The following is a 57,671-nucleotide window of genomic DNA, read 5'->3' on the forward strand; positions in this document are numbered from 1 at the left end:
TTTGGATGTCCAGGCTGATGTTATCCAGCGCCTTGAACGCGTTGAAATTCTTGCTGACGTTACGCACTTCGATCGACATGACTTATTCCTCCGCGGCGCTGGCGCGCAGGCGGTTAATACGGTTTTCGCTCCACTGCTTGAGCAGCAGGATGAAGAGCGCCAGGATCAGCAACAGGCTCGCCACGGCGAACGCGGCCACGTGGTTGTATTCGTTGTAGAGGATCTCGACGTGCAGCGGCAGGGTGTTGGTCACCCCGCGAATGTGCCCGGAAACCACCGATACCGCACCGAATTCACCCATGGCCCGCGCGGTGCACAGCACCACGCCGTAGATCAGGCCCCATTTGATGTTGGGTACGGTGACATGCCAGAACATCTGCCAGCCATTGGCTCCGAGCAGGCGGGCCGCCTCTTCTTCCTGAGTGCCTTGTTCCTGCATCAGCGGAATCAACTCGCGGGCCACAAACGGCACGGTGACGAAAATCGTCGCCAGCACGATGCCCGGCAAAGCGAAGACGATCTGGATGTCGTGGTCCTGCAACCATGGCCCGAACAAGCCCTGGGCGCCGAACATCAGCACATAGACCAGGCCGGCGATCACCGGCGACACCGAGAACGGCAGGTCGATCAGGGTCACGAGGATACTTTTGCCGCGGAACGAGTACTTGCTCACGCACCACGCCGCACTGACGCCGAACACCAGGTTCAGGGGCACCGAAATCAGCACGGCGATCACCGTGAGTTTCAGGGCCGACAACGCATCCGGTTCAAAGATCGCGGTGAAGAACGCACCGATTCCGAGCTTCAGGCCCTGGGACACCACGATAACCAGCGGCAACAACAGGAACAGGCCAAAAATCAGCCAGCCCAGGCCGATCAGCAGTCGCCGCGATGAGGCGCTGCCACGGCGGGAGGCGTTCGAGGAAGCCGCAGCAATAGACGATTGGGACATGTGTGCGCCTCCTTATGGGGTTTCGATGCGCCGCTGCAGCAAGTTGATCAGCAGCAAGAGGATGAAGGAAACCACCAGCATCAGTACACCAATGGAGGTAGCGCCGGTGTAATCGTACTGGTCGAGCTTGACCATGATCAGCAGCGGGAGGATCTCGGTTTTCATCGGCATGTTGCCGGCGATGAAAATCACCGATCCATACTCGCCAACCCCGCGGGCAAAGGCCAAAGCGAAGCCGGTCAACCAGGCTGGCAGCAATGCCGGCACCAGAATATGGCGGAAGACCTGCAAGGGTTTCGCACCGAGACACGCCGCCGCTTCCTCCACTTCGCGGGGGATATCGGCCAATACTGGCTGTACTGTACGTACCACGAATGGAAGCGTTACAAAAGTCAGTGCCAGCGTGATGCCGAGGGGGGTATACGCGATCTTGAACCCCAGGTCGGCCGCGAACTGCCCCACCCAGCCGTTCGGCGCGTAGAGCGCGGTCAACGCGATACCGGCAACGGCAGTGGGCAATGCAAACGGAAGATCGATCATCGCATCGATGATTTTTCGGCCCGGGAAGGTGTAGCGCACCAGCACCCAAGCCAGCAGCGTGCCGATGATGCCGTTGATGATCGCGGCGCAGAGGGCGGTGCCGAAGCTCAGCTTCAACGCCGCCAGCACCCGCGGCGCCGAAATAATCGCCCAGAACTGATCCCAGGTGAGTTGAGCGGCATGCACGAACATCGCCGCCAGTGGAATAAGCACAATCAGGCTGAGGTACACCAAGGTGTAGCCCAGCGTCAGCCCGAAGCCGGGTATGACGGGGGAGATACGACGCGACATAAAAGTCCTTGGTTGAGAACGCGCAAAGCCCCGACGGTCGAATCGGGGCTCATTCATGACCTATCGCAGATTACTGCGCCTGGTAAATCTGATCGAACACGCCACCGTCATTGAAAAATTTCGGTTGCGCGGTTTTCCAGCCGCCGAAGTCCTTGTCGATGGTCACCAGGTCCAGGGTCGGGAACTGTTTGGCATACTTGGCTGCGACGTCCTTGTCACGTGGACGATAGAAGTTTTTCGCCGCGATTTCCTGACCCGCAGGGCTGTACAGGTGTTTCAAATAGGCTTCGGCAATTTCAGTGTTGCCCTTTTTCTCGGCGTTTTTGTCGACGACTGCCACCGGGGGCTCGGCGAGGATCGACAGCGAAGGCACCACAATGTCGAACTTGTCGGCGCCACCCTCTTCTTTCAGCGCCAGGAAAGCTTCGTTTTCCCAGGCCAGCAACACGTCGCCCTGACCGTTGTTGACGAAGGTGATGGTCGAACCGCGAGCGCCGGTGTCCAGCACGGGAACGTGCTTGAACAGGGTCTGCACGTATTCCTTGGCCTTGGCTTCGTCACCGCCGTTGGCTTTGAGGCCATAGGCCCAGGCTGCCAGGAAGTTCCAGCGTGCACCGCCGGAGGTTTTCGGGTTCGGGGTGATGACTTCCACACCATTCTTGGTCAAGTCGCCCCAATCCTTGATGCCTTTGGGATTGCCCTTGCGCACCAGGAACACGATGGTCGACGTGTACGGCGTGCTCGCCTCTGGCAGACGTTTCTGCCAGTCGGCCGGCAGGGTCTTGCCAAGCTTGGCGATTTCATCGATATCACCCGCCAGGGCCAGCGTCACCACGTCGGCGCGCAGACCGTCGATCACCGCCCGGCCCTGTTTGCCCGAGCCACCATGGGATTGCTGGACTTTCACGTTGTCGCCCGGATGTGCTTTCTTCCAGAAACTGACGAATTCGGCGTTGTAGTCCTGATACAGCTCACGGGTCGGGTCGTACGACACGTTGAGCAGTTCGTAATCCTTGGCGACCGCGGAACCAGCAAATAGGGCGCTGGCCAGGGCGGCCAAAGCGAAATGACGAATCGACGACATGGTGAAAGCTCCTGGAATTCTGTGGGTGATGGCTTTTCTTATGGATTTGTTGGGATCGCGGCTGCCGGTTAAAAGATCACCGCCTTCGGTAGCGCCCACCTCGGTCCCCCCGCAGGAGCTGCCGCAGGCTGCGATCTTTTGATCTTCTGTTTCAGCTCGGTTTATTGCTCGGGTTCTGCAAACGGAATTTTTCCTTGCGTTCGATCTGAACCACCTGCGCGTTGTGCACAGTGATTTCAACAGCGCCGAACCGCAGGTCGCGCAAGGCACTCTGGATTTCACGCAAGATGGTGGCTTCGTCTTGACCGTCAACGCTACGTAGGGATGCGCTCATGGTGCTGCTCCTTCGACTGAGAGGTTGCCTGGCAGTGGGCGGCACTGCTTGCGGCGTGAGAGCAATAGTAGGTAAGCGCGGATATTCTTAAAAAGACTATTTAAGAATGTTTATATAACTAAATGACTAAACGCCCATGTAGGAGCCGGCTTGCCGGCGAGGGCATCTTCATGGGCGCTGCGGGACTTGAAGCCGCCTTCGCTGGCTAGCCAGCTCCTACAAGGGAGGGGGATCGTTCGGTGTCTAGCGAATTTCCGGTGCCCGCATCCAGTCCAGCTGCCCAGCCGGCACCGGTCGCCCAAACCAGTAGCCCTGCCCAAGATCGCAACCGTGCTCAAGCAGGAAACCCGCCTGCTCGACCTGCTCGATCCCTTCGGCATGCACCTGCATCCCCATGCTCTGCGCCAGGGCAATGATCACCCGCACAATCGCCGCGTCATCCTCATCCCAAGGCAACCCCGCGACAAATCCCTGATCGATCTTGAGCTTCTGCACCGGCAATCGCTTGAGGCGCAGTAACGATGAATAGCCGGTACCGAAGTCATCGATGGCCAGACGCACACCCAGTTCGCGCAGTCGATGCATCTGCTCCAGCGCCACTTCCGGATCTTCCATCACCGCACTTTCAGTGACTTCCAGTTCCAGGCAGGCCGGATCGAGCCCGGTTTCGTGCAGTATTTTTGCCACCTGCTGAAACAACTCACGGTGAGCGAACAATCGCGAGGAGACATTCACCGCCACAAACGACAACGCCACACCGGCTTGCAGCCACTGGCACATTTGCCGACAAGCCTGCTGCATCACCCAGGCATCGATCTGCGCAATCAATCCGGTGCGTTCGGCAATGGGAATGAACTCTGCCGGCGGCACCAGCCCACGCTGTGGATGCTCCCAGCGCACCAGCGCCTCGACGCCAATCAGGCGGCAGGTCCTGAGGTCGTGAACCGGCTGGTAGTACACACGCAGTTCCTGCTGCTCCAGCGCACGGCGCAGCTCAACCGCCGTCTCGACCCGTTGCTGGGCGTGGGCAGTCAGCTCTTCCGTGTAGAGGGCGTAGCCGTCCCGGCCAGCACCTTTGGCCTTGAACAGCGCCGAGTCGGCGTTACGCAGCAGCTGTTCAGCGCTCAACGCATCAGCAGGAAACAGGCTGATACCGATGCTGGTATTGATAAACAGCTGATGCCCGTCAATCAGGAACGGCTGCTTGAAGCCATCGATGATCCGCTGAGCCAGCGCCGCCGCCTGCATCAGCTGCGGACAGTTCTCGGCCAGCACGGCGAACTCATCACCACCCAGCCGCGCCAGGGTAATCCCCTGGCCGAACAGGGCTTGCAACCGTTCGGCCACGGCCTTGAGCAGCTGATCACCGATCGTGTGCCCGAGGCTGTCGTTGATCATCTTGAAATGATCCAGATCAATCAGCAGTAACGCACAACCACGCTTGTTAACCTGCGCCGAAGCCAGCGCCTGTTCGGTGCGGTCGGTGAACAGCAAGCGGTTGGGCAGGTCGGTCAGCGGGTCATGGTGTGCCAGGTGCTTGAGTTGATGTTCAGAGTTCTTGATCGCGCTGATGTCGGAAAACACCGCCACGTATTGGCTGAGCCGTCCCAGATCGTCGTGAATGATGCGGATCGTCTGCCATTGCGGGTAGATCTCGCCGCATTTGCGCCGGTTCCAGATTTCCCCGCTCCACTCGCCGACGCTATTGAGTGTCGCGAACATTGCCTGGTAGAAACTGGGCGGATGATGTCCCGACTTGAACAGGCTCGGGCGCTGACCCAGCACTTCTTCACGCAGGTAACCGGTGATTTCCATGAACGCCCGATTCACGTGAACAATCAGTCCATTGCTATTGGTGACCAGCACCCCTTCACGGGTGCAATCGAACACCGCGGCCGCCTGTCGCAAACGTTCCCGGTCTTCACCGTGCTCACGCAACCTGGCGCCGACCCCCAGGCAGCGGAACAAACGCGCACGGGCCAGGAATATCAATCCGGCGCTGCACACGACCCAGGCGTAACCGTTGATCAGCTGCCATCGCTGTAACGCCTCGGAGCTATCGAAGAAACTGCTCAATAAATGACCGCTCAATTGCAGCCAGACTATTGAAACCAGAAGGTAGAGCAGCGCGACGCGCAGAGCATCGCGATAGATAGCAGACATTCGGCCGTCCATGTCCTTTCGAAAGGATGGGATTATAGGTTAAAGAAACATCCAGCCACTCTTATCTGAAAGGGTGACTGGTTTTATCTGTAGGCTCAGTGATAATGCAACGGCTGTTTTTTTCTTTATCGAGGGCCCATTAGCCTATGTGGTACGAAGGTTTTCTCGGCTTGTCGCCCTGGTCACTGGTGGCAGTCACCCTGCTGATGACCCACGTGACGATCATTGGCGTCACGGTCTATCTGCACCGTTATTCAGCCCATCGCTCGCTTGAGCTCAATGCCGGCCTGAAACATTTCTTCCGCTTCTGGTTGTGGTTGACCACAGCCCAGAACACCCGCGAGTGGACCGCTATCCACCGCAAGCATCACGCCAAATGCGAAACCGAAGATGACCCGCACAGCCCGGTCATCAAGGGGTTGTCCACCGTCCTGCGCAAAGGTGCCGAGCTGTACCGCGCCGAAGCGGAAAACCCCGAGACCTTGCGTATCTACGGCAAGAACTGCCCCGACGACTGGATCGAACGCAACCTGTATACCCGTTTCCCCCTGCTGGGTGTGGCGATCATGGGCGTTATCGACCTGCTGCTGTTCGGCACCATCGGTATCACCATCTGGGCCATCCAGATGATGTGGATCCCGGTCTGGGCTGCCGGCGTGGTCAACGGCCTGGGCCATGCCATTGGCTACCGCAACTTCGAATGCCGCGATGCGGCGACCAATCTGGTGCCTTGGGGCATCCTGATCGGCGGCGAAGAACTGCATAACAACCATCACACTTACCCGAACTCGGCGAAACTGTCGGTGAAGAAGTGGGAATTCGATCTCGGCTGGGCCTGGATACAAGTCTTCAGTTTCTTCCGCTTGGCCAAGGTCCAGCGCGTCGCGCCGATTGCCCACCGGGTCGAAGGTAAAGGCAACCTGGACATGGACACCGCCATGGCCATCCTCAACAACCGCTTCCAGATCATGGCCCAGTACCGCAAGCTGGTAATCGCCCCGCTGGTCAAGCAAGAGCTGGAAAAGGTCGATCATTCGGTTCGTCACCAGTTCCACCGGGCCAAGCGCCTGCTCTCGCGGGAAACCAGCCTGCTGGATGAAAAACACCACCTGCGCATCCAGACCATGCTCGAGCACAGTCAGGCGCTGAAGGTCATCTACGAGAAACGCCTGGCCTTGCAACAGATCTGGCTCAAGACCAGCTCGAATGGTCACGACATGCTGGCCGCCATCAAGGATTGGGTCCACGAAGCCGAAGCCAGCGGAATCCAATCGCTGCGCGACTTCGCCGATCAGTTGAAAACTTACTCCCTGCGCCCTGCAACAACCACCTGACGGGTGAGGGAGCTTGCTCCCGCTCTGCGACAAGGCCGCCGCAAAGCCTGCTGACGCGTTTTAACGGATAAAACGCGTCAGCCATACCGCCTGGCGGGAGCAAGCTCTCTCGCCACGAAACGCGGGAACTTCATTTCAATTCCCCTATCTCAAAGACACTTCGCCATCCAGGCGGGCTTTGTGGTGGCCGCTTTCGAACCTCGAGCGGCATCCGCCCTTTGAGACTTTGTATCGATGGTCAATAGAAGCCTACAAGACTCATCCCTCCCACAGTGGCCCGAGGCCGCGCAGACGCTAATGGCGCTGATTCATGCCCAAAGCGAAGTGGCGCGCCTGAGCGAACGCGAACAGCTGTTCAGCTCCCTGCTGGTGAGCGTCAACGCGGTGCTTTGGGCATTCGACTGGGAAGCCCGCCAGATGCTCTATGTGAGCCCGGCCTACGAGCGGATTTTTGGCCGTTCCGCCGGCCTTTTACTGGCCGACTACAACCAATGGCGCGACAGCATTTACCCCGACGACCTGGACTATGCCGAGCGCAGCCTGGCCGACGTATTGGTCAAAGGCGCCGTTGAGAACCGTGAGTACCGCATCATTGCCGCCGACGGCCAGGTACGCTGGCTGAGTGACAAGTGCTTCATCAACCGCCTGGCCGAGCCGGGACAGCCGGTGATCATCGTCGGAATCGCCGAAGACATCACCGACAAGAAGCACATGGAAACCGAACTCCACCGCCTGGCTACCACAGATGGGCTAACCCAGAGCAGCAACCGCCGACACTTCTTCGAATGCGCCAACCACGAATTCGAACAGGCGCGAAATCAAGGCGCGCCTCTGTCGTTCCTGATCCTGGACATCGATGATTTCAAAGTGATCAATGACACCTATGGCCACCAGGTGGGCGATAGCGTGCTGCAACGGATCGCCGAGAGCGGTCGAGGTTCCTTGCGGCGTGGTGATGTATTCGGGCGGATCGGCGGTGAGGAGTTCGCGGCGGTATTCCCCGGTTGTGCACCGGACATGGCCCTGCAAGTGGCCGAGCGCCTGCAGCGGGAAATTCAGCGGTTGAGCTTCTGCCATGACGACCAGACGTTCGGCATCACCATCAGCCAGGGCCTGACCAGCCTCACGGCCGAGGATGAAAACATCGACGCCCTGTTCGCCCGCGCCGATGCGGCGATGTACGAGGCGAAGCGTCAGGGCAAGAATCGCATCCTCTGCGGCTAGGCTTGCGTTTGGCGCAAACGCATCAATTCCGGCACTCCGATCTTGAGCAAACGCGCCGTTCGGCCCTTCGCCAGCGCCTCAATGTCCTCCTGCCCGGTCAGGCGCGCCAACTGCGCAGCCATGTTCATTACCAGTGCTTCTCTGGAATAAACCCCACCACCCAGCTCGTAGACCGCCGCAATCAGCCCTCGCAACTGCAGTGGCAAACGCCAACGGGTACGCAACGCCGAACCATAAGCCGCGCCGAATTGCGCCAGCGCGTTCCCCACCTCCTCCCACTCATCCAGCTCACCCCCGGCTTGTTTCCATTCCTGCAAAGACCGCAACAACGCCAGTTCGCCCAGTCGATGCAGCATGCCGGCGCAATAACAGCGCTCCTGATCCAGATCCAGCAAGTGCGCCAGGGCCCGCGCATATTCGGCGGTGTGCAGCGACAGTTCACAATAACGCTCGGCGTAATCCGCCAGGCACCGATCGCTGAACCGCGCACTGCGCCTGAGGGCCAAACCCAGCACCAGGTTCATGCTTTGTTCGATGCCAAGACGCTGCAGCGCCTGGGACAGGGTCTGTACGGCAACACCCTGATACTGGGCCGCGCTGTTGGCGGCGGCGATCAGCACGGCGGTGATCTGCGGATCGGTACGGAGCTCGTCATGCAACAGCGTCAGATCGATGCTGTCGGGATTGAGGCTGCGCTTGAGCGCCAACTGCACGTCGGTCATCAGCGATGCGCCATCAGCCAGTTCGCGTCGGCGCTCCAGGAAAACCGACAAGGTCATGCCCGGCGCCAGCGTCGGCCCATCGCACAATACCTGCTCGCCAGCATTGAGCAGCAAACCCTGCAGACGCCGGGTCAGGCTTGCCATGTTCAGGGGTTTGGTCAGATAGGCCGCAGGCGCCAGAGGCAAGGCTTGGCGCACGCTGGCACTGTCGTTACGGCTGCTCATCAGAATGAATGGCAGTGGCGGATTACGTTTGCGCTGGCGAACACTGCGCAACACATTCAAGCCATCGATGCCGGGCAACTCCCTGTCAACGATCACCAGGTCGTAGGGATATTCCGCGAGCAAGCGCAATGCTTCCTGACCATCGGCACACAGATTCAGCCGTACGTCGCAGCGCACGCTCAACAGTACTTGCTTGAGCAGGTCACGGGACCAGGAGTCGGCCTCGGCAATCAGCACACGCGGTACAGCAGGTAACACCACAGCGGTCATCTGCACACTCCATTGGCAAATGCGTGCACCTTACTCAAGGCGAGACATTCGTTACAGCCCGGAGGGTTTCGGGAGCCAAAAAAACCCGCCGAAGCGGGTTTTTTGTCGATCAGCTCACACTTTCATCAGAGCACTTTAAATCAAAGCTCCGCGAAGCACTCTTCGATGATTGCCAGACCTTTGTCCAGTTGCTCATCCGGCGAAGTCAGTGGTACCAACACACGCAGAACGTTGCCGTAAGTGCCGCAGGACAGCAGGATCAGGCCCTTGTCGCGAGCCTTGGCCACAACGGCGGCTACCGCTGGAGCGTTCGGCTTGCGGCTGTCGCCATCAACGAACAACTCGACCGCGATCATCGCGCCCAGGGCACGCACTTCGCCGATCACCGGGTATTTGGCCTGAATGGCTTTCAGGCCAGTGACCAGACGCTCGCCGACAGCCTTGCAGCGGTCCAGCAGGTGTTCTTCTTCGAACACTTCCATCACGGCCAGGGCCGCGGCGCAAGCGATCGGGCTACCGGCGTAGGTGCCGCCCAGGCCGCCTGGCGCGATGGCGTCCATGTATTCGGCCTTGCCGCACACACCGGCCAGCGGGAAGCCGCCAGCGATGGATTTGGCGAAGGTGGTCAGGTCGGCGGCAACGCCCATCTGCTCCATGGCGAAGAAGGTGCCGGTACGGCCAGCGCCAGTCTGCACTTCGTCAGCGATCAGCAGGATGCCGTGCTGGTCGCACAGTGCGCGCAGACGCTTCATGAACTCTTTAGGCGCGACGTAGAAACCGCCTTCGCCCTGGACCGGCTCGATGATGATGGCGGCGATGTCACGCGGTTCGGCGTCGTTCTTGAAGATGCGTTCGATGCTGGCGATCGAATCGTCGATGCTCACGCCGTGCAGTTCGTTCGGGTACAGCGCGCGGAAGATGCCGCCTGGCATCAGGCCCATGCCGGCCGAGTAAGGCACGACTTTACCAGTCAGGCCCAGGGTCATCATGGTGCGACCGTGGTAAGCGCCGGTGAACGCGATCACGCCGGCACGGCCAGTGGCGGCACGGGCGATTTTCACGGCGTTCTCTACAGCTTCGGAACCGGTGGTCACCAGCAGGGTTTTCTTGGCGAAATCACCTGGCACCTTGGCGTTGATTTTTTCGCACAGTTCAACGTATGGCTCGTAGGCCAGTACCTGGAAGCAAGTGTGAGTCAGCTTGTTCAGCTGCGCGGTCACGGCGGCGATGATTTTCGGGTGCAGGTGACCGGTGTTCAACACGGCGATACCGCCGGCGAAGTCGATGAACTCGCGACCTTCAACGTCGGTCACTGTGGCGTTCTTCGCGGACTCGGCGAAGATCGGGTGAATCTGGCCAACACCGCGTGGTACAGCGGCTTCGCGGCGTTTCATCAGGGATGCGTTAGTCTTGCTCATACAGTCCTCATTCACCGCTCATCGGGCGGCGTGGTTCAAGGAAAATGCGGCGGGGAGGCAACTGCGGCAGCATGCGATGATCGACTGCCACAGCTTTCCCGGCCACAGAGAAAATTCCATTTGAAGCGCAGAAAGGGACAGCGCTCTCGTGCCCTTTCCGCTTGAAGCAATGCCTATTGCCGAGCTTAGATGCCCAGGCAGAGGTATTTGATTTCCAGGTAATCTTCGATGCCGTACTTGGAGCCTTCACGGCCCAGGCCCGACGCCTTGATGCCGCCGAACGGCGCGACTTCGTTGGAGATCAACCCGGTGTTGACGCCGACCATGCCGTATTCCAGGGCTTCAGCCACACGGAACACACGACCCAGGTCACGGGCATAGAAATACGAAGCCAGGCCGAACTCGGTGTCGTTGGACATCGCGATCACTTCGGCTTCGTCTTTGAAGCGGAACAGCGGCGCCAATGGACCGAAGGTTTCTTCCTTGGCCACCGCAGCGTTCTTCGGCACGTTGGTGAGGATAGTCGGCTCGAAGAAGTTGCCTTCCATGACCTTGCCACCCGCCAGAACGGTTGCGCCTTTGCTGACGGCATCAGCGATGTGCTCTTGAACCTTGGCCACGGCTTTTTCATCGATCAGCGGACCGGTAGTGGTGCCGTCTTCCAGACCGTTACCGATCTTGAGCTTGGCCACGGCCACTTTCAGCTTCTCGGCGAACGCGTCGTAGACCGAATCCTGGATGTACAGACGGTTGGCACAGACGCAGGTCTGGCCGTTGTTGCGGTACTTGGAAATGATCGCGCCTTCGACGGCCTTATCCAGGTCCGCGTCGTCGAACACGATGAACGGCGCGTTGCCGCCCAGTTCCAGCGAGACTTTCTTGATGTCCTTGGCGCATTCGGCCATCAGCTGACGACCGATTTCGGTCGAGCCGGTGAAGGACAATTTGCGCACGATCGGGTTGCTGGTCAGCTCGCTGCCGATGTCGCCGGCGCTGCCGGAAACAACGCTGAACACACCGTTCGGAATGCCGGCACGCTGGGCCAGCTCGGCCAGAGCAAATGCGGAAAACGGGGTTTGCGAAGCAGGCTTGAGCACCATGGTGCAACCGGCAGCCAGCGCTGGACCCGCCTTGCGGGTGATCATCGCGGCCGGGAAGTTCCACGGAGTGATAGCAGCGGTCACGCCGATTGGCTGCTTGATCACGATCAGGCGCTTGTCCGGCTGGTGGCCGGGAATCACATCACCGTAGATGCGCTTGGCTTCTTCGGCGAACCACTCGATAAAGGAAGCGGCGTAAACGATCTCGCCCTTGGCTTCGGCCAGTGGCTTGCCCTGTTCCAGGGTCATCAGGCGAGCGAGGTCGTCCTGGTTCTCGATGATCAGTTCGAACCAGCGACGCAGCTTGTTCGCGCGATCCTTGGCGGTCAGTGCACGCCAGGCCGGCAGCGCCTTGTCAGCGGCTTCGATCGCACGGCGGGTTTCGGCAGCGCCCATTTTCGGCACAGTACCCAGAATTTCGCCCGTTGCCGGGTTGTTGACCTTGATCGTCTGACCATTGTCCGCATCGACCCAAGCGCCATCGATAAAGGCTTGCTGGCGGAACAACTGGGTGTCTTTAAGCTGCATGTCGGCTTTCCTTAACAGCACCGCGACCAGCGCGGAGCGAATTATGATTGTAGAAAGGCGCCTCGAAGGCTGCCGTCAGGGAAATCATTCACCGGGCTGAAGCACATAAATAGCGCACGGATTGGACTCGTGCGGTTCAGCACCCAGACAAGAGCGTTTGAAATCTCAAACGAATCCTAGGATCAAAGGGGGTAAAGGACAATAGCCTGTTCGAAAAAAAGAACGAAAACGGCGCATTTGCGGGTTTTTTCTGATCAGCGTAGTAAAGGGTCGTTACAGGCCCGAAAACACAGGCGATTCAGCAGCATGGACGCCCGCATCGCTTATGAGTATCATGGCGCCCGCATTGCACCAGTAGCTCAGCTGGATAGAGTACTGCCCTCCGAAGGCAGTGGTCGTGGGTTCGAATCCCGCCTGGTGCACCATACGTAGAAACGAGAAAGCCTCAGATCGCAGGGTCTGGGGCTTTTTTGTGGGTGGCGTTTCGGGGCGGATCCCTGAAAAATTCAGTAGTTCGGTCAAACCGAACTACTGAATTCTGAAGATCGTTTTGTACAACCGAACGAGTATCACACCTCGCGAACCGGTTTCCAGGTATGCGGCAGTAGCTTCGGTATCGCCCCCCGCTCCGAAGGCTCGATACTTGGGTATTTCTTGGGTGGTTTCTTTGGTAGTCCCCGACCATTTGGCACTCTGACAATCGCCGTCACCACTCGCCCAACATCCGAAGTTGCACGATCGACCTGCACGATACCCTTCCGCCGTCGCTGCCAATTCAGCGACCGGGCTTGGTAACCCGAGAGTTGAGCGCAACAGCGCCCCCATCAGATTTGCAGGCGTTTTTTTATGCCCGCAGTTTTGAGTTATGGCCGCTGTGCGTGGGACGTCTTCGGGCGTGCCGGATTCCTTGACTCCCGGTTTACCAACCTGCGCTCAGCTGCCACCCATTCACTTGGTAACGAAAAAGTGGCAGTTCCTCGTCAAGGAGCTAGACCATGCGCAACAAAAATCCGTCCGAAATTCGTTTTGCCCTTCAACGCGATCTTGAATCGCAATCCCACCTCACCTCCGTCAATGGAGGTGGCATATGATCGACCCATCAGAGCTGAAAACCATCGGCTTAACGCCTGCCATCTACTGCTCGGATCAGGCGGTGTTCCACGTCACTCGCGGTGTGCCTCTCGGCGATGCGTTAGGCATGGCTTCCGATTTTCTGTTCCTCGCCGAAGCACTGTCCAAAGACGCTGCCTACGACAGGGAAAGCGATCGTTACACCTGGGCTGCGCGTTATTTGACGGCGCTGAGTAAGGCGCTGGTTGATGATGTGGGGAAAGTGCTGACGCGAGGACCAGCGTTGCGGAAGGAACAAGCCGCAGAATAGCGGTAGCCCACCATTCAAATTGCAGGTCCTCATTTTGTAGGGATCTGCAATTTGAAAGAGTAGGTAAGTGCTGCGTTGCTTCGCTTCAATGCCATTAAGGAGTGCGTAAAGCTCTGCGAACACCGTTTCGGCAGCTTGCTCCTGGCGGTGTTGCGATGATGGACTCAAGGGCGATGCGTTTATTCAGAAAGAACGCGTTAGCGTTAACGTCCATCGCGAGCAAGCTTGCTCCTACAAGGCGCAGCGCTCCACCTGACAGTTGGCGTTTGCCGCTAAGGCGTTCTTTCATTCAGTCGTCCAGTCGAACTCGTCGTATTCATCATCGTCGTCTTCGTCCTCGATCAATTCATCATCAAGGACGTCTTCCTCAAGCGCTTCCTCTGCCTGCTTCGCCAGCAGAAACTCCTTACGACTCTCAGTCACTGCTCGCCGCAGTTCCTCACCCTTGACCGGGCAATTGAGCATTTGGGCGATGCGGTCGATTTTTTTTGCCACGGCATCCTCCAACGCATCGGCTATGGGCCGATAGTGCGCGCTTTCGGGTGGCGATGCCAAATTGGCGACCGTTCTTTCTCCTCAGTTTGTCTTCAATGCCTTAAGTCGGGCCGTGAGGTTCTCCTTGGGAAAGCGTTTGTGCAGCTGGGCTATCAAGTCGTCGGCGGCTTTGGTCTGACCGGCGCTTTGCAAGCGAAGAACTTCATACAACTGCTCGTCCAGTGTTTTCACCGGCGCTGCAACACGCTTGCTGGCCTTCGCTTCGTCGACCATTTCAGCGTTGATCGATTCGCTTTGCGCGGGAGCAGCGTAATCGGCCATGGGCGCAGCAGGTGCAGGGGCGGACATAGCGCCGGCCGGGGCAGCAAGAGAGCGTGCAGCCGACGGGGGTGCTGGTGCGGCTTCTTTTTTGGCGACCGGCGCGGATATTTTTGGCGCTGGGGCGAAGTCGTAGCTCGGCGTCTGTTCTGGCGTGCGCTGCACCAAAGCAAGCATCAGGGCCACGCCGATCAGGCTGGCAAATGCGACTTGCCAACGAGGCTTCTGGCAGGCCTGGACCCAGCGTTGCCACAGGCTCGGCTTCGGCACGGGCACTTCCCGGTGTGCAGTGGCCAGGATAAAGGCGTCGAGATGTGCCGGTGGTTCACCAGCCCCGTGTTCACGATAGTGCTGGAGCACTTCGTCTTTCGGTGTCTTGCGGGCGTCAGTCATGTCAGTACCTCCTCGGCCAGCAGCCGACGCAGTTTTTGCTGGGCGTAGCGCAAGCGGCTCTTGACGGTTTCCAGCGGTGTTTCGGTGAGGGCGGCGATCTGCGGCAAATCGAGATCGCTGTAGGCGCGCAGCAGGAACACTTCGCGCTGGTCGGCGGGCAAGGTTTGCAGGGCGGCTTCAAGGCGCTGTGAGTCGCGGCTCAGGCTCAGCAGTTGTTCAGGATCGGCTGCCTCGTCGGCCAGGGCATGGGCCTGTTCGTCGTAGCTGTCGTGCAGCGGTTGATGAACTCCGTTCTTGCGCCAGTGATCGATCAGACGATTGCGGGCAATCTGGTAGAGCCAGGTACGAAAAGTCGCCCGACCTTGTGGCTGACTACCACTGCGGATCAAGCTCAGCCAGGTTTCCTGATAGACCTCCTCGGCGAGTTCAGCCCTGCCGCTCAACCCTAGCAAAAACCTGTACAACCCCTGACGATGGCGCGCGTACAAAATCTCGAACGCCGCGCCGTCGCCCTCGCGGTAACGGGCCAGCAGCGATTCGTCGCTGCTGGCCTCGGTGCTGTTTGCGGGCGCAAACAGCTGGCTGATGAACCCCTTCAATCGGCTCACTATTCAATCCGTCGTTCAGTGGCAGTTGGATTCGACGCCGTGGTGCTGCGCAAGCTCTGCGCCAGTTCCACCAATTGCACGAACTCGCTGCGCACGCCGAAACGATCATCGCCTCGGGCGCCACGAGCCAGTGCTTCGGTGTCTTTGAGGCTGAACTCGCCGGTGTAGCGTCCGTCCTTGAGCTGTTGGGAGAACGCTGCCACTGCCGCTGCAAAGCGCAGGTCATCGCTGGCTTTGCCGGCCAGGTCGTTAACGATCGGGTGTTCGATCAGGCGACTATTCCCACCCTCTGGCAACTGATAGCGAACTCGCAACATCGCCAATTCCCCGGTATTCACGGAAACATCGGCTGTGGATTTGCCATACCGCAATGGCTCCAACCAGCCCTTCTCCCCCTTGGGCACAATTTCATACAACGCCGTCACGGTATGGCCTGCACCGATTTCACCCGCATCGACTTTGTCATTGCTGAAATCCTCACGCTTCAGCGCCCGATTCTCATACCCCAACAACCGATACTCACTGACCTGCGCCGGGTTGAACTCCACTTGCAGCTTCACGTTCTTCGCCACGACGGCGAGGGTCGAACCGAGCTGATCCACCAGCACCTTGCGCGCCTCGCGCAGGTTGTCGATGTAGGCGTAGTTGCCATCGCCGGCATCGGCCAGTTGCTCCATCAGGTGTTCATTGTAGTTATCCACACCAAACCCCAGGGTGGTCAGGGACACGCCAGTCTTGCGCTTTTCCACAGCCATTTGCTTGAGGCTGTCAAAGTCGCTGATGCCGACGTTGAAGTCGCCGTCGGTGGCCAACAGGATGCGGTTGATGCCCTTGGGAATAAACGCTTGTTGTGCCATTTGATAAGCCAGTTCGATCCCCGACGCCCCGGCGGTGGAGCCGCCTGCGGTCAATTGATCGATGGCTGTACGAATTTTCGCTTTTTCCCGTCCGGAAGTCGGTTCCAGGACCACGCGCGAATCGCCGGCGTAGACCACCAATGACACCCGATCCTGCTCGCGCAACTGATCGACCAGCAGTTTCAGGGTGCTTTTGACCAGCGGCAAACCTTCGCGGCGGTCCATCGAGCCGGACACGTCCACCAGGAACACCAGGTTTGCCGGCGCCAGTTCGGCCACTGCGCGGTCCGAGGCTTTGATGCCGATGCGCAGCAATCGGGTATGCGGGTTCCACGGTGACGGCGCCAGCTCAGTGGTCACACCGAAGGGCGAGCCGTCGGTGGGCAAGGCGTAATCGTAGGGAAAGTAATTGACCATCTCCTCCAGGCGCACCGCGCCTTCGGGCGGCAAGCGCCCTTGATTCAGCAAGCGGCGGACGTTGGCATAAGCGCCGGTGTCGACGTCGGCGCTGAAGGTCGATACCGGCGATTCGGTCACGCTATGAATCGGGTTGTCGGCCAGCGCTTGATACTGTTCACGCTGCTCGTCCCGATAACCTGCCGGAGCCGATTCAGGCATCGGCGCATAACCCGCCATCGGTGCCGGTAGCACGCTGCGCTTGGCCATCGTGGCGTCCGCCATGACCGCCTCGGTACGTACCGGCGCCTCTGTTTTGAGCGCACCTTGAGCCGGCGGCGAGACCGAGGCGGATTCAGGCTTGGACGAAACGCCGCAACCGGCCATGGCCAGGAGCAACCCGACCGTGAAACCCTGGGCGGCCGGGCGGAGGAAATGCAGAGGGAGGGACATGGGGGCTGACCTCAGGAGGAAATTGATCCATTCATCCTCTGAGACGGGCAGCCCGACCGGTTCGGTTAACCCGAAATAAAAAAACTTCAGCGGTGATAACGCCGCACCACGCTGCTGTTTTTCAACACATGGCCTTTGATTTTTTCCATCAGCTGCGCGCGGCTCAGGCCGGCGGGCAAGGCGTCTGGTGCAAGGTCCAGGGCGTAGAGCTGGATGATGTAGTGATGGGAGCTGTCACCGACCGGTGGGCAGGGTCCCACGTAGCCGGTAGTACCTTTGCTGTTGCTGCCGCCCACGCCTTCGAGGGCGGATTTGGCGCCGACACCGGCCGGGATCTGGTGGGTCGCAGCCTTGATGCCATAGTGAATCCAGTGGTCGACCCCCAGGCCTTTCTGGCCGTCCGGGTCGTGCATGACGATGGCGTAGCTCAAGGTGCCCGGGGGGCCGGCGTTCCAGCTCAGTGCCGGGGACTGGTTCTTGCCGCCACAACCGGCAGCATCGCTGGCGGCTGCCGAGGTGAACAGGCGATTGTCCGAGACACCGGGGATGCTGAGGGTGAAGCGCTCCTGGGCCTGCGCCGGAAACTGCACGCAAAGGGCGACTGCAACGGCCGCCAGCCAAGGGTTCAGGGAGGTCGATCGGGTCATACCGGAGCACCTTGTGCGGGTGGGGCCATGGTCGGCGTGCAAACTATAGCCGGACCGTTGGTGCCTTGGCAGCGGGAATTGGCTGAACCTCGGAAGAAACCCCGGACTCTTAATTGAAACGTCCGTCAGGAGAGCGATCATGGCCCTGCACCGCGTCGCCCGCTTCGCCGATGTGCCCGAGAACCGTGGCCTGGAAGTCCGGATCGCGGACACTAAAATTGTCCTGCTGCGAGTCGGCGATCAATTGCGCGCCTATCAGGGTGAATGTCCCCACGCCGGAGCGCCGCTGGCCGAGGGCGCGCTGTGTCACGGACGGTTGATCTGCCCTTGGCACAAGGCCGCGTACCGGATCGAAGACGGTGCGCTCTGTGAACCGCCGTCCCTCGACAGCCTCAAGCGCTACCCGCTAGAACTGCGCGACGACGAGGTTTGGGTCGACGACCGGCCCCTGTCGGCTGGCAGCACACCGCCGGCTGACGATGAGCGCACGTTCGTGATCATCGGTGCCGGTGCCGCAGGCACGGCGGCTGCGGCGGCGCTGCGCGAAAAAGGCTTTGGCGGCCGCGTGCTGCTGATCGACCGCGAAGCCGACGCCGGCTACGACCGCACGGTGCTGAGCAAATTCGTGATCGCCGGTGAAATGCCGCCGGAGGAAGTCCCACCGTTGCGCGATGAAAGCTTCTACCACGAGCAGCGAATCGAGCGAATAAAGGGTGAAGTGGCCAGTCTGGATGCGGTGAATAAAACCCTGCGACTGGCTGACGGTCAGTCGCTGACGTATGACGCCGCGCTGCTCGCCACCGGCGGTACGCCCAACCCGCTCACGCTGCCCGGTGCCGACTTGCCGCAGGTCTTCGTGCTGCGCTCGAAGGATCAGGCGCAGCGGATTCTGGCCGCTGCGCAACCTGGCCAGCGAGCGGTGATCATCGGCGACAGTTTCATTGCCCTGGAGTCTGCTTCGGCCCTGCGCGAATACGGTCTGGACGTCACCGTTCTGGCTCGCCACGCCGTACCCTTCGCCAAGCAATTCGGCGACGCGGTCGGCAAGGCCATTCGTGCCCGGCATGTGGCCCACGGCGTGGTCTTCCACACCGATGGCGAAGCCGCGCAGATTGAAGGCACCGACAAGGTCGGAGCGGTGAAACTGGACAACGGTCAACGTTTGCCAGCGGACCTGGTGCTGGTCGGCATTGGCGTCAGCCCGGCAACTGGACCGTTTGCCGATTTGCCCAAGGAAAAAGATCAGTCACTGACGGTCGACGGCGGTATGCGCGTGACCGATGGGCTCTGGGCCGCCGGTGATATCGCGACCTTCCCGCTCAATGGCCAGCCTCAGCGTATCGAGCATTGGCGCCTGGCCCAGCAACAGGCTCGGATCGCTGCGGCGAACATGCTCGGCGGCGACGAGCACTACCTCGACGTGCCGTTTTTCTGGACCTGGCACTTCGGCAAAAACTACGACTACCTGGGCCATGCCGAGGCTTGGGACGAAGTCGAATTCAAAGGCGACCCCGACCATCCGCCCTTTATCGGCCTGTTCTGCAAGAACGGGGTGGTGGCAGCCGCCGTCGCCTGCGATGAAGAACGGGCGATGGCGATGCTGGCTGAACGGATGAAACAACCACTGCCGGTGGACGAGGCGTGGCGCTTGATTCGGGATGTTGGCTGACCATTAGCTTCACATAACCGGTGAGCTACCGCGGGCTGCGATCTTCAATTTTTGATCTTGAGATCGCAGCGCGCAGCAGCTCCTAACCGGGCGAACGTGTCAGGCTCAGGCGCGGTTCACCGGCTCTTTGCCTTCGTCATCGTCGGATGGACGACGGACCACTTTTGGATTCTCCAGAGGATGCAGGGAGAGCGGCTGCCGGGGGTCGATCGTGAAGAAGTGGCTCACCACGTGGGAAATATCGCCATCGTGGTCGTTGTGAATAGTCATCGAACCCGGGCTGCGCAGTTTGTGCAGCTTTTCACGGGTCAGCTTGAAGCTTTTGCTCAAGCCCTGATCGTCGACGACCGGGGCCGCCAGCCGACGCTGGGCGTAGCTCTTGCTTTTACGTTGTTGATAACGTGCCCAACCGATCAGTACCAGCGCGTTGAACACCGCCACCCACAAATAAATCTGCAGGGTGCCGAGGGCGTCGTACGCCGAAGCGCCAATCCGCGGACCGTCGTGGCTGACGATCAATGGCCAGATACCCAGGAACAATAGGTACAGGAATCCGGCCCAGGCCAGGACGGTGAACATGGTATCGACCACGAACAGTACTGGCCGCTGCCGGGTTGTGATGATTTTCATTTGACGATCTCCTCTTCATCGGCACCTGGCGGCCGAATGCCGCGATCTGGACTGACCCAGCGCGCACGTTTCTGACGTAGACGGAACAGCACTTTGGGAAAACTGACCAGCGTGGTGAGCAGACTGACCAACCAGAACACCAGCGGGTACCAGATCACCCAGAACATCGTCTTGCCCAAACCTTTTTCGTAGCGGCGATCGATCAGCAGACTGACGCCGAACTGCATCAGGCAGACCACTGCCAGCAGCAAGCCGGTAAACGCCGGTGGCCACATACGGGGCACCGCAATGACTTCCGGCAATGCGATGTACAGACCCACCAGCCATAGAATTATCGACAGCAGGAAAGTGAACGCCCAACCGGTGGACAGGCAGTATTCGAACAGTAACGGCCAGAGGTAACGATGACGGTACTGCCAGATGCCGCGAATGTTCTTGAACAGCACTTCCGCACCGCCCTGGGCCCAGCGCAGACGCTGTTTCCATAGACCACCCAGGGTTTCCGGCATCAGGATCCAGCACAGCGCGCGGGGCTCGTAGAAAATGCTCCAGTGATCCAGCTGCAGCTTCCAGCTGATATCGATGTCTTCGGTGATCATGTCCGTGCTCCAGTAGCCGACCCGGTGCAGGGCCGTACGACGGAAAGCAACGACCACGCCGGAGACGGTAAAGATCCGCCCGAACACGCGCTGGGTACGTTTGATCAAACCGATGATCGAGGAGAACTCGCCAACCTGCACCCGGCCGACCAGGGTCGAGCGGGTACGGATCCGCGGGTTGCCGGTCACCGCGCCGAGGCGTGGGTTCTCGAGCAACGGCGCAACCAGGTAAGCCGCAGTATGGGGTGCCAGCAGCGCATCACCGTCGATGCACACCAGGTACTCGCTACGCGCTGCAATGGCGCCCATGCGCAGGGCCACAGCCTTGCCCTGGTTCTCCGCCAGGTGCAGCACCCGCAAACGCGGATCCTGCACGGCCAAGGCGTCGAGGATGGCGCCGGTGTTGTCTTTCGAACCATCGTTGATCGCGATGACCTCGATGTTCGGGTACTGCTGGCCCAGCGCCGCATGAATGGTTTCAGTGACGTTGTCGCCTTCGTTGAAGCAAGGGATGAGGATCGAAATCAACGGCTCGCCGGCCAGCGGTGGCGGCAAGGTGTCTTCGTTCCACGGCCAGTGCCGCTCCCAGTGCAGCCAGAAATAGAGTCCCCCGGCGATCCACAGTCCCGACATGAACAGTGGATAGAAGAACACGAAGTCCATCAGGAACTGGCCAGTGAGTAGAAAGATCAGTCCGAGGGGAATCCCGAGGACGATCGCCAGAACGAGTAGAGCCAGAAGTCTATCCAGCATGTTATGGATTCCACTTGTTGGAGAGCGAGGGCCTTACGGCCTTCAGCTCTGGCAGATTGTCGAGGAAGTTGTCGGGGTAGTAACCAAAACTGGTCACGCCCTGACGCTGGAGCACTCTCATCCACTCGGCCAGTGTTCCGCCGTCGATGTCGGCATCTTCCTGTTTCGTCCAGTCCCGTGCCTGCAATTCGAACACGGTGCGATCAAGCGCACCGGGGCGAGACTTGACCGTGGCGACCAGTTTTTCGAGCCAGGCATGGGACTCTTCATAAGACTGCTTTTCCATCAACGGCATGGCCATCGGCGCCGTCCAGTCGTAAGTGCCGAGGAAATCATCCAGATTCTGTGCGTACCAGGCTTCACTCTCGGGATTGAGCATCGGCTCGGCGAAAATGTTGCGCGCCGTAGACAGCTGCGGGCCACGAATGGCGCGGACCTTGGCGGTCAGCTCCTTGGTGAAATCGATCAGGTAGCGGCTCTTGAAGCGCGTCCACCGCTGCATCACGGCAGGATCGGCGCGCAGCGCGGCAATCGAGCCGGGCAGACCATTGGCAGCATAGACTTTGAGCGCATCGGGGCCTGCGTCTTCGAAGTCCGACATTACTGCGTCATCGTGAAACAGGACACCGTCGACCGACGCCATGCGCGCGAGGTCTTCGTAGATTTCACCAATGATGCGTCTTACGTTGGGATCGTAAGGCGACAAGCGTATGTATTGCTTCGGGTCGACCGACGCCTTGCCCGTTTCCGGATCCCAGCGCGTCACGCGCGGCAGCTTCGAATCCAGGGCAAAGCTCAGCACTGGCATCCAGGCGTAGACTTTGACATGGGCGCGAGTGTGCAACTGCCAGGCCACGCGGTCAAAAATGTCGGCGGCCATCGGCAGGTGACGGTTGGGGAAGTACAGCGAATGCACCAGGCCATCACCCTTCGGATCGGCGAAGGCCTGCAGGAACACCGTATTGGCGCCCATGTCGGACATGCGCTGGATCAGTTTACCCAGGTTTCTTTCCTGCTGGGCCGGGTCCGGGTCGTAGACGTTATCCAGGTCGACGTGCACGACGCGCATCGCATTGTTCTCCTGCACCGAGACGACGCTGTTGGCGAAGCGCGCGCCTTCCGGGTCAGCAGAAACAAGGTAACGAGGGCTGCTCATCAGGGTATCGACGGTGTCGAGCCCGTCTTCGAGGGTCAAGGCCATCTGATAGCCCTGATCATTGACGATTTGCAGCGTGCTGCCGTCCGCCGCACCGTATGGCCAGACCCAGACGCGCGGCTTTTTACCGGTGACCTTGTAAATTTTCTCCGAGATCGCCGCGACGTCAACACGTTGACGGGCCTGGAACTCAGTTTCGGTTTCATAGCGTTTGGCGACGGGATCGTAACGCCGGGTTGTGGCGGCCGGCTCCAGGTTGCCCTGAGGGTTACCCAGGATACCCTTGTGATTGGCATCGGTATGCGCAGCGATTTCCACCAGTCCGGACTGGGAAACCTCCCGGACTTGATCCCAGGTCAGGAATTCCGAGCGCTTGCGCGGCATGCCGGCGAAATCCACCGGTTGGTTCGCCGGGGTGTCGAGCCAGGTTCCAACCGGCGCCAGCAATGCAGGCCATTTATAGGCACGCAGCACCGGCATCACCCGGGTATAGAAGCTCGAATAACCGTCGTCGAAACTGAGCATGACCGCTTTGGGCGGCAGATCGTGGCCGCCTTTGCGTGCCGCCAGGACCTGGTCAATGGAGACCGGCTGGTAGCCGTTCTCCCGCAACCAGGCCAGCTGCTCGATCAGGCGTTCGGTTCGCACCGCCACCACCGCCTGGTCCGGGTCCTTGTCATCGACATCGTGATAAGCGATGCCGAGTACATGGTTTTTCGGCCACGGGGTTTCGCTGGCGTCCAGCGGCCGTTCGGACGGCGGCGCAAACGCCGGTGCTTGCTGGGCACAAGCGCTGATCAACAGCACCCCCAGCAGGAGGAAGAAACGCGACATCAAGGCCATTTTCAAACCCCTCTAGAAGCGGAAAGTAAGATCGACCATCAGGCGCAGATCGGTTTCCCGCTCTCCGTCATATGGCCGGTTGATCGCGCTCAACATACCGCCGACCTCCAACACGTCGTTCCAGCTGTAACGCTGGCCATAGCCCAACAGGGCCATGCCTCCGGTGGAGTGATATTTCTGGGTGTAAGTACCCGCGCCGACCTGGAACTGCTGACTCCATCGGGTTTCATAGCGCTCGTAGAGCATGTGATTGACGCTGACCATCGGCAGGACGCTGAGATCGGACTTGGGGTTGAAATACGGCACGTCTTCAGACAGGGAGTTGTGGCTGGCGCCGACTTCCAATCCCAGATCGACTTGCACGTTCGGTGCGCTGTAGATGCCTTCGCGCCCGGTGAGCAAGGCTTCGACGCGGTCGTTGCCGTCGCTGAAGTGGGACGGGCTGAGCGCGAATTTCCACTCGCGACTTTCATTGGCCCGCCAGCGAATGAAACCGCTGCCGCCATTGGCCGTGATGTCGCTGTTCAAGGCCCGCAACGGCGTCGCCGCGGCGAAATATTCCAGGCTGGCGCCGTACTGCCAGTAATCGTTGATGTCATGGGCGAACGCCAGACGCGCGCCCTGCTTGGAACCGAAGCCATAGGAGTGGTTGGAGACTTCCGCTTCCAGGGTCAAGTCGCGGGTCCGGCGTTCGAGCCCGACGCGCTGGAAGTTATGGTTACCGGTCCCTTCCTGGAAGTCGCCTTCGGCATAACCGGCACCGGCGAACACACGCCAGTCTTCACCGATGGGTGGGCTGTACAGGACGGTTTCGATGCCGAAATCTTTACTGCCGTTGACCGCGCCGACGTTGTCGTCATCACCGCCATAAGTCTTGCCGCCGAACGCTTCTACGCGCAGCTCGAACATGTCATGGACCTCACGCTGACGTTGCAAGCGCTTGACCTGACTATTCTCGGGAAAACGCGCGACCACATCGTCGGTCAGCGCATCCATCTGCCGCCATTCCTGCAGGTCCGTGGCAGTGTGGGCCTGGGCGATTTCCAGGTTAATGTCCCGCGGGGCCATGGCCTCGGCTTCCTTGAGCTTGCTCTCGGCAAGCCGCGGCCAGCCTCGCGCCAGGTACAGATCGGCCTGGGCCACACGCAGTCTGATGTTGCCCGGCGCCTGCTCGACCAAGGCCTGCAGGCGCTCCTCGCCATGGGGCAGATCGGAACTGTAAGTCCCGGCCTGGGCAGCGAGTTGTTGCGCGTCCATCCATTCGTCGTTGGGGTTGCCTCCGGGCAGGCCCTTGAGCTGGACGCGTGGTCGCTGGGCTTTGGCCAGGTCCTCGGCGACTACGCGCGCCTCCTCGGCGTTGCCACTTTCGAGCAGGGCATAGTAAAGCGCGGTGGTGTCTTGCAAACGGTTGCCAGGATCGGCATCCGGCGTGAGCAGGATCGCACGATACATATCGGTGGCGATTTCCGGTTCGCGCTCGTCCAGGTAGGACGCGGCGACCCAACGCTGGGCGTAGACCGGCACTTCCACACCTTCGGCCTGCAGCTTGTGGTATTCGCTGATGACCTCGGCGGAGCGGGAGCGGGCGTTGAGGGCACCCATGCGGTCGATGCGCCAGCGGATGACGTCGTCTTTAGCCTGCGGATCCGCGGACCAGGCGGAAATCAATTTGTCGTAATCGGCCAGGGCCCGATCAGCGATCACATAGCGCTCTGCTTCGCCGCGGGTCGGCATTTCAGCCAGACGCACACGTTCTGCGGCCAGGTCGCCTTCGAGGTGACGTATCGTGACCGGATCGATCAACCCGGGGCGCTGACGGGCCAGGCGCAAGGCAGGCTCCGGCAGGTGAGCCCGTTGCATCGCACGCACATACTCCTTGGCGACTTCTGGATCGTTACCGGAACGGACAAAGGCCTGATCGTATTCGAACAACGAGTCGTACTCTTTGCCGGCACGATTCAAGGCGTAGCCCAGGGCCATCCGGCGGGAGACGTCATTGGGTTGGGCCGCCACCAGCGCTCTGGCACGCGTCACCGCCTGGTCGGGCTTGTCGGAGTCAGCCTGGTTCAGCGCCATCCCCAGCTGCAATTCCTGGTTTTCCGGGTCGATGGCCAAGGCCTTGTTGTAGACCCGGTTCGCATCGTCCCAGCGGCCCTTGTTGCGGTAGGCCCGCGCAGTGGCGGTCAGGGCTGCAACCGGCAGGTCCAGATTGCGTCCCTGGGTTTCATAGACCTTGATCACTTCGGCGTCCAGGCCGGCCCAACTGGCGATCTGCAAGTGATCGCTGATCTGATCGGTGGTGGCCTGGTCCGGCGGTACCTGACGCAGCGCGGTGAGCGCGGGCGTGTAGTGACCGGCTCGGGCATCGAGCACCATTTCATCGTAAGGGGTGTTTGCAAACGCTAACATCGGCCAGATCAACTGGCTGCACAACGCGACGCGAAACAGCGGTCGCATACCACGTTGAACAAAAGGGGCAACAATACTCGGCATACGTCAGCATCCTTACATGGCCAGCCGGGCCGCAATGCCCTTTTTGCCCTTTCGTATCGGAAAGCTGGTCCAGGTGACCCAGCCAAACTTTATTTAAAGGCAGTCTTGCATGCGAACTCGCTGGGTAATTGGGAACACAATAATTGTTCAGATTCGTGAAACTGCAGGCACCGGCCATCGTCCTGTCTTAAATGCCAGACAGCAAAACGCCCGACGTCTGCTGGGAGCAGAGGCCGGGCGTGCGGTGTGTAAGCCCCGGTTTTACTGGATGTTTCCAGCCCCCCCAAGCTTACTCATCACGAAGCCGGCAAATTCTTCGACCGTCATTTTCTGGCCGTTGAACTCCACCTGATTGTTAGCGTAGTGCAGTTTGGTGACGATGCTACTGCCGTCGAGTTTTGCGAGCTGGGCACCGATCGCCATGCTGGCGAACATGTCGGCGGTGGCGGTGGCCTGGTCGGCAATGAGCTTGGCGTCGGTCTGACCGTCGATTTGCCCCTGGACGCTAAGCAAATCAACGAGCATGGGCTTGGACACCTGCAGATTGACGTCCAGCAGGGCGATCAGTTGCCGGGTCAGTTGATCCGGTGGCAAGTCCATGGACTTGGGCTTGGTCAGGTCGAGCACCAGATTGGCGCGGCTTTCACCGTTGGCGGTGTGGAACGACAGGTTCTCCAGAGCAATCTGCGGACCGGCAGCCAGCAATTTCTCCAGACCGGTCTTGACCTGGGCCTCTTCGGCCGGGGTCAGGACCAGCTCCGGTACGGGTTCACCGGCGGCAGCGGCCTCGGCGGCGGCTTTCTCGTACGGTTGCAGCTTCGTCTGGTAAATCTGCACCAGCGACTGGGTCGCCGGGATGTCGAGGTTCTTCAAGCTCATGGCCATCTGGGCAGAACCGACAGTCTTGCCGTTGAAGGACACTTCGCCCACCTTGTAATCGGCACGCCCTGAAGCGCTGGTGCCCGATTCCTCGGTCTTGTTCTTCATTTCAAATTTCTTGAAACCCAGTATCGACTGCCTGGCGCCAAAGGTGGTTTTGCTGTCGGTCAGCTCAAGGGTGTTCTCGCCGGTGTAGTAGCCGTAGGTGCTTTTTTCCAGGTTGCTGGCGAAAGTCAGGCCGTTCATCTCAACCTTCACCGGCGTCTGGTCTTCAGCCACCGTGGTCAGCGTCAGGCTATCCATGTAGCCGTTGGCCTTGACCTTCTGCGCCTGGGCGCTGGCCGCGACGTCGAGGTTGAGGCCGGAAAACTTCAGGTTGGACTTGTCATCCAGGGCCACGTCCAGCGGCAGCATCTGCAGGATGCCGTTGGTGGAATTGTCGTAGCCGATGTTGACCAAGCCGGTGAGCGGGGATTTGTCCTTGGCCGCGATGAACCATTTTTCGGTGGTCGGGGTTCTTTCCAGCTCGTAGTGACTGGTGGCCATGACCGGCAGCCACTTCAGCGATACCAGGCGCGAAAACGGCAGCGGGCCATGTTCGATGTGATCGACGAATAACAGCTCTAACGGTGCTTCGCCGAACATTTCGCCTTCGCCCTTGAGGCGATAGTGCGCGGTGCTGCTGAATACATTGCGCTCCAGCGACACCAGCTCCAGGGACGCCGTGCCTTTGGAACCCACCAGCGCGGCCTGCAATTCCTTGTTGGCGTCGGCGATCGAGGTGTTGAGCACGCCTTCGAGCTTGGTACCGGTGTACCAGGCACCGCCGGCACTGATGACACCGATGGCCGCGACAATTCCCAGAAGCACGCCTGCTGATTTATTCATGAGTTACCCAGTCAATGTCCATTGTTGAAGGTGTGGTCGTCTTCCCTGAACCCTTGACGGGTACGGCTCGACTCCGCTGAAAAGTGGGATGCAGATTAGCATCAGGCGCACCGGGTGCCCCAATGATTAAAGGTTAAAGAGTGTCTATGGACCGTGCGTGGGGGGTGAGAGTTTCGGCGGTCATGAGATCGCCTTCGCTGGCAAGCCAGCTCCTACAGGATTCGCGTGATTCCTGTAGGAGCTGGCTTGCCGGCGAAGGCGTCAGCCCAGGCAACATCAATTCAGGAATACTGAACCTCAATCTCATCCAGCTGATGATCAAAGCTCTTCAGCCGCGCCGTCCAGGTATAAACCAGCACCTCAAAATCGCGATTGATCACCGCCCCGCCCGTCACTTCCGCGCGCGGGTCGCAGAAGTCCAGTTGATAGCGCTCCCGGGCCATGGCGGTGGCGACATCGGCGAGTTCGCGGGCATTATTGAGCCAATGTCGGCCGTCTTCGGCGATCTGCTTGTCCAACTCCAGACATTGCTTTTTCAACGTTTCGAGGCTTTTTTCCAGCGGTGTGCCGGTGAGTTCGCCCATGACCTCCTGGAACGTGCGCCCCGGTTGCCAGTAGCTGCCCCAGAAATACCGGTCAAACACCGTTTCGACGCGACGCAACGCCACCTTGGTGTCCCAGATCAGCACCAGGGTCTTGCCTCGTTCGCATTGCCTTTTTTTGATGCGCTGCCCCTGGACCGACGCCACGGCCACCACCACGATCGCCATCACGGCAATCAGCGCGGCGGCGCTGTCGAGGAAAATCAGTGCCGTGTCGATCTGGTGGGCCAGCATGATGCCGTAGAAATAAGTGGCCGAGAGCAGCACCAATGCTGCAATAGCGCACCAGAAGCCGGGAGCATAAGGGTTTTTCATTATTGGTATCCCCAAGACCAACGCGTGCCTGGATCGATGAGTTCGGCAAGCGATCCCATCAAGTCAAAGCATAGCAACGGCCTCAGGGTTTGCCGGGGTTAGAGGCTTGCGTTCGTCCGCTTTCCCAGCCACCGCCCAACGCCAGGAACAAATCGATCTGGCTCATGGCAACCTGGGTGTTGGCGGCGGCCAATTGCGCCCGTACGTCGGTGTACGTGCGCGTGGCTTGCAGATCGGCCAGGAACGAGGCACGTCCGGCGGTGAAAAAGCGGTGGGTCTGGTCCGCGGCCAGTTGCGCCGACTGCTCTGCATCCGCCAAGGCGTCGCGGCGTTGCAGCAAGGCGGAGTACTGGGCCAGGCCGGTCTGGGTTTCGCGGATGGCGTTGAGCACCACGCCGTCGAAATGCGCCAGCGCGCCCTGGGTCGTCGCTTCGGCCTCGCGGATTCGCGCCCGGGAGCCGTTGGATGGCACGGTCCAGGTCAGCAATGGGCCGAAGCCCCAGCGATTGGTCGCCGGTTTGCCGAGGTTTTCCAGGATGCCAATGGTACCGACGGATGCGCCGATGCTGATGTCCGGGTACAACTCGCCGGTGGCGATACCAATGCCGGCCGTCGCGGCAGCCAGTCGGCGCTCGGCCTGCCGCACGTCGGGGCGGCGTTTGAGCAAGGTTGCACCGTCACCTGCCGGCAACAATTGCGCGATTTTCGGCAGTTCGGCGCAGCTGGCGGTGCCCGACGGCAGCTGATCCAACGGTTTGGCCAGTAGCATCGACAAACGGAACAGGCCAGCCTGGCGTGCCGCTTCATAGCGCGGCATGTCGGCGCGCAAAGACTTGAATTGGGTTTGCGAGCGGGTGACCTGGGTTTCATCGCCACGCCCGGCGTCACGCAAACGCTGGATCAGCGTGGTGCCCTGGGCTTGGAGGTCGAGGGAATGCTGGGCGATTTCCCGCTCTTCGTTGGCCGCGCAGACCTGGGTGTAGGCCCGAACGACGTCGGCCACCAGGGTGATCCGGGCCGTATCCGCGGCCGCCTTGGTCGCATCGGCATTGGCCTTGGCCGCTTCGATCCCGCGCTGCAAGGTACCGAACAGGTCGAACTGATACGAGGTGGTAATGCCAATGTCGCCGACGTTGGCCACCGGCACTTTCTCCGGCAGCAAGAACGCTTCGCCGGACTCCTGCAACCGCTGGGCGCCGATCTTCACGCCGCCATGCCAGCCGCCTGCGGCCTGCGCTTCGTCGACCTGCGCGCGAGCCCGGGACAGATTCGCCGCCGCCACCCGCAAGTCGGTATTGGACGCCATGGCCTGCTGCACCAGCTGATCAAGGCGTGGATCCTGATACAGCCGCCACCAATCGCCGGGCACCGGCGCCGAGACAACATTTTTGCCGTCCGTTGCCAGCTCGCCCTGCAGGTCTTCACGGTGCACGGCGGCTTCATCCGGCAGATGATAATCCGGCCCGACCACCTGGCAGGCCGACAGCAACAGGCCCAATCCAGCAATAGCTAAAACCGGAACCCTGCTCATGGCGCAGCCTCCCGGGTTTGATCGTCCATGATCGACACCGTCGCCGTGCGGCCGGCAATCATGCGAAAGTCCGCCGGCACCTCGTCGAAGGCAATTCGCACCGGAATCCGCTGGGCCAGCCGCACCCAACTGAACGCCGGGTTGACGTTGGGCAGCAGGTTGCTGCCGCTGCTGCGATCGCGGTCTTCGATGCCGGCGACGATACTTTCCACGTGCCCGCGCAGGCGTGCACGGTCACCGACCACCCGAATGTCGACGCGCTGACCGACATGAATACCATCGAGCTTGGTCTCTTCGAAATAGCCATCGATGTGAAAGGAATTGCTGTCCACCACCGACAACACCGGGCGTCCGGCGGTGACGAATTCCTGATTGCGCGGCGCACGGTCATTGACGTAGCCATCCACCGGGCTGCGGATGGTCGAACGGTCGAGGTTGAGCTGGGCACTGTCCACTGCCACCTGGGCTTCCATCAGCGCCACCTCGGCCCGCGCCACCCGGGACTGGCTTTCTTCCAGTTGCTCGCCCGGTACCAGATTGCCAAGGCCACGGTTGCGTTTGGCTTCCCGTTGCGCCTGAGCCAGAGTCTCCTTACGGTCGGCAACCGCCGCCTTCGCCTGGCGCAGAGCCAGTCTGAAACGGTCCTGGTCGATGCTGAACAGCACCTGGCCACGTTTCACCCACTGGTTGTCGCGTATATCCACCTGCTGGATCAGACCGGAGACGTCCGGGGCGATCTGCACGATGTCGGCACGAATGTGCCCGTCCCGGGTCCAGGGCGCGAACATGTAATACATCACCATGCGCCAGACGACGACAACGGCGAAGGTCACGATCAGCAGGGTCAGCACCACGCGACCGAGGGTCAAAAACGGTTTTTTCATGTCATCAGGTATCGACTGAGTGAGTCCACGGCGCCGAGCAGCAAAGCGTAGAGAGCCACGTTGAACAATGCCCGGTGCCAGACCAGACGGTAAAAGTGCAGGCGCGTGAGCAACCCGTGCACCAACAGGTACAACATGTACGTAATACCCATCAGCACCAGGAACGTCGGCAGGAACACTCCGCTGATATCCAGATCACCGATCATAAAGGCGCTCCATCGATGCCATGGGGCAGCGGTTCTTCAAGCTCGGCGGTGCCGACGAACTCCACGCCCGGCAGCAACGCCAGGCGCAGCCCGCTCAGGGCATGCAGCAGGTGCAGACGCGCGCCGTCGTCGCAATCGCGATTCAGGGCGCGACGCGCGCGGTCCATGGTCATCAACAACGGGCTCGGCGCTGGCAGACGTTCGCCAGCCTTCAGGCACGCTTTGAAGTACTCGCCAACTTCGGCCACCACCTGGTGCAACACCGCTTGCGGCACACCGAACACTCGCGGCGTATAGGCGAGCAAGTCGAGCAGGTTCAGGGCCACGCGCACTTCGCGCAGCGCGATGCCGGTGTCCTGGCCGATCATGGCCAGCCGCGGCAGATGCTGCATCAGGCGATCGAGGATGTGCACGCCCAACTGCCGGTGTTCGGCCAACGAGGCCGGCCCGGTGAGGCTGACAATGTCGCGCCAGCTGAAACGGGTCAGGCGCTTGGCCGCCAGTTCCGCACCGAACGGCCGCGCGATCAGGGTCCAGACAAAGGCGAACAGCAAACCCACGGGGCCGGCCAGGTTGGAATTGACGAAGCTGAGGAAGTCCGCGTCGTAGGCCCCCTGAATGCTGATGAAAGACGAGGTATTGACGAGCGTCAGCAGCATGCCCAGGTAGAACTGGGGCTTGACCGTCAGGGTGCCGATGCAGATGAAGGGTACGGCGAACGCCAGCACCAGCATCGGGAAGTCATGCAGGTTAGGCAGGATCAAAAACAGATAGAGGCTGGCGAACAGCACCGACATCGCCGTCCAGAAAAAGAACCGGTAGATCTGCGGTGCCGGATCGTCCATCGAGGCGAAGAAGCTGCACGCCACCGCTGCCAGAATCACTGCGGAGCCACCGTCGGTCCAGCCGAGCAGAATCCACAGCACCGACGCGACAATGATCGCCGTGACCGTGGACGCCGCCGAATAGAGCATCAGCCCACGGTCGAGAAATGGCGACAAGCGCCCGAGCCGCCAGTGCCGATACACCGCGCGCCAGCTGTCCTGGCTTTCGCACTGGATGGCGTATTGCAGGCTGCGACAGTCCTGCCACAAATCGATCCACTCACCCAGGCGGTACAGGGCATTGGAAAACAGCAACTGCTTGCGATCGTCCAAGGCCTCGGCGGAGGGTTGCAGGGCTTCGAGCTGGTTTTTCAGTGCCTGCCAACGGCCGAGATCGGCATTGTGCTGCGCAAGCCACTCGGCGCTCGCAGTCAGCAGCGGCGAAAACCTGGCCACCAACTCGGGCGTGCGTCGTTCAAGGGCATAGAGCGCGTCGTCGAGCGCGTCGATCACCGGCAACAGGTGAATCATGCGTCCGCGCAGTTCCTTGGTATTGCGCACGGTTTGCGGCCGCGCGCCTTCATGGGGCAGTTGGCCGATCATCAGTTCCAGGGTATTGAATGTCGCGACCATCGATGCGCGCAGGGCGCTGACCTGGTCCGGCTGCACGTTGCGGCTGAGGAATCGCAGGCTGTAGGTCGAAGCATCGGTAAACCATTTACTCACCGAATCGTTGAACACCGGCGCCAGCCGCCTTGGCCAGAACATCGCACCCACCACCGCCGCAACGGCGATGCCGAGAAAGATTTCTTCAGTGCGCGCTTCCGCCACGTCCCACACCGCCAGCGGATTATCCACCACCGGCAAGGCGATCAGCGGCAAGGTATAACCCGCCAGCATCAGCGCATAACTGTTGGCCGTGCGCAGGTGCAGGGACAAAAACAGCAGCGTCCCGGTCCACAGCGCGATGACCACCACCAATACATACGGACTCTGGACAAACATCGGCACGAAAAAAACCGCGGCCGCGGCACCAAGCAGCGTGCCGACCGCGCGGTACAACGCCTTGGAACTGGTCGGGCCGACAAAGGGACTGGAAACGATATAAACCGTGGCCATTGCCCAATAGGGACGGGGCATTTGCATGAGCATGGCGATGTACAACGCGATCATCGAGGCCGCGAACGTGCGCGCACCGTAGAACCAGTCCCGCGCCGGGGGCATGCCGGTGAAAAAACCTTTCAAGGATTGGCCACCGGTGAAAGATTGGCCGATTCGAAGGCTTTGAGAACCCGCAGCGTCGCTTCCAGATCACTCTGCTCGATGCCTGCGAGCACTTCGTGACGCAAGCGCACCAATTCGATCTCGACCGCTTGTACCACCTCCCGACCGGTCGCAGTCAGGCTCAGGCATTTGGCGCGCCGGTCATGGGCGTCTTCGGTACGACAGACGTAGCCGGCATGACACAGCTGGTCCAACAGACGCACCAGCGACGGGCTTTCCATCCCCGCCGCCTGCGCCACCGCGACCTGCCGCACGCCATCGCCCAATCGCCCGATCATCAACAACGGGACGGCGCAGGCTTCGGAGACTCCACAGTTGACCAGCGTGGCCTGGCAGATTTTGCGCCAATGCCGGGCGGCCACCACCATGGAGCTGCTGATGTTCATCTGGAGGACGTCGAGGTTTTTCGGCACGAAGGACAACACACACTGTTAGTTTGCTAACTATCAATATGACATTTGTCGGGAAATCTGGTCAAGTTTTGTAACAAATTTTTGCGACCGAAGAGCTTACGGTCGGAGGTATTCAACTGCGCTCGAAAACATCCGCGGGGACCATGTATCCAGGTTTATACCCCCCGCCCCTTCCTCAGCAGCACATCCAGTTGATCCACCACCTCCGCCCAATCCGCGTCATCCAGAATTTCCTCCCGCAAAAGCTCCGCCTGGCTCTCGCTCCAGAAAAAAGCGTCCGCCAGATGCAGTTCCGGTTTAAGCGGTGAATGCGTGGCGATGAATTTGTCGATGCTTTCGGCGTCATCAGGCAGGCCAAGTTGTTTGAAGAGCGAGGGGAGGCTGTGGGTTGGGGATTGCATGTCTGGGATCCTTGGTGAATGAAATATTATTCGCGAGCAAGCTCGCTCCTACAGGGTATACACGATGCCTGTAGAGCGGGCTGGCCCGCGATGGCGGCACAACTGACGCTGCAACACTCAACTACTCAACTCTCGCACCTCGGCATGCGGCACCATTTTCAGAAACTCCGGCATGTTCATGTGCAGCAGGTTGGTGTGGTTGCCGGCTTCCAGATAAATATCTTTCTGCCGGGTCAGCAGCGGATCGATAACCACATCCAGCCCATAGGCCTCACCCAAGGCGGGCACGGCGCCGCGTTCGCAATCATCAAACAGGTGCGGCAGGTTGCTTTCCCGTGAGACCTGCCATTCGCCACTGCTGCGAACTTTGCTCAGGTCCAGGTGGCGGCTGGCGGGGAGGACGGCCATCAGGTAATGACCATGGTGATCGTCGAGGATGACCGATTTGGCCACCCGCTCGGCAGGAATGCCCGCGACTCGCGCCGTTTCAAGGCTGCTGGCCGAGTGTGGGTGGGTGACGATGTCATATTCGCATTGAGCCTTGTCCAGGCTTCTCTGCACGGTTCTTGCCATACGCATGATGCACCTCGGTGTCCACAGACAGTGTCTGGTGGACGATGGTTAACACTTTTCTCTGTACTGAAAGTCTAGGCCCGCTGGTGCAAACAAGAGGGAAATCTGCCCACCGGACAACGTCAACAACTGATCAAAATTCGTACAATTCATAGCTCGACTAGACTGTATGGATGAGCTAACGCGGACTGCCTGACTCAGCGCGGTGCTCTCAGGTTCATCGTCGGAACGCCGCCCGGAGCAAGCTCGCTCCTACAAGGGGGGTCAAGTGAACATTCGTTGCTGTGCGGTTGCGCTGTTGTTGGCCTTGAGCGGCTCGGTCTTCGCCGCGGACACGGTGGTCCTGCTGACGCCCAACCCCATCGGGATCTGGCTGATCACGTTTGGCATCGCGTTTCTGATTGCCGAAGCGGCACTGCCCAATTACGGCGTAATCGGTTTGGGCGGCATTGTGTTGTTCGTGATCGGTGCGGTGATCCTGACCAACACGGAGGTGCCGGTGCCGCTGATGATCGGCCTGGGACTGATCAGTGCCCTGTTGTTGCTCTTCCTGCTGATCCAAGCCCTGAAAACCCGACCGCGCCACACCGTCAGCGGCGATGCAGGACTGGTAGGCAGCGTGACCGCGATAAAATCGTTGCAGGCCGGCAATGCCTGTAACGGCTGGGTGCACCTGCAAGGAGAGCAGTGGCAGGTACTCAGCACCACGCCGCTGCAACCCGGGCAGCGAGTCCGGGTGGTGGCTCGCAAGGGACTGCTGTTGGAAGTGGCCGCGGCTGACGCGCGCCGGGTGGAGAATAACCATGGGCCTGCAACTGGGTTTTGCCGCGCTGCTGTTATTGCTGATTGCACTGGCGGGGTCGACCTTTCGTATCCTGCGCGAATACGAGCGCGGAGTGGTGTTCCAGCTCGGACGCTTCTGGCAGGTCAAGGGCCCCGGCCTGATCCTCCTGATTCCAGTGGTGCAGCAGATGGTTCGCGTCGACTTGCGTACCGTGGTCCTCGACGTGCCGCCGCAAGACGTCATCACTCGCGACAACGTCTCGGTCAAGGTCAACGCGGTGCTGTATTTCCGTGTGCTCGATCCGCAGAAGGCGATCATCCAGGTCGAAGACTTCCTGATGGCCACCAGTCAATTGGCCCAGACCACGTTGCGGGCGGTGCTCGGCAAACACGAGCTGGATGAACTGCTGGCCGAACGCGAGCGCTTGAATGTCGATATCCAGCAAGTGCTTGATGCCCAGACTGACGCCTGGGGCATCAAGGTGGCCAATGTCGAGATCAAGCACGTGGACCTCAACGAATCGATGGTGCGCGCGATCGCCAAACAGGCCGAAGCCGAACGGGAACGTCGGGCCAAAGTGATCCATGCCGAAGGCGAACTGCAAGCTTCGGAAAAACTGATGCAGGCCGCTGAAATGCTCGGCCGCCAGCCGGGCGCCATGCAGCTGCGGTATATGCAGACGCTGAGTTCGATCGCCGGCGACAAGAGCTCGACCATCGTCTTCCCGCTGCCGATCGAATTGCTCAAGGGGATGGCGAATTTGTCGGCAAAGGAGTGAGTTGAACGTGACGGCCTCAAAAGATCGCAGCCTGCGGCAGCTACAGGGAAGCTGTGTACCCCTGTACCAGTTGCCGCAAGCTGCGATTTTTTGAAACGTTAGCGCTGCGCTGTCTCAACCACCGGGTACACCGACTCCCATCCCCCGCCCAACGCCTTGTACAACCCGACCATCGCCAGCGACACGCCGGTCGAGCTTTCGACCCACTGTTGTTGAGTCGCCAGCAACTCGCCTTGCACGGTAAGGACGTTGACGAAATCCACCACCCCTTCCACATATTGCTGTTGGGCCGTGCGCAAGGCGATCCGGTTCTGGCGTACGGCTTCGGCGAGGTGGTCGCGGCGCAGCTGGCTGGCGTTGTAGGCGGACAGTTGATCATCGATCTCATGCCAGGCGCGCAGTACGGTGTGCTGATAGGCGAGTGCGGCTTCCTGCTGTTGTGCTTCACGCAGCTGCAGCATGCCGCGCAAGCGTCCGCCATCGAACAGCGGCAGGCTGAGCTGCGGACCGATACCGAAGGCGCGCGAGCCCCAGGAACCAAAATCGCTCAGCTGCATGGCTTGGGAGCCGACATTGCCCGACAGGGTGATCCGCGGATAGAAATCGCCCTTGGCCACGCCGATGCTGGCGGTGGCGGCATGCAGGCGCGCTTCGGCCTGGCGGATGTCCGGGCGGCGTTCGGCCAATTGCGACGGCAGCCCGATGGCTATCTGGCGCGGGGTTTGCGGCACGGCAGCCTCTGTGGATAACTCGGCATGCAATGCCTGGGGTGGCTCGCCCATCAACAGGCTCAGGGCGTTGATCAGTTGCGACTGACGCTGCTCCAGTGCCGGCAGGCGCGATTCGATGGCGGCGACCTGCGCGGCGGCCTCGGCGACATCCAGATCGGTGGCGACGCCGTCGGCCAGGCGCAGCTGCGAGAGCTTCAGGCTATGGCGGGCGACGTCGAGGTTCTGCTCGGTGACGACTCGGGTACTTTGCACACCGCGTAGCTGTATATAGTCCTGGGCGGTTTCGGCGAGGACTGATAACAGCACGCCGCGGCGGTCGTTTTCCGCGACTTCCAGGGTCGCATCGGCGGCCTCGGTTTCGCGGCGCACCCGGCCCCAGAAGTCCAGCTCCCAGGACGCGGAGAAGCCGGCGTCCCACAGATTGAATGCAGAGTCGCCATTGTTGCCCGACGGATCGTTCAGGCCTTTGCCGCTGTTGCGTTTACGCCCGTAGCTGCCCGTGGCGGCGGTATTGGGGTAACGCTCGGCGGTGATCACCTGACGCGCGGCGCGACTTTGCTGCAAGCGGCTGCTGGCGAGTTTCAGGTCGAGGTTGTCGCTCAGGGCGCGCTGGATCAGGGCCGAGAGTTGCGGGTCGTGGAACACCTCCCACCAGCGTTCGTCCATGGTTTCGGTGACGGCTTGACTGGCGGCGGCTGTTGCCGGTTTCGACCACTTGGCGACTTGTTGCGCCTGAGGTTTGTGGAAGTCCGGGCCGACGGTGCAGGCTGAGAGGCCCATGACGAGCAAGGCGCAAAGCGTTAGTTGGGGCATCCGGCCCCTTCGCGAGCAGGCTCGCTCCCACACTGGATCTCCTTTTGTGCATAAAGCTTGGGCACCCAGCAGATCAACTGTGGGAGCGATCCTGCTCGCGAAGGCGTCAGACCGATCGAAAAAGAACTTCATCGCTGCGCAACCTCATGTTCGCCAGCGCTCGCCGTATCGATCCTCGCCTCCACCGACATCCCCACCCGCAACCGCTCAGTCAGCGGCTGACCGGCATCCAGCACGATCTTCACCGGAATCCGCTGCACCACCTTGGTGAAATTGCCGGTGGCATTGTCCGGCTTGATCGAAGCAAAGGTCACCCCGGTGGCCGGGGCGATGCTCTCGACACGTCCGCGCAAGGCTTCGCCGCCAAGGCTGTCGACGCTTACCTGCACGCGCTGTCCCGGCTGCACGTCGGTCAATTGGGTTTCCTGAAAATTGGCGATCACATAAGCCTCAGCGAGCGGTACCACCGCCAGAATCTTGCTCCCGGGCGTGACATAGGCACCGACGCGCACTGCACGCTCGCCGACCATGCCGTCCTGCGGCGCAACGATGCGCGTATAGGACAGCTCATAGCTGGCCATTTCCAGCGCCGCTTGCGCCCGTTTCAATCCACCGTCGGCCGCGTCGCGTTGGGCGGCAAGGATCTCCACTTGCTTGCGTTCCGCGGCCAGTACCGCCGTGGCGTTGGCTAACCGCGCGCTGGCCTGATCGATGCGCGTGCGTGCTTGCTGAGCGTTCTGCACCGTACCGGCACCGACGCCGGCGAGGTGGTTGTAGCGGTTCAATTCATGCTCGGCGAAAGCCATCTCGGCTTTGGCCGAAACGACGGTTGCCTGGGCCTGGGCGATCACCGAAGTCTGACGTTCAAGGGTCGCCCGCGCATTTATCAGGTGCGCCCGCGCCACCAGTGTCTCGGCGTCGGCGGCCTGGGCGGCGGCACGCAGGTCGCGGTCATCGATGACCGCCAGCAACTGGCCGGCCTTGACCTGCTGGTTGTCTTCCACCAGCACATCCTTGATAAACCCGGCCACGCGCGGCGCCACCAGCGTGAAGTCCGCCGAGACAAAGGCGTCATTGGTGCTCTGTTGCGTACGCTGGCCGAAAATCCCCGGCGCCAGCAGATAAACCAGCACGCCGAGTGCCACCACCGCGACGGCGGCCACGGCCACTTTTTGCTTTGCTTGAGTCGTCATAAAAACCTTCTGTACCAGTGGAGCATTCAAGTCGGTGCGCGCGGTGGATAGATCCGCGTCGGCAGCCAGAAAATCAGCAGGATCAGCGCCAGGGCGACGCCGGCCATGCACAGATAAAGATCCGAAGCCGTCAGCACCACGGCCTGCTCGTGCAGCCGGTGGGCAAGGCCCGCGCTGTCGCTGTCGACCAGAGGCGAGTTACCGAGGCTGTCCACCAACATGCTCGAATGAAAGTGCAGCCTCGACGTGGTCAGCGCTTCGATCACACCCGTGGCGATCACCGCCGACAGGCCCTTCACGGTGTTGAACCAGGCCGAGGCGAACGGCCCTTCCAGTGGGCTGATGCTGCCGGTGGAGAGCATCAACAGCGGCAGCACCGCCATGGGCTGACCGAAGATTTGCAGCAGTTGCAGAGGGTAGAAATCGTCGCGAATCCACACCGACGTCAGCTGCGAACCGCCGATGCACGACAGCACCAGCATGCTCAGGCCTAAACCCAGCACCCAGCGACAATCGACCCAGCGCAAGTTGCACAGCGCCGCGACCAAGGGCAGCGCGATCAGTTGTGGCAATGCCGCGAGCAGCATGATCGGCGCAGTCTGCACCGGGCGATAACCCTGGACCTGAGCCAGGTAGCTCGACGGAATGATGATCACCGCCAACAGCACCACCAGCACCCCGGCCAGGGTCAGCAAGGCGAACGACAGGTTGCGGATGCCGAGCATCTGCATCTTGAAAAACGGCATCGGCTGCGACCATTCATTGATCAGGAACAGCACCATCAGTAACAGCCCGCCACCGAGCAATCCGCCGATCAGGCTCGACTCGAACCAGTCCAGTCGGTTGCCCTGCAGGATGCCGATCACCAGCATGCAGATCGCCGGAAAACCCAGCAGCAACCCGCGCCAGTTGAATTGCTTGAAACGCTCCAGGCGCAGCGGATCCCGGGGCAAGCCATAGGCGATCGCGACCATGGCAAGCAGGCACGGTGCGATGATTTGCCAGAAGGTCCATTGCCAGCCGACGTGCTCGGTCCATAACCCGGCCAACGGAGTGCCGAGGCCGGGACCGAAGGTGGCCGTCAGGGCGTAACCGGCCAGACCATAAAGCTTCACATTGGCCGGTAAAAAGCGCAGGGCAACCGTCATCAGCATCGGCGGCAGTGCGCCGCCGGCCAGGCCTTGCAGGGTCCGCAGGAGCAGCAGGCTTTCGTAATTCGGGGCGAACGGGCACAAAACGCCCAACAGGGTGAACGCACTGATCGCGCAGAGGGTGAACCGCCGCAACGAAAACGTCACCGCACACCAGGGGGCGAACGCCATGGCGGCCACCGAGGTCGCGGTGTAGCTGGCGACCAGCCAGGTGCCTTCGTCGTAGCCAATGGCCAACGCGCCGCGAATGTCGGCCAGGGCAACCTTGGTCACCATCTCGTTGAGGCCCGACACCAGCACCGCCAGCAACACACCCAGCAGGCCGATGATGATTCGCGGGCCGAACACCGGTGGCGTAGCGGCGGCAATCGGGCTGGCCGCGGCGAGAGGTGCCGTGACCGTGAGGGAAGTCATGTACTGCAAGCTCCGGGATTTTCAATACCGAAGCATTTTATGAAGTGCGTAACCTTACGAAAATTGACTTATCAACAGTTTATAAGTGCGTCCGATGCAGCAATACATCCCCTGTAGGAGCTGGCTTGCCAGCGAAAGCGGTGTGTCAGCCAATGAAGATGTTGAATGAAAAATCGCCTTCGCTGGCAAGCCAGCTCCTACAAGGGTCGGCGTTCAGTTTCAGGGGGTTTGTGCAGCCAGCCAAGTCGCATCGCAACAGGCCTTGAGCGTCTCACGCATCCACCGATGCGCCGGATCCTTGTCGAAACGCGGATGCCACGCCTGGGTCAGCATGAGGGTCGGCAGCGGAATCGGCAGGGTGAACGAACGCAGCTTCAACCCCAGGCGCCGCACACTCAGCAACGCCTCCTTGGGCACCGGCAGAATCAGATCGGAATCCGGCAACGCAAACATTGCCGCATGGAAACTCGGCGCAATCACCGCCACCCGCCGCTCCAGCCCCAAGGCATTGAGCGCCGTGTCGATCGGGCCACGGGCGATGCCGCGGCGGGACATGCTGATGTGGGCAAAACCGCGTAGCGCTCCGCCGTGATCTCTTGATCGAACAGCGGGTGGTCCTCGCGCACCAACCCGACAAAATGCGTGGAGAACAGGTTCTGCACTTTCACCTCCGGCATCAGCGGCCGGTTGTTACTGACGCTTAGATCGATACGTCCTTCACGCAACGCCTCGTCATCCCCGTCGCCCTCCGGGACAAAGCGCAATTCACAGAGCGGCGCCTGGCGTTCCATCGTGTCGAACAACTTGCCGCCGTAGACTCCCACGAAGAAATCGTTGGCGCGAATACTGAACCGCCGGCGCAAGCTCCCCAACTCCACTTCATCGGCGGAGCGAAACAGCACCGCCGCCTGCTCGACGACATCCCGCACCTGTTCGCGCAACGCCAGCGCCTTGGGTGTCGGCACCAGGCCACGCCCGGCACGCACCAGGATCGGATCGCCAATCGCCTCGCGAATCCGCGTCAGCGTGCGGCTCATGGCCGCCGGACTGAGATTCATCCGCCGGGCCGCGCCCACCACACTGCCCTCGTCGAGCAACGCGTCGAGGGCGACCAGGAGGTTCATGTCCGGAAGTTGCATGCTGAGCACTCTTGGCTGACCAGGATTGAGTCAAACACAATCCTATCAGCTATCCCCCCTGTAGGAGCAAGCTTGCCTCGCGATGAACGATAACGCGGTCTACCTGGGGACCGCGCCGCCCCCATCGCGAGCAAGCTTGCTCCTACAAATGAGCGTGTTCAGGTTTGCGATGCGGGACCCTAGCAGTTCTGATAGTTCTCAACCTTGGCGCAAGCACGTAAAACCAAAGGACGGCACTCACTTCACTCATTTACCCGGGAAGGCCGCTCCATGACCCCAACAGATCCGGTTGATCAACAGCAATCGAACAAACAACGCACCATTTTGCTGGCGACTGATAGCCAACAATCGGCGCTCGCCGAAGTGGTTGGTGATGACATCAATCGCCTGGCTTACGCCGTCTACGGCCATCAGTCTGCGCAACGGAAAGTCGCGACGCGGTTGGGTTTCAACGGCGAGCTGCGCGAAGCGCAAACCTGCTGGTATTTGCTGGGTAACGGTTACCGTGCTTACAACCCGCGATTGATGCGTTTTCATAGTCCGGACAGTTGGAGTCCGTTTGGGCGGGGCGGGTTGAATCCGTATATGTATTGCGTGGGCGATCCGGTAAATCGTTCGGATCCGACAGGTCATTGGCCTCCATTCAAGGCCGTAGGCAGTTTCCTTAAAACCTTAGGCCCGGGTAAAAGCAGACCTGTTGCCCTGAATAAACTGGATCTGAGAGGGGCAATGGAGATAATAGGTCTAGCCCACAATGCCAGGATAAACTACGTCGCTCCTCCTACGAGATCGAGTGGTATAGGTGACATCCTGTACACCCTCGGAACTGCTCACCGAATGCCAGGCGACTCTCCTCGCGTCACCCGTGTCACAGAAACAGCAAGACACTTCCCTGGATATGTACAAGGTGCAGCCTTGGACGGATTATCCTCTCGCCCGTCCCGCTCAACACCCCAAGCGCAAAGCTCCAGCGGGGGTAGTCGCTACGGGCATGACGCACCGCCTGCGTACGATCCGCCACCGTCGTATGCGCAAGCAACTCAACTCTGGAATGCTGACACTTTTGCTGCATCGCAGCAGCCTCGAACGTATATGACATACCCAACAGAATCAGGAAAACCGACGGCATATGTAAATTCTGTACAGAGCGGGCGGAGTTCGTCTACGTCTACTACTTCACCTTCGGCTTCGTCATCTGCACCAGTCGGGAGCTCGACACATAGCTCGACTGTTAGACCCACCCTCAGCGTTGCTTCAATTCGCAGGCCTGACCCGCCCCCACCCGCACGCAGGCGTTTGTCTTCGCATGGATCATTTAACAACTCGGGGCCCAGTGATTGGTCGGACGGTTAAGTTTGTCCTCGACGATACATCGAGTCGCGACCGAAATGCGTTCACACCGCCAAGGTGGTCAGGGTGCGGGACGGCGATGGAACCGGAGAGCAACCGTTCCTGCAAGGATCGCTTTGCATATGCAAACAGAATCACAAGATATTGAAATAATAGAATTTATTTAAATTCCAGTAGGGAATATAGAGATTGGGGTCTTTTCCTTGTGTCGGAAATTTCTTCAGAACAGGAAAAAATACTGAAACAGGTCAGCCATTCAATCGCGCCAGGCAGTAAGATGCCGCCCTCTTAGAAGGGCTCGCGATAAGGCATATAGCGACGGTTACGGAAAATGATTTTCCTGATCAGTGCATCAAAGACGCGGACGAATCGACATTTTTTTGACACTAAAAAATTGACTCTACCGCTGGCCTGAAAAATAAGTAGCCCTGACAGCAAATTATTGACACCATCACCCTGACATCACCTTTTCCCAGATTCCGCGTGAATATGGGTTTTTGCGTGTGTGTGATTTAGGTCGAATCTGCCTAAGAAAATTTTCAGATCGCCAAAGGCAGGAACGGGGCTACTCCATGAATCGCGCAGACGACATTGCAACATTGTTCAGCTCATTCGGGGCAAGTGCGGACAGCTATAAAGAAATAGAGCCGCACTACGACTATCAGGAACTGCCGCTCGTGCCACCGGTGCGCCTGCCGGTAAAACCTGCTGCACCTGTTCTGGTTTCGGATGCCACGCCTGCGCAGACTGCGCCGATGCCCCCCCGCGTTCCCATTATTGAAGCCACTCTCGAGGCACATGCCATAAAACAGGCGGCGATCGACGCCGTGCTTGAGGCTGCCGTCAACATTCCGACGGCCTTAGCGCAGGCGCCGGTCGAGCCCGTTGTCAAGAAGCCTGCGCCTGAGACAATCGTCGCCCCGTCCACTCAAGCATCGACCCCTGCTTCCTTGCGCAGCCTGCTGGAAAAGGCCGCTCAAGCGCGTCTGAGTGCTCAAGACCAGGCCGTCCCGGTGGCCCCTGCGCGGATCAAAGCCAAGATAATCGCCGTGGTGTCAGCCAAGGGGGGCGTGGGCAGAAGTACGTTGACGTCGATGCTGGCCAGCACCCTGCGCCCCCGCGAGGGCGGTCAGGTGTTTGCGGTCGATCTGGACCCGCAGAATGCACTGCAATTCCATTTCGGCATTCAGGAAGCCGTACCGGGCATTGCTCAGGCGAGCCTGGACGACAACAACTGGCGCGACGTTTGCCTGTCCGGCGCTGGTAATTGCCAGTTTGTGCCTTATGGCAAGGCCGCTGTCACCGACGTGCAGCGCGTACAGCAAAACGTGGCCAAAGATGGCCGCTGGTTGTTCCAGCAACTGCAGCGCATGGCATTGAGCGACAAAGACGTGGTGATCCTGGATTTGCCCGTCGGCATTGACGAGAGTCTGCAGCAAGCGCTGGATATCGCCGATCACCTGGTGCTCGTCATGCTGCCTGATGCCGCCTCCTACCGGGCGCTGGACCAAATGAAGCGCAGGCTCGAACCCTGCCTGGGCAAACTTCATCCACCGACGCTGCACTGCATCATCAATCAGCTGGACCCTACTCATGGCTTCAGCATGGACATGGTCGAAGTGTTGAAGCAGCGCATGGGCATCAGCCTGCTGGGCATTGTTCATCTGGACCGCAGTATCCGTGAAGCCCTGGCCTACGAGCGTAACCCGATGGACCAGGCGCCCCTCAGCCAGGGTTGTCACGACGTTCAAGAAATTGCCAAGGCGCTTTCAGGCCTGCTGTCCCACGCACAGGTCCAAGAGTCGGCACTGTCATGAGCAATCTCAATTCAGAGCAATGGCTCGACACGCTGTTTGCGCGCGTGGAAAAGCTGCCGTCCACCGCGAGCCTGCTGCTCAAGGCTGGTGCCTGCCTGGTTGCCGGCCTGTTTTTGATCGCAATGATTTGTGCGCCGCTGAACCTGGAAAGCCAGGTCGTCTTTGCCCTGCTGTGCTTCGGCTCGATTCTGGTGATCCGCAAAATCCCGGGGCGCCTGCCAGTGCTGGCGATGATCGTGTTCTCGGTGGTGGCGTCCTTGCGCTACATGTACTGGCGGTTGACGTCGACCCTGGGGTTTGAAACCTGGCTGGACATGTTCTTCGGCTACGGCCTGGTCCTGGCCGAGCTGTATGCCCTGGTGGTGCTGTTGTTCGGCTACCTGCAAACCGCCTGGCCCCTGCAGCGCAAACCCATATTGCTGACCGCCCCTCCGGCTGAATGGCCGGTGGTCGATGTGTTCATTCCCTCGTACAACGAATCCCTCGGCATCGTGAAGCTGACGATCTTTGCCGCCCAGGCCATCGACTGGCCCAAGGACAAGCTGCGCGTGCACGTGCTCGATGACGGCCGCCGTGAAGACTTCAAAGTGTTTTGCCAGCAGATCGGGGTGAACTACATCGTTCGCGACAACAACCGTCACGCCAAGGCCGGCAACCTGAACGAAGCGCTGAAGGTCACCAGTGGCGAGTACATCGCCATTTTCGACGCCGACCACGTGCCCACCCGCTCTTTCCTGCAAATCAGCCTCGGCTGGTTCCTGAAGGATCCGAAGCTGGCGATGCTGCAAACGCCGCACTTTTTCTTTTCGCCGGATCCGTTCGAAAAAAACCTCGACACCTTCCGTAGCGTCCCCAACGAAGGTGAGTTGTTCTACGGTCTGGTCCAGGACGGCAACGACTTGTGGAATGCGACCTTCTTCTGCGGCTCCTGCGCAGTCATCCGCCGGGCCCCTCTGGAAGAAGTCGGCGGCGTGGCCATCGAGACCGTGACCGAGGACGCCCACACGGCACTCAAGCTCAACCGCGCCGGCTACAACACCGCCTACCTGGCCATCCCGCAGGCTGCGGGACTGGCCACCGAAAGCCTGTCGCGCCACATCAGCCAGCGGATCCGCTGGGCCCGAGGCATGGCGCAGATTTTCCGGACCGACAACCCACTGCTCGGCAAGGGCCTGAGCCTGGGGCAGCGCATCTGCTATTCGAACGCCATGCTGCACTTCTTCTATGGCTTGCCGCGCCTGGTGTTCTTGACCGCGCCCCTGGCCTATCTGGTCTTCGACGCCCAGATTTACCACGCCTCGGCGCTGATGATCATGGCCTACGTGTTGCCGCATATCGTCCATGCCAGCGTGACCAACTCACGCATTCAGGGTCGATTCCGTCACTCGTTCTGGAACGAGGTCTACGAGACGGTACTGGCCTGGTACATCATGGGGCCTGTGCTGATGGCCCTGGTGAATCCCAAGTTCGGTGGTTTCAACGTGACCGACAAAGGCGGGATCATCGACGAGGAATACTTCGAATGGAAGCTGGCCCGTCCCTACATCATCCTGTTGCTGCTGAACTTGACCGGCTTGGGCTTCGGTACTTACGAACTGATCTGGGGTACAGGCGATACCCTCATCACCGTGCTGATCAACCTGGCCTGGACGGTCTACAACATCATCATCACCAGCGCATCGGTGGCCGTCGCCAGCGAAACCCGGCAGATTCGCTCCGAGCCGCGGGTACGCGCCGATCTGCCGGTCAGGATTGTGCGTGCCGACGGCAGTGAAATCGACGGCGTGACCCAGGACTTCTCGCAGAAAGGGCTGGGTATCCACGTGTCCGATGGCAGCCGGTTCGCCAGTGGCGAGCAGATCCAGGTCGCCCTCATTCGCAATACTCAAATCAGCCTGTTCCCGGCCACCGTAGCGTTCAGCAATGAAACGATGATCGGCGCCCAATTCGATCACATGACCTTGCGCCAACAAAGTGAGCTGGTGCGTCTGACCTTCTCGCGCGCCGATACTTGGGCTTCGACCTGGGGCAATGGCGAGGTCGATACCCCGCTGGGGGCCTTGCGAGACATCAGCCTGATTGGTGTACGCGGCATTATCGAACTGTTCAAAGCTACTGCAAAAGAAACCGGTCTTCTTTTCAAGCGCCGACGTGCTGTGCCTCAGGCCGTCGAACCTCTTCTGGATCAGTAATGACTCTCAAGCACTTTCGTCGTGCCGATGCACGACCTTACCCGTGGATGTTGATGGCCGCTTCGCTGCTCAGCGCCGGCCTCATGACTTCGACTGCCTGGGGGGTCACTCAAACCACTCCAGCAGCGGGCACCGCGAACGGCGATCGTTATGACCTGACGCTCAAGGAGCTGGGTAAAAACTACACCATGACCTTGCGCGGCCTGGAGGCGACCGACAGCGTCAACTTCGACGTGCGCGCCGATGAGGTCGTGACAGGGGCCAAGGTGACCTTGCAGTACTCCTATTCGCCCGCCTTGCTGAGCGAACTGTCGCAGCTCAACGTCATGGTCAACGACGAAGTCGCCGCCACCCTGCCGCTGCCCAAGGAAAACGCCGGTACGCTGCAAAAGACCACCGTCGATATCCCTGCGCACCTGATCACGGAATTCAACCGCCTTGGTCTGCAGTTTATCGGCCACTACTCCATGTCGTGCGAAGACCCGATGCACTCCAGCCTGTGGGCGAAGATCAGCAATGAAAGCCGCCTGAGCCTGAGCGTGTCGAAAATCGACTTGCCCGATGATCTATCGTCGCTGCCGCTGCCATTTTTCGATCGCCGCGACGCGCGCGTGCTGAACATGCCCTTTGTGTTTGCCCAGGCGCCCGATAACGCCACCCTGGAAGCCGCTGGCACGGTGGCCTCCTGGCTGGGCGCGTTGGCGAGCTATCGCGGCGCGCGTTTTACGGCCAACCTGAGCCAGATTCCGCAGAAAGGTAACGCGATCGTTTTCATCAGCAGTGCCGATGGCTCGCAGATACCCGGTGTGCAGGTGCCGACGGCCGATGGTCCGAGCCTGTCCATGGTTGCCAACCCCAATGACCCGTTCGGCAAACTGCTGGTGGTTGCGGGTGCCGATTCGCAAGCGCTCAAGCGCGCTGCGGCTGCACTGACGCTGGGCAGCCAGGCACTCACCGGCAACCACGTGGAAATCGACCAGATGGATACGCTGGTACCACGCAAGCCCTATGACGCGCCGAACTGGCTGCCGACCGATCGCCTGGTCAAGCTCGGCGAACTGGTTGGCCCTAAAGTGTTGAATGTTTCGGGCATCAACCCGGGCGCTATCACCGTGCCCATGCGCCTGCCACCGGACTTGTTCAACTGGCTGGAAGACGGCGCCAAGCTGAACCTCAAGTATCGCTACACCCCACCACCAAGCGTGTCGGGGTCGAGTTTGATGGTGAGCTTCAACGACAGCTTCATGAAGTCCGTGTCCTTGCCGTCGGTGGCGCAACTGGGCGGCGGTTCAAGCCTTTTGGCCATGCTGAAAAAAGACCCGAGCCTGGCTCAGGAAACCAATGTGTTGCTGCCGCTGACCTCGGTCGCCTTGCAGTCACGCCTGCAGATCCGCTTCGTCTACGACTACACCAAACAAGGCGAATGCCGCGACATCATCCTCGATAACATGCGTGGCATGATCGATCCGGAATCGACCCTGGACCTGCGTCAATACGAGCACTTCATCGCGATGCCCAACCTGGGCGTCTTCAAGGACGGCGGCTTCCCGTTCACCCGCATGGCGGACCTGTCCGAATCGGCAGTCATCCTGCCGGACAATGCCGGCACGACCGAACTGGCGGCCTACCTGACAGTGATGGGCCGCTTCGGCGAGTCGACCGGTTACCCCGCCACTGCCATTACCGTAGCCCAGGCCGATCAGATCAGCGAGCTTGCGGATAAAGACTTGCTCGTCCTGGCTTCAGGCGCCAACCAACCGCTGCTGGAGCAATGGGCAAGCTACTTGCCGGCCAGCGTCGACGGTGACCGCCAGCGGTTTGATCTGTCCGACCTGCCGCTGCGGATCCGCGAATGGATCAGTCCCGACCCGGTCGCCAATCGGCGCCAGGCCCGCAGCACTTTCACCTTCAAGGGCACGAGCAGCAGCACCTACCTGACCGGTTTCCAATCCCCCCTGCAAAGCGGGCGCAGCGTGGTACTGATCGCCAGTGCGCGGCCGGAAGGCTTGATTGAGGCAACGGATGCGCTGATCGGCGGCGAAGACTATACCCAGGCGCTGCAAGGCAGCCTCGCCGTGATTCAGGGCAAGCACATCAAGTCGCTGGTCGCAGACGAGCAGTATTACGTCGGTCACCTCGGGCCCTTCAAGTACGTGCAATGGATGCTCTCGCAGCATGTGTTACTGCTGGTGCTGATCACTGCGCTGTGCATTCCATTGGTCAGTGTGCTGGCCTATCTGTCGCTGCGCGCGCGCGCACGTCATCGTCTGGCCGACGATGCCGATGTCGGGAAACACTGAGATGCGCCTTGGCGAGATCGTTAAAGCCTTCACCGGCGTGCTGCGTGTGAGCACGGGCGGGTATCGACGGACAGCGCTGGGCTTGATCGGCGGCCTGGTGTTGCTGCCCGGCGCGGCTCACGCCCAGGCTTGCAGCGCTTCGAACTGGCCGCTTTGGCAGGACTTCGCACAGCGCTACATACAGGAAGACGGGCGGATGCTCGGCTCCAGCCTGAACCCACAGCAAAGCACATCAGAGGGGCAATCCTATGGAATGCTCTTCGCCCTGATCGGCAACGATCCGCAGACCTTCGACCGACTCTGGCGCTGGACCGTGGCCAATATGGCCTCCAGCGACATCGGCACGCATCTGCCGGGCTGGTTGTGGGGCCAGGGCAAAGACGGCAAGTGGGCGATTCAGGACGCGAACTCCGCAGCCGATGCCGACCTGTGGTTCGTCTATGCGCTGCTGGAAGCCGCTCGGATCTGGCAGCGCCCGGATTACCGCGAGGACGCCAAGCGCCTGCTGGCCACTATCGAGTCGCGCCTGCTGGTCGACTTGCCGGGCCTGGGCAAAATGCTATTGCCAGGCCCGGAAGGCTTTGTGCAGCCAGACCACCTGTGGCGCCTGAATGCCAGTTACCTGCCCATCCCACTCTTGCGCCGACTGGCCAAGGAAACACCTGCAGGACCTTGGCAAGAGGTGGCTGAGAACACCGCCAGACTGCTGCGTGATTCCAGCCCCAATGGCTTCGTCGCCGACTGGGTCGGCTACCGCGGGACCTCGGCCGCCTCGGGGTTGTTTGTCATCGATCCGTTCAAAGGCCAGCTTGGCAGCTATGACGCCATACGCGTCTATCTCTGGGCCGGCATGACGCCCAAGAGCGACCCGCTGGCGGCTTCGATCCTCGCTCGCCTGGACGGCATGGCCGCGGCTACCGCCTCAAGCGGGATTCCGCCGGAAAAGGTTCAAGTCATCAGCGCCAGCACCGAAGGCAATGGCCCGTACGGGTTTTCGGCGGCCTTGATCCCGTATTTTCTGGCCAAGGGGCAACCCTGGCTGGCCGAGCAGCAGCAGCGCATCGTCGAGCAAGCCTTGAAGAAGGTGCAGGAGCAGATGCGCACCGGCACTGCGCAACCGATGTATTACCACTACATGCTCAGCCTGTTCGGGCTGGGCTGGGCAGAACAACGTTATCAGTTCCTCAACGACGGAACATTGAAGCTATCCTGGGAGTCCGCATGTACCCGCGCCGCCACACACTAGCCGTCGCAATCCTGGCTGCGCTGGTCTGTACCTCCGCTCCGGCCGAGACCACCGATCCACAAGCACTGCTGATTGAACAGGGCAACTATTGGCAGTCTCGCCAGAACCCGCAACGGGCCACCGAGATCTGGGAGAAGTTGCTGCGTCTTTCGCCCAATCAACCCGATGCGCTGTTTGGCCTTGGCATGGTTGCTGTCCAGCAGAAAAAGCCCGATCAGGCCCAGCCGTATCTCGCCCGGCTCAAGGCGTTGAAGCCTGCCGCGCCGCAAGCCGATCGGCTGGAGCAGGAGATCGCCATGGCCTCGGCCGTGGGCCAGAAACAGCTTCAGGAAGCCCGCCGCCTGGTCGATGCCGGTGACCACGAAGGCGCCGCCGTGCAGTACCGCAAGGTGCTGGGTGGACGCGAGCCGCAGGGCCTGTTCGCGCGTGAGTACTACAACAACCTGGCGTATACCGATGCCGGCTGGCCCGAGGCCCGTCGTGGTTTTGAGCGGCTGATCCGGGAAAAAACCAGCGACCCGTACGTGCCGCTGTTTTTCGCCAAACAGTTGGTGCGCCGTGAAGACAGTCGTGCCGAAGGTGTTCGTGCCCTGGCCAAACTGTCGACCCGCGCCGATATCGGGGGCGATGCGGATGAAAGCTGGCGCCTGGCACTGACCTGGATCGACACGCCGACAGCCGCACAAAAGCCGTTGTTCGAAGAGTTCCTCAAAATCCACCCGGACGATGACGACATTCGGGCGCGGATGAACAAGGCCAATGTCACGGCCAAAGAAGCCCCCGCCTGGCAACAGGACCCCCATGTGGCCCGCGGCCTGAAGGCGCTCGATGCCGGTGACAAACGCACGGCTGAAAAAGAATTTCAGGCGCGCCTGCAGCAGAAATCCAATGACGTCGACGCCCTCGGCGGCATGGGCGTGGTGTACCAGCAGCTCAACCGTTTGGGCGAAGCCGAAAAGCACCTTGAGCAGGCTACCCGGCAACCGGGCGGCACTCGCTGGCAGCCGGCCCTGGAAAATGTGCGGTATTGGGTGTTGTTGGAACGCGCCCGTGAAACACAACGCCTGGGCCGCGTGAGCCAGGCGCGTCAATTGTTCCAGCAAGCCATCCAGAAACAGCCCAACGAGCCGGCAGGCCTGGTAGCGCTGGCAGGGCTCGAGGCTCAGGATGGCAAGCTGGATGTCGCCGAAACGACTTATCGCCAGGTACTGGCGCGGTATCCTGCCAATGCCGACGCGCGCAGCGGTCTGCTCGGAGTGTTGACCCGGGCCGGCAAGGCTGACGAAGCGCTCAAGTGGCTGGACAAACTGTCCCCAGCCGAGCAAGCCGGTTTTGGCGATGCCAACCGCTTGCGAGGCCTGCGCGCTACGCAACAGGCCAAGGCTGCCGAGCAGCGGGGCGATTGGGCCGGCGCCCAGCAGGCTTATCGCGAGGCCCTGCGCGCAGACCCGAACGACGCCTGGACACGATTCGCCCTGGCGCGCATCCACCTGCGCAACGGCGAGACGCAAACCGCTCGCAAACTCGTCGATGAGCTGCTGAAAACCCGGCCGGACCTTCCCGATGCGCTCTACACCAGCGCATTGTTGTCCGCCCAGATGCAGGAATGGGAAAAAGCCCAGGCGGCGCTCTCGCGCATTCCCGTCGCCGAACGCACCCCGGACATCAAGGAGCTGGCCGCCGACGTCGAGCTCAATGTGCAGATCCGCAAGGCACTCGAAGTGTCCAGGCGCGGGCAAAAACAAGAAGCGCTGGCGCTGCTTGAGCGCAGCGAACCGCTGACATCGTCCTTGAGCGGGCAAATGCGACCGGCCCGCCTGGCATCGCTGGCGACGGCCTATGTCGATGCCGGTGATCCGGCCCGTGGCCTGGTGTTGATGCGCAGCCTGCTGTCCCAGACGCCAAGACCGTCAGCGGAGCTGTTGCTGCAATACGCCGGCGTACTGCTCAAGAGCGGCGAAGATGCGGAAGTCAGCGGCATCCTGCATGACCTGCAGGGGCAACCGATGGGCACGCAGGCACGCGCCCAGTACGATGATCTGCTGTATGTCTATCGTGTTCGTCAGGCTGACCGCCTGCGCGAGCGCGGCGATCTGGTAGCCGCCTTTGACACCCTGTCTCCAGCCTTGGCCCAGCGCCCGGGCGACAGTGTCGCCGTCTCCGCCCTGGCACGGATGTACACCGCCAGCGGCAATCGAAAAAAAAGCCTTCGAGCTCTATCGCCCGCTGGTCCAGCGAGACGCCAACAATGCCCAATTGCTGATCAGTGCGGCCGATGCCGCGCTACAGGCGCAGGACCGCTCGTTCGCGGAACAAGCCGTGGATCGTGCGGTGAAGCTGGCGCCCGGCGACCCCCAACTGTTGACCACGGCAGCCCGGCTCTACAACAGCATGGGCCGCTCGGGAGACGCCGCGACCATGCTGCGCAAAGCCGTCGCCGTAGAGCGGGACGCACTCGATCCACCCGCACCGGCGCAAGGTTATGCTTCAAATGCCGGGGCTAATCCTTTTGCCGGGATGCCCGGTCAACGTCGCCGTGCGACGACCCTGGCGGCGGGGGCAGTCGTTCCGTTGCCGGCCGAATCGATCCCTGGCGCAATTGACCCGGTGCAGCAAGTGGTGCCGGATGCCTACCCCGGTCAATCGGGACAATCGCAAGGCTATGCGAGCTCGATGGACAGCATTCCCGCCCCGGTGGCCGAGAGCTACCAGGCACCGGCGCAGGCTTACGGGCAAGCGCCCGCAGGGTACGCCCCGCCTGTCCGTGCTCCCCAGGCAGCCCCGACCTATGCGCAACAACCTGCTGGCTATGCGCAGCAAGGTTATGCGCAGCAGCCTGCCGGTTATGCGCAGCAAGGCTATGCGCAGCAGCCTGGCGGTTATGTACAACAAGGTCATGTGCAGCAGACTGCCGGTTATGTACAACAAGGTCATGTGCAGCAGACTGCCGGTTATGTACAGCAAGGCTATGGCCAACCGTCTTCAGGACAGGGCCCTTCGGACAACCCCTTCGCAGCACCGGCGATGTCCAGCGACCCACGCAGCGACATGACGCCCGCGCAGCTGGCACTCAACGACATTCTGCAAGAGCGCAGTGCCTACGCGGCGCAGGGCGTGAGCGTGCGCAGCAACGACAGCGAAGATGGCCTGAGCAAGATGACGGCCGTCGAAACGCCCTTTGAAGCCAACTTCCCGGCCGGCAACAACCGTCTGGCCGTTCGTGTGACCCCGGTGACAGTGAACGCCGGCAGTGCCAATTCGAACTCGGCGCAACGCTTTGGCGGCGGGCCGACCGTCGCGGCAGAGGACTCTACCGGTTCACAGAAAGACACCGGCGTGGGTCTGTCCGTAGCGATCGAGAACCCCGAGCACGGGATCAAGGCCGATATCGGCACGACACCCATGGGCTTTCGTTACACGACCGCTGCGGGTGGCGTCCGTGTCGATCGCCCCTTCGAGGCTAACCCCAACTTCCGTTACGGGGTGAATGCTTCACGCCGTCCGGTGACCGACAGTGTGACGTCGTTTGCAGGCACCAGCGATGCACGCACCGGCCAGAGCTGGGGGGGTGTAACAGCCAATGGTGCACGCGGTCAGCTGAGCTATGACAACCAGCAAGTGGGCGTCTATGGCTTCGCTTCCTACCACAAGCTTGAAGGCAACAACGTGGAGTCGAACGCCCGTAGCGAGATCGGCAGCGGCGCCTACTGGTATCTGGGTAATGACGATCCTGACAGCACGTTGACCCTGGGTGTCAGCGCCACCGCGCTGTCCTATGAAAACAACCAAAGCTTCTATACCTATGGCCACGGCGGCTATTTCAGCCCGCAGAGCTTCTTTGCCATCGGTATGCCGGTCACCTGGAGCCAGCGTACGGCCAACTTTTCTTACCAGCTCAAAGGCTCGGTGGGCGTGCAGCACTTCGAACAGGACCGTGCCGACTATTTTCCGACCGACTCGGCCCTGCAAGCCTCGGCCGGAGATGCCCAATACCCTGGCATGAACAAGACCGGCGTTGGCTACAACCTGGCCGCCTCGGGTGAATACCGCATGGGCAGCAACTTCTTCCTGGGCGGCAACATGGGGCTGGATAACGCTCGAGATTACCGACAATTTTCGGGGGCCATGTACCTTCGCTATATGTTCGAGGACATGACAGGCCCGATGACCTTGCCCGTCAGCCCCTATCAATCTCCTTATTCCAATTGATCGAAGGAACACTCAATGCCTGCTTCAGCCATTGCCGGCCTGACGCTTCTCGTTTTGGGCGAGAGCCACATGAGCCTTGTAGACACGCTGATGGAGCCGTTGAACGATAACCTGACACGCCAAGGTGCACTCGTTCACTCAATCGGCGCTTGCGGCGCAAATGCCGCCGACTGGCTGATTACCAAGAAAGCCGACTGTGGCGCTGAACATACAATCAACGGCAAGCAAGTGATCAAAGGCCGCGAGGCCAGCACCACACCCATCAAGACGCTGATTGCCGCGGAAAAACCGGACCTGGTGGTGATCATCATTGCCGACACCATGGCGTCCTACGATAACCCGGCCTTTCCCAAGGCCTGGGCCTGGCAAAACGTCACCAGCCTGACCAAGGAAATCGCCGCCACCGGGGCCAAGTGCGCCTGGGTCGGTCCAGCGTGGGGCAAGGCGGGCGGTCCTTATAAGAAGAATGACGCGCGCACGCAATTGATGTCCAATTTCCTCGCCACCAACGTAGCGCCGTGCACCTATATCGACTCCCTGAGTTTTTCCAAACCCGGCGAGTGGGTCACGATCGATGGCCAGCATTTCACTATTGCCGGGTACAAATCCTGGGCGAATGCGATTGGCACCGCCCTGGGCAATCTGCCCAAAGAGGCGGTAAAAGGGGCCTATAAGTGAAGGGCCGGCGCCCATGGGCGGGCGGCCTGGCTTGCGCTTTTCTGAGCACCACCGCCACGTGTGCGGATATCCCGCTGTACAGCACCGGGCCGAGCGAAGACTCGGCCTTTGTGCGTTTTGTAAATGCCCTGCCCGGGGCTGCGCCACTGGCGGTTGACGCGGCCTCGACGCGCGTTGAACTGGGTGGGCTGTATTCAGTTTCCGGCTACCTTCCCGTCCAGCCGGGCAAATCGCTGGAGGGCACGATGAACGCTCAAGGGCAGAGCGTACCCCTGGCCCTTGGCTTTTCGCCCGGCGAGTTTGTGACGATCATCGCCCTGCCCGACGCCAAAGCGGGCCTTGCGCAGACAACGATTCGTGAAACGCCAGATGACTTCAATGGCCTCAAGGCTTCGCTGGCGTTTTTCAATACGGACGCCAGTTGCCTTGATGCAAGCCTGCGCCCTGCCGGGCGCAATGCCGATATTTTCAATGCCGTCAGCCTGGGAAGTGTGCAACGCAGATCGATCAATCCGGTCAGGTTGTCCGTGCAACTGGTGTGTGCCAACAGCCATGCAGGCTCAACCCTGGATCTTGGCGAACTCAAGGCCGGGGAACGCTACAGCGTATTCTTGCTGCCTGGCGCAAAACTGCTGGCCATCACGGATTCCCTGACCCTCTGACCGGATCGCGACGCAGACATGGTTTTCGCCTCGCTTGAATTCCTGACATTGTTCCTGCCAGCATTTCTGCTGGTCTATGCGCTGGCCAGGCCCGCCTGGCGCAACATCGTCCTGCTGCTGGGCAGCTGGTTCTTCTATGGCTGGTTGAGCCCGCTGTTTCTGGCGTTGCATGTGCTACTGACGATAGTCGCCTGGGTCGGTGGCCTGGTCATCGACCGGACCCGCGAGCAATCGCTGCTGCGGGTGCGGCTGCTGATTGCACTGATCGTGTTCAACACCGCCGTGCTCTGCTGGTACAAATACGCCAATATCCTGGCCTACACCTGGAGTGACCTGATCACCTGGTACGGCGCCATGCCGCTTGATTGGCAGCGGGTGGCGCTCCCGGCTGGGCTATCGTTTATCGTGCTGCAGGCGATTTCCTACCTGGTCGATGTGCACCGCCACACCGTCCCGGTGGAGCGTAACTTCATCAATTACGCCACCTACATTTCCATGTTCGGCCACTCCATTGCCGGGCCGATCATCCGCTACGACTGGGTCCGGCGCGAGTTGGTGCAACGGTCGGCCAGCTGGCAGAACTTCTCGCTGGGCGCACGTCGGTTCATGATCGGCCTGTCGATGAAGGTGCTGGTGGCCGACACCTTGTCGCCCATCGTCGACATCGCCTTCCACCTGGAGCACCCATCGTTCGTCGATGCCTGGATCGGCTGCCTTGCGTATTCGCTGCAACTGTTCTTCGACTTCGCCGGCTACAGCGCCATGGCCATCGGCCTGGGCCTGATGCTGGGCTTTCACTTCCCCGAAAACTTCAACCGTCCCTATCTTGCGAGCAGCATCCAGGACTTCTGGCGGCGCTGGCATCTGTCGCTGTCCAGTTGGCTGCGTGACTATCTGTACATTGCGCTGGGCGGCAACCGTGGCGGCACCTGGCAAACCTACCGCAACCTGTTCCTGACCATGGCCATCGCCGGCCTCTGGCACGGTGGCGACAGCTGGAACTACCTGCTGTGGGGAGCGGCCCACGGCATGGCCCTGTGCATCGATCGCGCCTGGCTCAGGTCCAGCCTGCCGAGCCTGCCCCCTATGCTCTCGCACACCCTGACGCTGTTGTTCGTGTGCCTGGCATGGACGCTGTTCCGCGCCCCGGACTTCGCCTCGGCGCTGAACATGTACGCCGGCCAATTCGGCCTGCATGGCCTGGCCTTGGGCGATGCCTTGGGTGTGGCGCTGCGTCCGGTTCACAGCCTGGCGGCGTTGCTGGGGGTGCTGTGTGTTGTCGCTCCGCTGCTGCAGCCTTATGTTGAAAGACGATTCGCAGGCACCGCGCTACTCACGGTGGCTGCGGCCCTTTGGCCCGTGGCGGGTTTCATGCTCTCGTTCGCGCTGATCGCGAGCCGTGAATCCGTGCCCTTCCTGTACTTTCAATTCTGATGACGACGACCGAGCCCTCGCCCTCCACCGCACCGGTGCCGCCCAGCGCTCTGGCACTTCGTGCGAGCCCGGTCGCGGGCGTGGCATTTCTGATGTTCATGATC

46 protein-coding genes, 1 tRNA gene and 3 pseudogenes (2 of these 50 only partly in view) are annotated in these 57,671 nt (G+C 60.6%); 18 read left to right on the forward strand and 32 right to left on the reverse strand.

Annotated elements, in window-relative coordinates; genetic code table 11:
- From BZ163_RS29685 to dibA, 6 genes are all read right to left on the reverse strand, one after another.
- Window positions 1–79 carry the beginning of a sulfate/molybdate ABC transporter ATP-binding protein gene (locus BZ163_RS29685; RefSeq protein ID WP_128873884.1) on the reverse strand. 911 nt of this gene lie to the left of the window's left edge, so 79 of the gene's 990 nt are visible here — the first part of the coding sequence; it begins with the start codon at window positions 77–79; its stop codon lies off the left edge, out of view.
- A gap of 3 nt (window positions 80–82) precedes the next feature.
- Window positions 83–952: a sulfate ABC transporter permease subunit CysW gene (gene cysW / locus BZ163_RS29690; protein WP_128873885.1), complete on the reverse strand. Its 870-nt coding sequence runs from the start codon at window positions 950–952 to the stop codon at window positions 83–85.
- Between the two features lie 12 nt (window positions 953–964).
- On the reverse strand, window positions 965–1,783 hold the full coding sequence (gene cysT, locus BZ163_RS29695; protein WP_128873886.1) for a sulfate ABC transporter permease subunit CysT: 819 nt from the start codon (window positions 1,781–1,783) through the stop codon (window positions 965–967).
- Window positions 1,784–1,853: 70 nt separating this feature from the next.
- Window positions 1,854–2,867, reverse strand: coding sequence for a sulfate ABC transporter substrate-binding protein (locus tag BZ163_RS29700; protein ID WP_128873887.1), 1,014 nt, complete (start codon window positions 2,865–2,867; stop codon window positions 1,854–1,856).
- Between the two features lie 151 nt (window positions 2,868–3,018).
- Window positions 3,019–3,201 (reverse strand): sulfur starvation response protein OscA, encoded by a 183-nt coding sequence (oscA, locus tag BZ163_RS29705; protein ID WP_007945260.1) that lies wholly within the window; start codon window positions 3,199–3,201, stop codon window positions 3,019–3,021.
- A 243-nt stretch (window positions 3,202–3,444) separates the two neighbouring features.
- Window positions 3,445–5,364, reverse strand: a complete 1,920-nt coding sequence (gene dibA, locus BZ163_RS29710; RefSeq protein WP_128873888.1) for a phosphodiesterase DibA — start codon at window positions 5,362–5,364, stop codon at window positions 3,445–3,447.
- Window positions 5,365–5,510: 146 nt separating this feature from the next.
- Here dibA and desA point away from each other — a divergent pair, with 146 nt between their 5' ends.
- The gene (gene desA, locus BZ163_RS29715) at window positions 5,511–6,698 is read left to right on the forward strand and encodes a delta-9 fatty acid desaturase DesA (protein ID WP_128873889.1); all 1,188 of its coding nucleotides are present in this window, start codon (window positions 5,511–5,513) and stop codon (window positions 6,696–6,698) included.
- A 234-nt stretch (window positions 6,699–6,932) separates the two neighbouring features.
- On the forward strand, window positions 6,933–7,922 hold the full coding sequence (locus tag BZ163_RS29720; RefSeq protein ID WP_128873890.1) for a sensor domain-containing diguanylate cyclase: 990 nt from the start codon (window positions 6,933–6,935) through the stop codon (window positions 7,920–7,922).
- Here the strand turns inward: BZ163_RS29720 and BZ163_RS29725 are convergent.
- From BZ163_RS29725 to gabD, 3 genes are all read right to left on the reverse strand, one after another.
- Window positions 7,919–9,139, reverse strand: coding sequence for an HDOD domain-containing protein (locus BZ163_RS29725; protein ID WP_128873891.1), 1,221 nt, complete (start codon window positions 9,137–9,139; stop codon window positions 7,919–7,921). The genes BZ163_RS29720 and BZ163_RS29725 overlap by 4 nt on opposite strands.
- Before the next feature lie 140 nt (window positions 9,140–9,279).
- Window positions 9,280–10,557 carry a 4-aminobutyrate--2-oxoglutarate transaminase gene (gene gabT, locus BZ163_RS29730; RefSeq protein WP_128873892.1) on the reverse strand — a complete coding sequence of 426 codons (1,278 nt, stop codon included), beginning with the start codon at window positions 10,555–10,557 and terminating at the stop codon, window positions 9,280–9,282.
- A gap of 185 nt (window positions 10,558–10,742) precedes the next feature.
- A complete protein-coding gene (gene gabD, locus BZ163_RS29735) occupies window positions 10,743–12,185 on the reverse strand; it encodes an NADP-dependent succinate-semialdehyde dehydrogenase (protein ID WP_128873893.1) in 1,443 nt (480 codons plus the stop codon).
- A gap of 348 nt (window positions 12,186–12,533) precedes the next feature.
- On the opposite strand from gabD, the gene BZ163_RS29740 reads away from it, so the two are divergent.
- Both BZ163_RS29740 and BZ163_RS29750 read left to right on the forward strand, forming a co-directional pair.
- Window positions 12,534–12,610: transfer RNA gene (locus tag BZ163_RS29740), tRNA-Arg, on the forward strand.
- 662 nt (window positions 12,611–13,272) lie between these two features.
- Entirely contained in the window at window positions 13,273–13,566 is a 294-nt protein-coding gene (locus BZ163_RS29750; RefSeq protein WP_128873894.1) for a DUF3077 domain-containing protein, read from the forward strand.
- A gap of 285 nt (window positions 13,567–13,851) precedes the next feature.
- On the opposite strand, the gene BZ163_RS29755 is transcribed toward BZ163_RS29750, so the two are convergent.
- The 5 genes from BZ163_RS29755 to BZ163_RS29775 form a co-directional block, all read right to left on the reverse strand.
- A complete protein-coding gene (locus BZ163_RS29755; protein WP_224790924.1) occupies window positions 13,852–14,121 on the reverse strand; it encodes a hypothetical protein in 270 nt (89 codons plus the stop codon).
- Window positions 14,122–14,142: 21 nt separating this feature from the next.
- The gene (locus BZ163_RS29760) at window positions 14,143–14,772 is read right to left on the reverse strand and encodes a hypothetical protein (RefSeq protein WP_128873895.1); all 630 of its coding nucleotides are present in this window, start codon (window positions 14,770–14,772) and stop codon (window positions 14,143–14,145) included.
- The gene (locus tag BZ163_RS29765; RefSeq protein WP_224790926.1) at window positions 14,769–15,350 is read right to left on the reverse strand and encodes an RNA polymerase sigma factor; all 582 of its coding nucleotides are present in this window, start codon (window positions 15,348–15,350) and stop codon (window positions 14,769–14,771) included. The genes BZ163_RS29760 and BZ163_RS29765 overlap by 4 nt, the downstream gene beginning before the upstream one ends.
- 29 nt (window positions 15,351–15,379) lie before the next feature.
- Window positions 15,380–17,086 carry a VWA domain-containing protein gene (locus BZ163_RS29770; RefSeq protein WP_128873897.1) on the reverse strand — a complete coding sequence of 569 codons (1,707 nt, stop codon included), beginning with the start codon at window positions 17,084–17,086 and terminating at the stop codon, window positions 15,380–15,382.
- Window positions 17,087–17,172: 86 nt separating this feature from the next.
- Window positions 17,173–17,733: a YbhB/YbcL family Raf kinase inhibitor-like protein gene (locus tag BZ163_RS29775; RefSeq protein WP_128873898.1), complete on the reverse strand. Its 561-nt coding sequence runs from the start codon at window positions 17,731–17,733 to the stop codon at window positions 17,173–17,175.
- A gap of 139 nt (window positions 17,734–17,872) precedes the next feature.
- Between BZ163_RS29775 and BZ163_RS29780 the strand changes: the two genes are divergently transcribed.
- Window positions 17,873–19,402 (forward strand): apoptosis inducing factor family protein, encoded by a 1,530-nt coding sequence (locus tag BZ163_RS29780; protein WP_128873899.1) that lies wholly within the window; start codon window positions 17,873–17,875, stop codon window positions 19,400–19,402.
- Between the two features lie 105 nt (window positions 19,403–19,507).
- Here the strand turns inward: BZ163_RS29780 and pgaD are convergent, their stop codons facing one another.
- From pgaD to BZ163_RS29845, 13 genes are all read right to left on the reverse strand, one after another.
- Entirely contained in the window at window positions 19,508–20,032 is a 525-nt protein-coding gene (gene pgaD / locus BZ163_RS29785) for a poly-beta-1,6-N-acetyl-D-glucosamine biosynthesis protein PgaD (RefSeq protein ID WP_128873900.1), read from the reverse strand.
- Window positions 20,029–21,384, reverse strand: coding sequence for a poly-beta-1,6-N-acetyl-D-glucosamine synthase (gene pgaC / locus BZ163_RS29790; RefSeq protein WP_128873901.1), 1,356 nt, complete (start codon window positions 21,382–21,384; stop codon window positions 20,029–20,031). Before pgaC ends, pgaD begins: the two co-directional genes overlap by 4 nt.
- 1 nt (window position 21,385) lies before the next feature.
- Window positions 21,386–23,383, reverse strand: coding sequence for a poly-beta-1,6-N-acetyl-D-glucosamine N-deacetylase PgaB (gene pgaB, locus BZ163_RS29795; RefSeq protein WP_128873902.1), 1,998 nt, complete (start codon window positions 23,381–23,383; stop codon window positions 21,386–21,388).
- 12 nt (window positions 23,384–23,395) lie between these two features.
- A complete protein-coding gene (gene pgaA / locus BZ163_RS29800; protein ID WP_128873903.1) occupies window positions 23,396–25,876 on the reverse strand; it encodes a poly-beta-1,6 N-acetyl-D-glucosamine export porin PgaA in 2,481 nt (826 codons plus the stop codon).
- Between the two features lie 261 nt (window positions 25,877–26,137).
- Window positions 26,138–27,643: a YdgA family protein gene (locus BZ163_RS29805; RefSeq protein WP_128873904.1), complete on the reverse strand. Its 1,506-nt coding sequence runs from the start codon at window positions 27,641–27,643 to the stop codon at window positions 26,138–26,140.
- 281 nt (window positions 27,644–27,924) lie between these two features.
- Window positions 27,925–28,560: an NADH:ubiquinone oxidoreductase subunit N gene (locus BZ163_RS29810; protein WP_128873905.1), complete on the reverse strand. Its 636-nt coding sequence runs from the start codon at window positions 28,558–28,560 to the stop codon at window positions 27,925–27,927.
- Between the two features lie 82 nt (window positions 28,561–28,642).
- Window positions 28,643–30,091, reverse strand: coding sequence for an efflux transporter outer membrane subunit (locus tag BZ163_RS29815; RefSeq protein ID WP_128873906.1), 1,449 nt, complete (start codon window positions 30,089–30,091; stop codon window positions 28,643–28,645).
- Window positions 30,088–30,975 carry an HlyD family secretion protein gene (locus BZ163_RS29820; protein ID WP_128873907.1) on the reverse strand — a complete coding sequence of 296 codons (888 nt, stop codon included), beginning with the start codon at window positions 30,973–30,975 and terminating at the stop codon, window positions 30,088–30,090. The genes BZ163_RS29815 and BZ163_RS29820 overlap by 4 nt, the downstream gene beginning before the upstream one ends.
- Window positions 30,972–31,181: a DUF1656 domain-containing protein gene (locus tag BZ163_RS29825; RefSeq protein ID WP_128873908.1), complete on the reverse strand. Its 210-nt coding sequence runs from the start codon at window positions 31,179–31,181 to the stop codon at window positions 30,972–30,974. The genes BZ163_RS29820 and BZ163_RS29825 overlap by 4 nt, the downstream gene beginning before the upstream one ends.
- Window positions 31,178–33,250, reverse strand: coding sequence for an FUSC family protein (locus BZ163_RS29830; RefSeq protein WP_128873909.1), 2,073 nt, complete (start codon window positions 33,248–33,250; stop codon window positions 31,178–31,180). The genes BZ163_RS29825 and BZ163_RS29830 overlap by 4 nt, the downstream gene beginning before the upstream one ends.
- A complete protein-coding gene (locus BZ163_RS29835) occupies window positions 33,247–33,675 on the reverse strand; it encodes a MarR family winged helix-turn-helix transcriptional regulator (RefSeq protein WP_128873910.1) in 429 nt (142 codons plus the stop codon). The genes BZ163_RS29830 and BZ163_RS29835 overlap by 4 nt, the downstream gene beginning before the upstream one ends.
- Before the next feature lie 182 nt (window positions 33,676–33,857).
- Window positions 33,858–34,103 (reverse strand): DUF2789 domain-containing protein, encoded by a 246-nt coding sequence (locus BZ163_RS29840; protein ID WP_128873911.1) that lies wholly within the window; start codon window positions 34,101–34,103, stop codon window positions 33,858–33,860.
- 117 nt (window positions 34,104–34,220) lie between these two features.
- The gene (locus tag BZ163_RS29845) at window positions 34,221–34,682 is read right to left on the reverse strand and encodes an aminoacyl-tRNA deacylase (protein WP_128873912.1); all 462 of its coding nucleotides are present in this window, start codon (window positions 34,680–34,682) and stop codon (window positions 34,221–34,223) included.
- Window positions 34,683–34,944: 262 nt separating this feature from the next.
- Between BZ163_RS29845 and BZ163_RS36615 the strand changes: the two are divergent.
- Together BZ163_RS36615 and BZ163_RS29855 are read left to right on the forward strand one after the other, a co-directional pair.
- A pseudogene (locus BZ163_RS36615) lies at window positions 34,945–35,477 on the forward strand (NfeD family protein).
- Between the two features lie 2 nt (window positions 35,478–35,479).
- Window positions 35,480–36,238 (forward strand): slipin family protein, encoded by a 759-nt coding sequence (locus BZ163_RS29855; protein ID WP_128873913.1) that lies wholly within the window; start codon window positions 35,480–35,482, stop codon window positions 36,236–36,238.
- 98 nt (window positions 36,239–36,336) lie between these two features.
- Here the strand turns inward: BZ163_RS29855 and BZ163_RS29860 are convergent, their stop codons facing one another.
- The 5 genes and pseudogenes from BZ163_RS29860 to BZ163_RS36620 all read right to left on the reverse strand — a co-directional run bounded on the left by BZ163_RS29860 (window position 36,337) and on the right by BZ163_RS36620 (window position 42,216).
- Window positions 36,337–37,914, reverse strand: coding sequence for an efflux transporter outer membrane subunit (locus BZ163_RS29860; protein ID WP_128873914.1), 1,578 nt, complete (start codon window positions 37,912–37,914; stop codon window positions 36,337–36,339).
- A complete protein-coding gene (locus BZ163_RS29865; protein WP_128873915.1) occupies window positions 37,911–38,975 on the reverse strand; it encodes an HlyD family secretion protein in 1,065 nt (354 codons plus the stop codon). The genes BZ163_RS29860 and BZ163_RS29865 overlap by 4 nt, the downstream gene beginning before the upstream one ends.
- A gap of 26 nt (window positions 38,976–39,001) precedes the next feature.
- Window positions 39,002–40,540: an MFS transporter gene (locus BZ163_RS29870; protein ID WP_128873916.1), complete on the reverse strand. Its 1,539-nt coding sequence runs from the start codon at window positions 40,538–40,540 to the stop codon at window positions 39,002–39,004.
- Between the two features lie 219 nt (window positions 40,541–40,759).
- Window positions 40,760–41,679 (reverse strand): annotated as a pseudogene (locus tag BZ163_RS29875) (LysR family transcriptional regulator).
- Between the two features lie 246 nt (window positions 41,680–41,925).
- On the reverse strand, window positions 41,926–42,216 hold the full coding sequence (locus BZ163_RS36620; protein ID WP_368991925.1) for a hypothetical protein: 291 nt from the start codon (window positions 42,214–42,216) through the stop codon (window positions 41,926–41,928).
- Between BZ163_RS36620 and BZ163_RS36625 the strand changes: the two genes are divergently transcribed.
- The 11 genes and pseudogenes from BZ163_RS36625 to BZ163_RS29930 form a co-directional block, all read left to right on the forward strand.
- Complete coding sequence (locus tag BZ163_RS36625; protein WP_371916840.1) at window positions 42,121–43,032, forward strand: RHS repeat-associated core domain-containing protein; 912 nt, start codon at window positions 42,121–42,123, stop codon at window positions 43,030–43,032. The genes BZ163_RS36620 and BZ163_RS36625 overlap by 96 nt on opposite strands.
- Before the next feature lie 500 nt (window positions 43,033–43,532).
- Entirely contained in the window at window positions 43,533–44,846 is a 1,314-nt protein-coding gene (bcsQ, locus tag BZ163_RS29885; protein WP_256579168.1) for a cellulose biosynthesis protein BcsQ, read from the forward strand.
- Window positions 44,843–47,038, forward strand: coding sequence for a UDP-forming cellulose synthase catalytic subunit (gene bcsA, locus BZ163_RS29890; protein ID WP_128873919.1), 2,196 nt, complete (start codon window positions 44,843–44,845; stop codon window positions 47,036–47,038). The genes bcsQ and bcsA overlap by 4 nt, the downstream gene beginning before the upstream one ends.
- The gene (gene bcsB, locus BZ163_RS29895) at window positions 47,038–49,338 is read left to right on the forward strand and encodes a cellulose biosynthesis cyclic di-GMP-binding regulatory protein BcsB (RefSeq protein ID WP_128873920.1); all 2,301 of its coding nucleotides are present in this window, start codon (window positions 47,038–47,040) and stop codon (window positions 49,336–49,338) included. The genes bcsA and bcsB overlap by 1 nt, the downstream gene beginning before the upstream one ends.
- Before the next feature lies 1 nt (window position 49,339).
- A complete protein-coding gene (gene bcsZ, locus BZ163_RS29900) occupies window positions 49,340–50,584 on the forward strand; it encodes a cellulose synthase complex periplasmic endoglucanase BcsZ (RefSeq protein ID WP_128873921.1) in 1,245 nt (414 codons plus the stop codon).
- On the forward strand, window positions 50,560–53,088 hold the full coding sequence (locus BZ163_RS29905; RefSeq protein WP_128873922.1) for a tetratricopeptide repeat protein: 2,529 nt from the start codon (window positions 50,560–50,562) through the stop codon (window positions 53,086–53,088). The genes bcsZ and BZ163_RS29905 overlap by 25 nt, the downstream gene beginning before the upstream one ends.
- A 481-nt stretch (window positions 53,089–53,569) precedes the next feature.
- Window positions 53,570–54,793 (forward strand): annotated as a pseudogene (locus tag BZ163_RS36140) (cellulose synthase subunit BcsC-related outer membrane protein); the annotation flags it as partial.
- A gap of 15 nt (window positions 54,794–54,808) precedes the next feature.
- Window positions 54,809–55,471, forward strand: a complete 663-nt coding sequence (locus BZ163_RS29915; protein WP_128873923.1) for an SGNH/GDSL hydrolase family protein — start codon at window positions 54,809–54,811, stop codon at window positions 55,469–55,471.
- Window positions 55,468–56,133: an alginate O-acetyltransferase AlgF gene (locus tag BZ163_RS29920; RefSeq protein WP_128873924.1), complete on the forward strand. Its 666-nt coding sequence runs from the start codon at window positions 55,468–55,470 to the stop codon at window positions 56,131–56,133. Before BZ163_RS29915 ends, BZ163_RS29920 begins: the two co-directional genes overlap by 4 nt.
- A gap of 18 nt (window positions 56,134–56,151) precedes the next feature.
- Window positions 56,152–57,567, forward strand: a complete 1,416-nt coding sequence (locus BZ163_RS29925; RefSeq protein ID WP_128873925.1) for an MBOAT family protein — start codon at window positions 56,152–56,154, stop codon at window positions 57,565–57,567.
- Window positions 57,567–57,671, forward strand: partial view of a cell division protein FtsQ gene (locus tag BZ163_RS29930; RefSeq protein ID WP_128873926.1) — the beginning only. It continues 1,047 nt past the right edge of the window; the window shows 105 of its 1,152 coding nt (coding positions 1–105); the start codon lies at window positions 57,567–57,569; its stop codon lies off the right edge, out of view. Before BZ163_RS29925 ends, BZ163_RS29930 begins: the two co-directional genes overlap by 1 nt.

The organism is Pseudomonas sp. VI4.1, from assembly GCF_002029345.1.
Classification (GTDB): Bacteria; Pseudomonadota; Gammaproteobacteria; order Pseudomonadales; family Pseudomonadaceae; genus Aquipseudomonas.

Excerpts from the sequence above, each read along its gene's own strand:
- cysW (WP_128873885.1), bottom strand. The coding sequence starts at position 952 with ATGTCCCAATCGTCTATTGCTGCGGCTTCCTCGAACGCCTCCCGCCGT.
- cysT (WP_128873886.1), bottom strand. The coding sequence starts at position 1,783 with ATGTCGCGTCGTATCTCCCCCGTCATACCCGGCTTCGGGCTGACGCTG.
- BZ163_RS29700 (WP_128873887.1), bottom strand. The coding sequence starts at position 2,867 with ATGTCGTCGATTCGTCATTTCGCTTTGGCCGCCCTGGCCAGCGCCCTA.
- oscA (WP_007945260.1), bottom strand. The coding sequence starts at position 3,201 with ATGAGCGCATCCCTACGTAGCGTTGACGGTCAAGACGAAGCCACCATC.
- dibA (WP_128873888.1), bottom strand. The coding sequence starts at position 5,364 with ATGTCTGCTATCTATCGCGATGCTCTGCGCGTCGCGCTGCTCTACCTT.
- desA (WP_128873889.1), top strand. The coding sequence starts at position 5,511 with ATGTGGTACGAAGGTTTTCTCGGCTTGTCGCCCTGGTCACTGGTGGCA.
- BZ163_RS29720 (WP_128873890.1), top strand. The coding sequence starts at position 6,933 with ATGGTCAATAGAAGCCTACAAGACTCATCCCTCCCACAGTGGCCCGAG.
- BZ163_RS29725 (WP_128873891.1), bottom strand. The coding sequence starts at position 9,139 with ATGACCGCTGTGGTGTTACCTGCTGTACCGCGTGTGCTGATTGCCGAG.
- gabT (WP_128873892.1), bottom strand. The coding sequence starts at position 10,557 with ATGAGCAAGACTAACGCATCCCTGATGAAACGCCGCGAAGCCGCTGTA.
- gabD (WP_128873893.1), bottom strand. The coding sequence starts at position 12,185 with ATGCAGCTTAAAGACACCCAGTTGTTCCGCCAGCAAGCCTTTATCGAT.
- BZ163_RS29750 (WP_128873894.1), top strand. The coding sequence starts at position 13,273 with ATGATCGACCCATCAGAGCTGAAAACCATCGGCTTAACGCCTGCCATC.
- BZ163_RS29760 (WP_128873895.1), bottom strand. The coding sequence starts at position 14,772 with ATGACTGACGCCCGCAAGACACCGAAAGACGAAGTGCTCCAGCACTAT.
- BZ163_RS29770 (WP_128873897.1), bottom strand. The coding sequence starts at position 17,086 with ATGTCCCTCCCTCTGCATTTCCTCCGCCCGGCCGCCCAGGGTTTCACG.
- BZ163_RS29775 (WP_128873898.1), bottom strand. The coding sequence starts at position 17,733 with ATGACCCGATCGACCTCCCTGAACCCTTGGCTGGCGGCCGTTGCAGTC.
- BZ163_RS29780 (WP_128873899.1), top strand. The coding sequence starts at position 17,873 with ATGGCCCTGCACCGCGTCGCCCGCTTCGCCGATGTGCCCGAGAACCGT.
- pgaD (WP_128873900.1), bottom strand. The coding sequence starts at position 20,032 with ATGAAAATCATCACAACCCGGCAGCGGCCAGTACTGTTCGTGGTCGAT.
- pgaC (WP_128873901.1), bottom strand. The coding sequence starts at position 21,384 with ATGCTGGATAGACTTCTGGCTCTACTCGTTCTGGCGATCGTCCTCGGG.
- pgaB (WP_128873902.1), bottom strand. The coding sequence starts at position 23,383 with ATGGCCTTGATGTCGCGTTTCTTCCTCCTGCTGGGGGTGCTGTTGATC.
- pgaA (WP_128873903.1), bottom strand. The coding sequence starts at position 25,876 with ATGCCGAGTATTGTTGCCCCTTTTGTTCAACGTGGTATGCGACCGCTG.
- BZ163_RS29805 (WP_128873904.1), bottom strand. The coding sequence starts at position 27,643 with ATGAATAAATCAGCAGGCGTGCTTCTGGGAATTGTCGCGGCCATCGGT.
- BZ163_RS29810 (WP_128873905.1), bottom strand. The coding sequence starts at position 28,560 with ATGAAAAACCCTTATGCTCCCGGCTTCTGGTGCGCTATTGCAGCATTG.
- BZ163_RS29815 (WP_128873906.1), bottom strand. The coding sequence starts at position 30,091 with ATGAGCAGGGTTCCGGTTTTAGCTATTGCTGGATTGGGCCTGTTGCTG.
- BZ163_RS29820 (WP_128873907.1), bottom strand. The coding sequence starts at position 30,975 with ATGAAAAAACCGTTTTTGACCCTCGGTCGCGTGGTGCTGACCCTGCTG.
- BZ163_RS29825 (WP_128873908.1), bottom strand. The coding sequence starts at position 31,181 with ATGATCGGTGATCTGGATATCAGCGGAGTGTTCCTGCCGACGTTCCTG.
- BZ163_RS29835 (WP_128873910.1), bottom strand. The coding sequence starts at position 33,675 with ATGAACATCAGCAGCTCCATGGTGGTGGCCGCCCGGCATTGGCGCAAA.
- BZ163_RS29840 (WP_128873911.1), bottom strand. The coding sequence starts at position 34,103 with ATGCAATCCCCAACCCACAGCCTCCCCTCGCTCTTCAAACAACTTGGC.
- BZ163_RS29845 (WP_128873912.1), bottom strand. The coding sequence starts at position 34,682 with ATGCGTATGGCAAGAACCGTGCAGAGAAGCCTGGACAAGGCTCAATGC.
- BZ163_RS29855 (WP_128873913.1), top strand. The coding sequence starts at position 35,480 with ATGGGCCTGCAACTGGGTTTTGCCGCGCTGCTGTTATTGCTGATTGCA.
- BZ163_RS29860 (WP_128873914.1), bottom strand. The coding sequence starts at position 37,914 with ATGAAGTTCTTTTTCGATCGGTCTGACGCCTTCGCGAGCAGGATCGCT.
- BZ163_RS29865 (WP_128873915.1), bottom strand. The coding sequence starts at position 38,975 with ATGACGACTCAAGCAAAGCAAAAAGTGGCCGTGGCCGCCGTCGCGGTG.
- BZ163_RS29870 (WP_128873916.1), bottom strand. The coding sequence starts at position 40,540 with ATGACTTCCCTCACGGTCACGGCACCTCTCGCCGCGGCCAGCCCGATT.
- BZ163_RS36620 (WP_368991925.1), bottom strand. The coding sequence starts at position 42,216 with ATGAAAACGCATCAATCGCGGGTTGTAAGCACGGTAACCGTTACCCAG.
- bcsA (WP_128873919.1), top strand. The coding sequence starts at position 44,843 with ATGAGCAATCTCAATTCAGAGCAATGGCTCGACACGCTGTTTGCGCGC.
- bcsB (WP_128873920.1), top strand. The coding sequence starts at position 47,038 with ATGACTCTCAAGCACTTTCGTCGTGCCGATGCACGACCTTACCCGTGG.
- bcsZ (WP_128873921.1), top strand. The coding sequence starts at position 49,340 with ATGCGCCTTGGCGAGATCGTTAAAGCCTTCACCGGCGTGCTGCGTGTG.
- BZ163_RS29905 (WP_128873922.1), top strand. The coding sequence starts at position 50,560 with ATGTACCCGCGCCGCCACACACTAGCCGTCGCAATCCTGGCTGCGCTG.
- BZ163_RS29915 (WP_128873923.1), top strand. The coding sequence starts at position 54,809 with ATGCCTGCTTCAGCCATTGCCGGCCTGACGCTTCTCGTTTTGGGCGAG.
- BZ163_RS29925 (WP_128873925.1), top strand. The coding sequence starts at position 56,152 with ATGGTTTTCGCCTCGCTTGAATTCCTGACATTGTTCCTGCCAGCATTT.